51 protein-coding genes and 2 tRNA genes (1 of these 53 only partly in view) are annotated in these 57671 nt (G+C 61.4%); 38 read left to right on the forward strand and 15 right to left on the reverse strand.

The annotated features are described in order from the left end of the window. The first annotated feature begins 85 nt into the window (after positions 1 to 85). From QHC67_RS01425 to QHC67_RS01435, 3 genes are read left to right on the forward strand one after another with little or no spacing between them, the layout of a single operon-like run. Positions 86 to 1669 (forward strand): peptide MFS transporter, encoded by a 1584-nt coding sequence (locus QHC67_RS01425; protein ID WP_319290175.1) that lies wholly within the window; start codon positions 86 to 88, stop codon positions 1667 to 1669. A gap of 26 nt (positions 1670 to 1695) precedes the next feature. Then, positions 1696 to 3060: an amidohydrolase gene (locus tag QHC67_RS01430; RefSeq protein WP_413818470.1), complete on the forward strand. Its 1365-nt coding sequence runs from the start codon at positions 1696 to 1698 to the stop codon at positions 3058 to 3060. After that, positions 3060 to 4373 (forward strand): amidohydrolase family protein, encoded by a 1314-nt coding sequence (locus tag QHC67_RS01435; protein WP_319290421.1) that lies wholly within the window; start codon positions 3060 to 3062, stop codon positions 4371 to 4373. The genes QHC67_RS01430 and QHC67_RS01435 overlap by 1 nt, the downstream gene beginning before the upstream one ends. A 3-nt stretch (positions 4374 to 4376) precedes the next feature. Here the strand turns inward: QHC67_RS01435 and QHC67_RS01440 are convergent, their stop codons facing one another. Further along, positions 4377 to 5759, reverse strand: coding sequence for an amino acid carrier protein (locus QHC67_RS01440; RefSeq protein ID WP_319290179.1), 1383 nt, complete (start codon positions 5757 to 5759; stop codon positions 4377 to 4379). A gap of 105 nt (positions 5760 to 5864) precedes the next feature. Here QHC67_RS01440 and glmM point away from each other — a divergent pair, with 105 nt between their 5' ends. From glmM to QHC67_RS01465, 5 genes are all read left to right on the forward strand, one after another. Next, entirely contained in the window at positions 5865 to 7205 is a 1341-nt protein-coding gene (gene glmM / locus QHC67_RS01445; RefSeq protein ID WP_319290181.1) for a phosphoglucosamine mutase, read from the forward strand. A 1-nt stretch (position 7206) separates the two neighbouring features. Next, positions 7207 to 7431, forward strand: coding sequence for a DUF1272 domain-containing protein (locus tag QHC67_RS01450; RefSeq protein ID WP_319290183.1), 225 nt, complete (start codon positions 7207 to 7209; stop codon positions 7429 to 7431). Continuing rightward, entirely contained in the window at positions 7428 to 8315 is an 888-nt protein-coding gene (gene thiD, locus QHC67_RS01455; RefSeq protein ID WP_319290186.1) for a bifunctional hydroxymethylpyrimidine kinase/phosphomethylpyrimidine kinase, read from the forward strand. Before QHC67_RS01450 ends, thiD begins: the two co-directional genes overlap by 4 nt. Continuing rightward, positions 8308 to 8904: a ribonuclease HII gene (locus tag QHC67_RS01460; RefSeq protein WP_319290187.1), complete on the forward strand. Its 597-nt coding sequence runs from the start codon at positions 8308 to 8310 to the stop codon at positions 8902 to 8904. Before thiD ends, QHC67_RS01460 begins: the two co-directional genes overlap by 8 nt. A gap of 211 nt (positions 8905 to 9115) precedes the next feature. Further along, complete coding sequence (locus QHC67_RS01465) at positions 9116 to 10255, forward strand: site-specific DNA-methyltransferase (RefSeq protein WP_319290189.1); 1140 nt, start codon at positions 9116 to 9118, stop codon at positions 10253 to 10255. Positions 10256 to 10587: 332 nt separating this feature from the next. On the opposite strand, the gene QHC67_RS01470 is transcribed toward QHC67_RS01465, so the two are convergent. Beyond that, positions 10588 to 10812 carry a circumsporozoite protein gene (locus QHC67_RS01470; protein ID WP_319290191.1) on the reverse strand — a complete coding sequence of 75 codons (225 nt, stop codon included), beginning with the start codon at positions 10810 to 10812 and terminating at the stop codon, positions 10588 to 10590. 199 nt (positions 10813 to 11011) lie between these two features. Here QHC67_RS01470 and QHC67_RS01475 point away from each other — a divergent pair, with 199 nt between their 5' ends. The 5 genes from QHC67_RS01475 (at position 11012) to QHC67_RS01495 (ending at position 17639) form a co-directional block, all read left to right on the forward strand. Next, positions 11012 to 12007, forward strand: a complete 996-nt coding sequence (locus QHC67_RS01475; RefSeq protein ID WP_319290193.1) for a metalloregulator ArsR/SmtB family transcription factor — start codon at positions 11012 to 11014, stop codon at positions 12005 to 12007. After that, entirely contained in the window at positions 12004 to 12951 is a 948-nt protein-coding gene (metF, locus tag QHC67_RS01480) for a methylenetetrahydrofolate reductase (protein WP_319290194.1), read from the forward strand. The genes QHC67_RS01475 and metF overlap by 4 nt, the downstream gene beginning before the upstream one ends. Next, positions 12948 to 13994: a homocysteine S-methyltransferase family protein gene (locus QHC67_RS01485; RefSeq protein ID WP_319290195.1), complete on the forward strand. Its 1047-nt coding sequence runs from the start codon at positions 12948 to 12950 to the stop codon at positions 13992 to 13994. Before metF ends, QHC67_RS01485 begins: the two co-directional genes overlap by 4 nt. Positions 13995 to 14028: 34 nt before the next feature. Continuing rightward, complete coding sequence (gene metH / locus QHC67_RS01490) at positions 14029 to 16632, forward strand: methionine synthase (RefSeq protein WP_319290196.1); 2604 nt, start codon at positions 14029 to 14031, stop codon at positions 16630 to 16632. Between the two features lie 68 nt (positions 16633 to 16700). Then, complete coding sequence (locus QHC67_RS01495) at positions 16701 to 17639, forward strand: right-handed parallel beta-helix repeat-containing protein (RefSeq protein ID WP_319290197.1); 939 nt, start codon at positions 16701 to 16703, stop codon at positions 17637 to 17639. A gap of 2 nt (positions 17640 to 17641) precedes the next feature. Here the strand turns inward: QHC67_RS01495 and QHC67_RS01500 are convergent, their stop codons facing one another. Next, entirely contained in the window at positions 17642 to 19231 is a 1590-nt protein-coding gene (locus tag QHC67_RS01500) for an alkaline phosphatase family protein (RefSeq protein WP_319290423.1), read from the reverse strand. 189 nt (positions 19232 to 19420) lie between these two features. On the opposite strand from QHC67_RS01500, the gene QHC67_RS01505 reads away from it, so the two are divergent. From QHC67_RS01505 to proC, 8 genes are all read left to right on the forward strand, one after another. Further along, on the forward strand, positions 19421 to 21460 hold the full coding sequence (locus tag QHC67_RS01505) for a protein-disulfide reductase DsbD family protein (protein ID WP_319290198.1): 2040 nt from the start codon (positions 19421 to 19423) through the stop codon (positions 21458 to 21460). Beyond that, on the forward strand, positions 21460 to 22215 hold the full coding sequence (locus QHC67_RS01510; RefSeq protein ID WP_319290199.1) for a TlyA family RNA methyltransferase: 756 nt from the start codon (positions 21460 to 21462) through the stop codon (positions 22213 to 22215). The genes QHC67_RS01505 and QHC67_RS01510 overlap by 1 nt, the downstream gene beginning before the upstream one ends. Positions 22216 to 22270: 55 nt before the next feature. Then, positions 22271 to 23356: an efflux RND transporter periplasmic adaptor subunit gene (locus tag QHC67_RS01515; protein WP_413818469.1), complete on the forward strand. Its 1086-nt coding sequence runs from the start codon at positions 22271 to 22273 to the stop codon at positions 23354 to 23356. Between the two features lie 15 nt (positions 23357 to 23371). After that, entirely contained in the window at positions 23372 to 26491 is a 3120-nt protein-coding gene (locus QHC67_RS01520; protein ID WP_319290201.1) for an efflux RND transporter permease subunit, read from the forward strand. Between the two features lie 47 nt (positions 26492 to 26538). Continuing rightward, the gene (locus QHC67_RS01525; RefSeq protein ID WP_319290204.1) at positions 26539 to 27087 is read left to right on the forward strand and encodes a TspO/MBR family protein; all 549 of its coding nucleotides are present in this window, start codon (positions 26539 to 26541) and stop codon (positions 27085 to 27087) included. A gap of 49 nt (positions 27088 to 27136) precedes the next feature. Beyond that, on the forward strand, positions 27137 to 27445 hold the full coding sequence (locus QHC67_RS01530) for an accessory factor UbiK family protein (RefSeq protein WP_319290206.1): 309 nt from the start codon (positions 27137 to 27139) through the stop codon (positions 27443 to 27445). Positions 27446 to 27569: 124 nt separating this feature from the next. Continuing rightward, positions 27570 to 28076, forward strand: coding sequence for a YbjN domain-containing protein (locus QHC67_RS01535; RefSeq protein ID WP_319290208.1), 507 nt, complete (start codon positions 27570 to 27572; stop codon positions 28074 to 28076). 75 nt (positions 28077 to 28151) lie between these two features. After that, entirely contained in the window at positions 28152 to 28961 is an 810-nt protein-coding gene (proC, locus tag QHC67_RS01540; RefSeq protein ID WP_319290210.1) for a pyrroline-5-carboxylate reductase, read from the forward strand. Here the strand turns inward: proC and QHC67_RS01545 are convergent. The 3 genes from QHC67_RS01545 to QHC67_RS01555 form a co-directional block, all read right to left on the reverse strand. After that, positions 28958 to 29836: a DMT family transporter gene (locus QHC67_RS01545; protein ID WP_319290427.1), complete on the reverse strand. Its 879-nt coding sequence runs from the start codon at positions 29834 to 29836 to the stop codon at positions 28958 to 28960. The genes proC and QHC67_RS01545 overlap by 4 nt on opposite strands. Positions 29837 to 29942: 106 nt before the next feature. After that, positions 29943 to 30254 carry a hypothetical protein gene (locus tag QHC67_RS01550; RefSeq protein WP_319290212.1) on the reverse strand — a complete coding sequence of 104 codons (312 nt, stop codon included), beginning with the start codon at positions 30252 to 30254 and terminating at the stop codon, positions 29943 to 29945. Positions 30255 to 30288: 34 nt separating this feature from the next. Then, positions 30289 to 30825 carry a MarR family winged helix-turn-helix transcriptional regulator gene (locus QHC67_RS01555; protein ID WP_319290213.1) on the reverse strand — a complete coding sequence of 179 codons (537 nt, stop codon included), beginning with the start codon at positions 30823 to 30825 and terminating at the stop codon, positions 30289 to 30291. 98 nt (positions 30826 to 30923) lie between these two features. On the opposite strand from QHC67_RS01555, the gene QHC67_RS01560 reads away from it, so the two are divergent. Continuing rightward, positions 30924 to 32018, forward strand: coding sequence for a branched-chain amino acid aminotransferase (locus QHC67_RS01560; protein ID WP_319290214.1), 1095 nt, complete (start codon positions 30924 to 30926; stop codon positions 32016 to 32018). A gap of 61 nt (positions 32019 to 32079) precedes the next feature. Beyond that, positions 32080 to 32154 (forward strand) — tRNA-Gln (locus tag QHC67_RS01565). 169 nt (positions 32155 to 32323) lie between these two features. Here QHC67_RS01565 and QHC67_RS01570 read toward each other — a convergent pair. Beyond that, positions 32324 to 32399, reverse strand: a tRNA-Lys gene (locus tag QHC67_RS01570). 41 nt (positions 32400 to 32440) lie between these two features. After that, positions 32441 to 32965, reverse strand: coding sequence for a 2-amino-4-hydroxy-6-hydroxymethyldihydropteridine diphosphokinase (folK, locus tag QHC67_RS01575; protein ID WP_319290215.1), 525 nt, complete (start codon positions 32963 to 32965; stop codon positions 32441 to 32443). 195 nt (positions 32966 to 33160) lie between these two features. Here folK and secA point away from each other — a divergent pair, with 195 nt between their 5' ends. After that, entirely contained in the window at positions 33161 to 35896 is a 2736-nt protein-coding gene (secA, locus tag QHC67_RS01580; protein WP_319290216.1) for a preprotein translocase subunit SecA, read from the forward strand. A gap of 6 nt (positions 35897 to 35902) precedes the next feature. Then, positions 35903 to 36655 (forward strand): sulfite exporter TauE/SafE family protein, encoded by a 753-nt coding sequence (locus QHC67_RS01585; RefSeq protein ID WP_319290217.1) that lies wholly within the window; start codon positions 35903 to 35905, stop codon positions 36653 to 36655. A 15-nt stretch (positions 36656 to 36670) separates the two neighbouring features. Here QHC67_RS01585 and moaB read toward each other — a convergent pair whose 3' ends face one another. From moaB to QHC67_RS01600, 3 genes are read right to left on the reverse strand one after another with little or no spacing between them, the layout of a single operon-like run. Further along, entirely contained in the window at positions 36671 to 37198 is a 528-nt protein-coding gene (gene moaB, locus QHC67_RS01590) for a molybdenum cofactor biosynthesis protein B (protein WP_319290219.1), read from the reverse strand. Further along, positions 37188 to 38954: a lytic transglycosylase domain-containing protein gene (locus QHC67_RS01595; protein ID WP_319290221.1), complete on the reverse strand. Its 1767-nt coding sequence runs from the start codon at positions 38952 to 38954 to the stop codon at positions 37188 to 37190. Before QHC67_RS01595 ends, moaB begins: the two co-directional genes overlap by 11 nt. Next, positions 38951 to 39706, reverse strand: a complete 756-nt coding sequence (locus tag QHC67_RS01600; RefSeq protein ID WP_319290223.1) for a uracil-DNA glycosylase family protein — start codon at positions 39704 to 39706, stop codon at positions 38951 to 38953. Before QHC67_RS01600 ends, QHC67_RS01595 begins: the two co-directional genes overlap by 4 nt. A gap of 169 nt (positions 39707 to 39875) precedes the next feature. Between QHC67_RS01600 and QHC67_RS01605 the strand changes: the two genes are divergently transcribed. From QHC67_RS01605 to QHC67_RS01645, 9 genes are all read left to right on the forward strand, one after another. Next, complete coding sequence (locus QHC67_RS01605; protein ID WP_319290225.1) at positions 39876 to 41528, forward strand: electron transfer flavoprotein-ubiquinone oxidoreductase; 1653 nt, start codon at positions 39876 to 39878, stop codon at positions 41526 to 41528. A 13-nt stretch (positions 41529 to 41541) separates the two neighbouring features. Then, positions 41542 to 43167: a hypothetical protein gene (locus QHC67_RS01610; protein ID WP_319290227.1), complete on the forward strand. Its 1626-nt coding sequence runs from the start codon at positions 41542 to 41544 to the stop codon at positions 43165 to 43167. Then, entirely contained in the window at positions 43164 to 44009 is an 846-nt protein-coding gene (locus QHC67_RS01615) for a 4-(cytidine 5'-diphospho)-2-C-methyl-D-erythritol kinase (protein ID WP_319290229.1), read from the forward strand. The genes QHC67_RS01610 and QHC67_RS01615 overlap by 4 nt, the downstream gene beginning before the upstream one ends. Beyond that, positions 44006 to 44719, forward strand: coding sequence for an N-formylglutamate amidohydrolase (locus QHC67_RS01620; RefSeq protein ID WP_319290231.1), 714 nt, complete (start codon positions 44006 to 44008; stop codon positions 44717 to 44719). The genes QHC67_RS01615 and QHC67_RS01620 overlap by 4 nt, the downstream gene beginning before the upstream one ends. A gap of 44 nt (positions 44720 to 44763) precedes the next feature. Further along, positions 44764 to 46485 carry a dihydroxy-acid dehydratase gene (gene ilvD, locus QHC67_RS01625; protein WP_319290233.1) on the forward strand — a complete coding sequence of 574 codons (1722 nt, stop codon included), beginning with the start codon at positions 44764 to 44766 and terminating at the stop codon, positions 46483 to 46485. Then, positions 46466 to 46825 (forward strand): hypothetical protein, encoded by a 360-nt coding sequence (locus QHC67_RS01630; RefSeq protein WP_319290235.1) that lies wholly within the window; start codon positions 46466 to 46468, stop codon positions 46823 to 46825. Before ilvD ends, QHC67_RS01630 begins: the two co-directional genes overlap by 20 nt. Continuing rightward, on the forward strand, positions 46822 to 48204 hold the full coding sequence (locus QHC67_RS01635; RefSeq protein ID WP_319290237.1) for an NAD(P)H-hydrate dehydratase: 1383 nt from the start codon (positions 46822 to 46824) through the stop codon (positions 48202 to 48204). The genes QHC67_RS01630 and QHC67_RS01635 overlap by 4 nt, the downstream gene beginning before the upstream one ends. A 90-nt stretch (positions 48205 to 48294) precedes the next feature. Then, positions 48295 to 49425: a class I SAM-dependent RNA methyltransferase gene (locus QHC67_RS01640; protein WP_319290239.1), complete on the forward strand. Its 1131-nt coding sequence runs from the start codon at positions 48295 to 48297 to the stop codon at positions 49423 to 49425. A 556-nt stretch (positions 49426 to 49981) separates the two neighbouring features. Next, the gene (locus QHC67_RS01645) at positions 49982 to 50272 is read left to right on the forward strand and encodes a GIY-YIG nuclease family protein (RefSeq protein ID WP_319290242.1); all 291 of its coding nucleotides are present in this window, start codon (positions 49982 to 49984) and stop codon (positions 50270 to 50272) included. A gap of 256 nt (positions 50273 to 50528) precedes the next feature. Here the strand turns inward: QHC67_RS01645 and QHC67_RS01650 are convergent, their stop codons facing one another. The 3 genes from QHC67_RS01650 to QHC67_RS01660 all read right to left on the reverse strand — a co-directional run bounded on the left by QHC67_RS01650 (position 50529) and on the right by QHC67_RS01660 (position 54266). Beyond that, a complete protein-coding gene (locus QHC67_RS01650; RefSeq protein WP_319290244.1) occupies positions 50529 to 51722 on the reverse strand; it encodes a type III PLP-dependent enzyme in 1194 nt (397 codons plus the stop codon). A 137-nt stretch (positions 51723 to 51859) separates the two neighbouring features. Beyond that, a complete protein-coding gene (locus QHC67_RS01655) occupies positions 51860 to 53032 on the reverse strand; it encodes a carboxynorspermidine decarboxylase (protein WP_319290246.1) in 1173 nt (390 codons plus the stop codon). 28 nt (positions 53033 to 53060) lie between these two features. Next, positions 53061 to 54266 (reverse strand): saccharopine dehydrogenase family protein, encoded by a 1206-nt coding sequence (locus QHC67_RS01660; protein ID WP_319290248.1) that lies wholly within the window; start codon positions 54264 to 54266, stop codon positions 53061 to 53063. 61 nt (positions 54267 to 54327) lie between these two features. Here QHC67_RS01660 and QHC67_RS01665 point away from each other — a divergent pair, with 61 nt between their 5' ends. The 4 genes from QHC67_RS01665 (at position 54328) to QHC67_RS01680 (ending at position 57331) form a co-directional block, all read left to right on the forward strand. Then, a complete protein-coding gene (locus tag QHC67_RS01665; protein WP_319290250.1) occupies positions 54328 to 55314 on the forward strand; it encodes a threonine/serine dehydratase in 987 nt (328 codons plus the stop codon). A 31-nt stretch (positions 55315 to 55345) separates the two neighbouring features. Then, entirely contained in the window at positions 55346 to 55924 is a 579-nt protein-coding gene (locus QHC67_RS01670) for a sigma-70 family RNA polymerase sigma factor (protein WP_319290252.1), read from the forward strand. Beyond that, the gene (locus tag QHC67_RS01675) at positions 55917 to 56648 is read left to right on the forward strand and encodes an anti-sigma factor domain-containing protein (RefSeq protein WP_319290254.1); all 732 of its coding nucleotides are present in this window, start codon (positions 55917 to 55919) and stop codon (positions 56646 to 56648) included. The genes QHC67_RS01670 and QHC67_RS01675 overlap by 8 nt, the downstream gene beginning before the upstream one ends. Positions 56649 to 56773: 125 nt before the next feature. Beyond that, positions 56774 to 57331, forward strand: a complete 558-nt coding sequence (locus QHC67_RS01680) for a fasciclin domain-containing protein (RefSeq protein WP_319290255.1) — start codon at positions 56774 to 56776, stop codon at positions 57329 to 57331. Positions 57332 to 57409: 78 nt separating this feature from the next. Here QHC67_RS01680 and QHC67_RS01685 read toward each other — a convergent pair whose 3' ends face one another. Then, positions 57410 to 57671, reverse strand: partial view of a cisplatin damage response ATP-dependent DNA ligase gene (locus QHC67_RS01685; RefSeq protein ID WP_319290257.1) — the final stretch only. It continues 1343 nt past the right edge of the window; 262 of the gene's 1605 nt are visible here — the last part of the coding sequence; its start codon lies beyond the right edge, outside the window; the stop codon is at positions 57410 to 57412.

Consider the following 57671-nt stretch of genomic DNA (forward strand, 5'->3'; position numbering starts at 1 on the left):
TTGACAGGCTGGGATTGATTGCGTTAGGCTGTCACTCAATCGCCTCCGTTGAGCAGGTGAAAGTCAAGCGCAAGGGTTCAGCCGGATGGCGACGCAATATGATCTGACCGATAAGTCGCAAGGAACGTTTCTGGGGCATCCGACAGGGCTCTTCGTCCTCTTCTTTGCCGAGATGTGGGAGCGTTTCTCCTATTATGGCATGCGCGCCCTGCTGATCTTCTATTTGACCAAGCATTTCCTGTTTGGCGACGACAAGGCCTATCTGATCTACGGTGCCTATACGTCGCTGGTGTATATCACACCCGTTATCGGCGGCTATCTGGCCGATCGTTATCTCGGCGCGCGCAAGGCAGTGCTTTGCGGCGGCATCTTCATAGCCATCGGTCATTTTCTAATTGCCATCACCGAGGGACCGACGGGCCAGAATACTTTCCACCTCAACGGCTTTTATCTGGCTCTGTCCTTCATCATCATCGGCACCGGCTTTCTGAAGGCCAATATTTCCGTAATGGTGGGCCAGCTTTATCCGCGCGACGATGTGCGCCGCGATCCCGCCTATTCGATCTTCTACATGGGCATCAACATCGGCGGCATGCTCGGGCCGATCGTATGTGGCATATTGGGGGAAACCATGGGCTGGGCCTGGGGCTTTGGGGCCGCTGGCGTCGGCATGTTGCTGGGCCTGGTCGTTTTCGTCCTCTGCCGCCCTACGCTACGCGGTGCAGGCGAACCTAGCGAGCCAATGATCCTGACGGAACGGTCGTCCCTGGGTATCAGCCGTGAATGGACCATCTACGCGGCTGCTGCCCTTTCCGTTATCGGGATTTGGGGCCTGATCCGTTATCAGGAAGTAGTGGGATATGCACTGCTGGCGTTTGCCTTGGCGACGGTGTTCTACATCCTCTACCGGATATTCACGACCATGACGAAGGTCGATCGTGACCGCATCCTGGCGGCGCTCTTCCTGATTGCGCTTAATCCGCTGTTCTGGGGGCTGTTCGAACAAGCGGGATCTTCGCTAAACATCTTCACGGACAGGCAGGTCGACCGCAATATCCTCGGTTGGGAAGTACCTGCCTCGGTTTTCCAGTCGGTCAACTCGCTTTTCATCATCCTGCTCGCGCCCTTGTTTGCGGTTCTGTGGACCGTGCTTGGGCGACGGAAAAAAGAACCCAACACTGCTGCCAAATTCGGCATCGGCCTGATCCTTATCGGCGTCGGCTTCCTGGTTCTGGTCGGCGGCGCGGCGGCCGCCGGGGCCGACTTGACGCCGGTCATCTTCATTTTTGGCATCTATCTGTTCCATACCATGGGCGAACTCTGCTTCTCGCCCGTAGGTCTCTCCGCGATGACGCGCCTCAGCGTCGGCAGCATCGCCGGGCTGATGATGGGAACTTGGTTCCTGGCCACCGCCGCCGGGAATTTCGTGGCAGGCTTGATCGCGCGGGCGACTGGCGGCGAAGGCGCGGGACCGGAGAAGGTGCTGGAAGTATATAGCCGATTGGGCTGGTCAGTCATGGTGGTGGGTATCCTCGTCGTGCTCGTTTCGCCCTTGATAAAGAGGATGATGCATCTCGACTTGTTGACCGATGCTGGTCCCGGACCGGGCGTTAGGGGAGCCGATGAAGCGGTCGTCGACGGCTACTCGATCAAGGAAGAACCCCGCTGATGCGTTTGAAGGCTATTTCACTGTGCATGCCGCTCTTGCTCGCGGCCTGCGCATCATCTTCCGAAGAGCCCAAGACTGCCAGCGCCAAGCCCTCTGGTTCGTCCACCGAACCCGAAAACCCGTACCCTTCGACCTATGCCCCTTATCCCGGAGTCCCGACCGCTATCCGAGGCGCGACCATTCTCGATGGCGAGGGTGGTCGGATCGAACGCGGCGTGGTCTTCCTTTCCGGGGGAAAGATCACCGCAGTCGGCGGGCCGGATACGCCGATCCCTGCCGATGTCGCAGTGTTCGACGGCACCGGCAAATATGTTACGCCCGGCATCATCGACATCCACAGCCATCTCGGCGACTACCCTTCGCCGTCAGTGGACGCGCTGAGCGACGGCAATGAAGCGACATCTCCCGTCACCGCCGACGTATGGGCAGAGCACAGCATCTGGCCGCAGGATCCGGGCTTCTCACGCGCGCTGGTAAATGGCGGTGTGACGTCGCTGCAGATACTTCCTGGTTCCGCGAACCTGTTCGGCGGGCGGGGCGTCACTCTCAAGAATGTGCCTGCCCGCACGCAGCAGGGCATGAAGTTCCCCGGCGCGCCTTACAGCCTGAAGATGGCGTGCGGCGAAAACCCAAAGCGCGTCTATGGCGCTAAGGGGCGTCAACCGAGCACGCGCATGGGCAACATCGCCGTCGATCGCCAGACCTGGATCAAAGCGCGTGCCTATCAGATCAAGCGCGCCGCGAACAAGGAACAGATGCGCGACTTGGCCATGGAGACGCTGGCCGACGTGTTGGAGGGCAAGATCCTTGTCCACAACCACTGCTATAGAGCGGACGAGATGGCCAACGTCATCGATATGAGCAAGGAGTTCGGCTACAAGGTGACTGCGTTCCACCACGCCGTCGAAAGCTATAAGATCGCCGATCTTCTGAAGCAGAACGGCATCTGCTCGGCGATGTGGGCGGACTGGTATGGCTTCAAGATGGAAAGCTATGACGGCATCCGCGAGAATATCCCGCTCGTTCAGAATGCTGGGGCCTGCGCCATCGTCCACAGCGACGATGAGAATGGAATTCAGCGCCTCAACCAGGAGGCATCGAAGGCGCGGGCCGCGGGCAAGCGCATGGGCATCGACATCCCCGAAGAGGTCGCTTGGGAGTGGCTGAGCTATAACCCGGCGAAAGCGATGGGCATCGCGGATCAAACCGGCAGCCTCAAGGTTGGCAAGATGGCTGATGTCGTGCTTTGGAACGGCAATCCATTCAGCATCTACACGCGTCCGGAACGCGTCTGGATCGATGGCGCGCTGATGTACGATGCCAATGATCCGAAGCGACGCCCCGTCAGTGATTTCGAACTGGGTCAGATCGGCGCAGGAGATACGAAATGATGCGCCGACCCCTCGCCCTGTTCGCCAGCGTAGTTGCGCTGTCCTTTGTCACCGCACCTGTCTCGGCGCAGACGATTGCTATCACCGGGGGAAAGCTTGCCATAGGCGACGGCTCGGAGCCTATCGACAATGGCACCGTCGTGATCGTCAATGGCAAGGTGGTCGCTGCTGGCGCCGGGGTGGCAGTCCCGGCGGGGGCGCAACGGATCGATGCAACCGGCCAATGGGTCACGCCGGGCATAATGTCCGGTTTCTCACGCGTGGGTCTGGTGGAAGTGGAAGCTGTCGGCGAAACGGAAGACAGCGAGGCTCCTAAATCGCCCTTTTCCGCCGCGATCGATGTCGCGCCCGCCGTCAATCCTTTGGTCAATCCCGTTGCCATCAATCGGACCAGCGGCGTCACTCGCGCTGTGGTCGTTCCCTCCGCGGGTGCCAGCATATTCGCAGGGCAGGGTGCGATCATCGACCTCGGCGCAGATATGAACGCGATTACGCAGGCGCGTGCGTTTCAATATGTAGAGTTGGGCGAGGCCGGCGCGGACAAAGCCGGTGGCAGCCGCGCCGCTGCGCAGTTGATGTTCCGGACGTTGCTTGGCGAGGCTCAGGACTATGCCCGCAACCCGGCGGCGTACGACGGCCGATCAAAGGACAATCTGCTTCTTCGCGCGGATGCAAAGGCGCTCGTGCCCGTCGTGCAGGGGAAGGTGCCGTTGCTCGTCCATGTCGAGCGAAGTGCGGACATCCTCAGCGTCATTGCCCTGCGCGAGGAATTTGCCGCGCTGAAGATCGTGCTCGTCGGCGCATCGGAGGGCTGGCGGGTGGCGCCGCAGATTGCTGCTGCCCGGATACCTGTCATCGCCGCCGGTCTTACCGATCTGCCCTCCAGCTTCGAAAAGCTGGCCGCGACGCAATCGAACGTCGGCCGGATGATGGAGGCGGGAGTGCTGGTGGCGCTGGGTCTCACCGAAGGCAACGACGCCGTGCAGCTTCGATGGGCCATGCAGCAGGCCGGGAACATGGTCGCGCTCCAGAAGATCCCCGGCGCGACCGGGCTAAGCTGGGGTCAGGCGTTCCGCACGATCACCTCTGCTCCCGCCGAAGCTTTGGGCGTTGGGGACCGTCTGGGTTCCTTGCGCGCGGGGCGGGTTGGCGATGTCGTGATATGGGACGGCGATCCGCTGGAACTCAGCTCGGCAGCGACCGCTGTGTTCATAGACGGCAAACAGCAGCCACTTGAAAACCGGCAGACGAAGTTGCGCGATCGCTATGCGATACCCGCCCCCGGAACACTGCCGAAAGCCTATGATCATTGATCTTCATGCCGTGGCTGTTCCCCGCTTGCGGCTCCAGTAATCTCTGATGTCGCGCCGCAACTCTCCTGCACAGAGATAGAGGGCGATGACGTTCGGAACAGCCATCAGGAAAAAGCTGCAATCCACTATGCTGATGACGCGGCCTAGATCGATGACTGCGGCGGGTGGCAGCGCAACGATATAGAGGATTTTGTAGGTCAATTGGGCACGCGGTTTGTGCCCGAAGAGATAGCCCCACGCCTGCAGCCCGTAGAAGCCCCATGCCACCAGCGTCGAATATGCGAACAGCACCACTGCGATTGCAAGCACATAAGGGAACCAAGTCGCGACCCCGGCAAATGCGGCGGTGGTGATGTCTATACCCTCTAGCCCATCATTCCATGTCCCGGCAACGACGAGCGCCAGTCCTCCCAAGGCGCAGACGATCATCGTGCCGAGCAGAGGTTCCAGCAGCGCCACCATCCCCTCCGAAACAGGCTCGTCGGTCCGGGCGAGGCTATGCGCCATGACCGCCGATCCCACGCCTGCTTCGCTGGCAAATACCGCGCGGCGCATACCCGCGACGAACGCCCCGACCGCTCCGCCTGTCGCGGCGGTGCCGGACCATGCTCCATTCCAGATCTGCGCCAGCGCTGCCGGGATGGCGTCTGCGTTGATAATCAGGACCGCGAACACGCCGATCAGGTACACGGCCACCTTCAGCGGCGTCAGGCGACTGGCCACGCGGCCGAGCCAGGCCGCGCCGCCCAGCGTCACTAGCGACACCGCAAGCGCGAGCCCAATTCCGTAGACCCAACCATTGGTGAAGCCCGTCACGGCCGAGACTGCGGCGTAGCTCTGATTGACCTGCACCATCGGAATGGCGCCGAATAGCGCGAAGAAAGCATATACCGCTCCGACAGCGAAACCGACGCGAGGCCATCCTTGCCGTGCGAGCACCGCTTTCAGGACATACATCGGGCCGCCATGGACATGGCCTTGCGCGTCCAGAACCCGATACTTCAGGCCGAGAGTCACTTCCGCCATCTTCACCGTCATCGCGAACCAGCCGATCACGAACATCCACAGGATGGCGCCGGGTCCGCCCATGGTGAGCGCCACCGCCACGCCGGCGATGTTGCCCAGGCCGATAGTCCCTGCCAGCGCAGTCGTCAGCGCGGCGAACTGGCTGACGTCGCCCTTTGCCTCGCCTTCGCGCGGCTGGGTGCGCAGCACGTGAAGGGCATGTCCGACTGCCCGCAAATTGGGAAAGCCGAGCCATATGGTGAAGAATAGCATCGGCAGGGCCAGATAGAGCACGATCAGTTCGATCTGCGCTCCAAACATCGGAACCTTGAAAAACACGGCGGCGGAAAGTGCATCGACGGCACGATTGAACGATTCCATCTGTTCTGAATGGCCCTACCATGGTGGAATGTCGATGTAATTTGGGTATAGGCTGAAGCAGAGGGCGGCTTCCGTCCGTCAGGCTACACAAAGTGCGGAGCGGGCATGAGCAGGCAATATTTCGGTACTGATGGCATAAGGGGGCGAACCAACGCCTGGCCCATGACGCCGGACCTCGCGATGAAGGTTGGCATGGCCGCCGGCACGCATTTCCTGCGGGGCAAGCATCGCCATAGGGTCGTGATCGGCAAGGATACGCGGCTGTCGGGCTATATGGTCGAGAACGCTCTGGTCGCGGGCTTTACCGCGGTAGGCATGGATGTCGTGCAATTCGGGCCCATCCCGACGCCAGCCGTGGCCATGCTGGCCCATTCTATGCGCGCCGATCTGGGCGTGATGATCTCCGCCAGTCACAATCCCTTTTATGACAATGGCATCAAGCTGTTCGGACCTGATGGCTACAAGCTGTCCGACGCAGACGAGTTGAAGATCGAATCATTGCTGCAGGGCGAAATTGCGCTGGCCGCGTCTTCCGATATCGGACGTGCGCGCCGCGTGGAGGATGCTCGTGGGCGTTATATTCACGCAGTGAAATCCAGCTTTCCTGCCGAGCTGCGTCTCGATGGCCTGCGGATCGTCATCGACTGCGCCAATGGCGCCGCCTATCAGGTCGCTCCATCTGCCCTGTGGGAGCTTGGCGCGGAGGTCATTGCGGTAGGCGTGACGCCCAACGGCACGAACATCAACGACGGCTGTGGCTCCACTTCACCATTGCTGCTGCAGGAAACGGTGCTCTCGTCCGGCGCCGACATCGGCATTGCGCTGGATGGCGATGCGGATCGCCTCATCATAGTCGACGAAAAGGGCAAGATCGTGGACGGCGACCAGATCATGGCGCTGATCGCGGCAAACTGGGCGCGCGACGGTGCATTGCGGGGTGGTGGGCTGGTCGCGACCGTGATGTCCAACCTCGGTCTTGAGCGATTTTTGAGCGGGCAGGGGATTGCCTTGGAACGCACTCAGGTCGGCGACCGATATGTGCTGGAACGAATGCGGGAGGGCGGCTTCAACGTGGGCGGCGAACAGTCGGGCCACATGATCCTGTCCGATTATGCGACGACTGGAGACGGCACTATTGCGGCCTTGCAGGTGCTCGCCGCGCTGGTGCGCAGCGGCAAGCCTGCCAGCGAGCTACTCGATCAGTTCGATCCTGTCCCCCAGCTTCTGAAGAACGTGCGCTTCTCTGGCGGCAAGCCACTGGACCATCACGATGTCCAGCGGACCATCGCACAGGCCGAGTTGGAGCTGAACGGCACAGGCCGCCTTGTGATCCGGCCATCCGGCACCGAGCCGGTGATCCGTGTCATGGCGGAGGGCGACAGCGCCGCGCAGGTACAGGATGTGGTCGACCGGATCTGCGCCGCGGTGGAAAAGGCTGCCGCCTGACATGCTGGAAATGCGTCCCGACTGCGAACGCTGCGGCACGGATCTGCCTGCCGATGCTCCAGGTGCTTTCATCTGCTCGTTCGAGTGTACCTTCTGCGCCCCCTGTGCGGAGGTGCTGGATGATCGTTGCCCGAATTGTGGCGGGGAGTTGATGGACCGCCCGACGCGCGTAGGGAAATCCTTGAACGCCAATCCTGCATCGGCGGAACGGAAGTTCAAGGGATGACCATTCCTCGCATCTTGATCATCGCCGGGTCCGACAGCGGCGGCGGTGCGGGCATTCAGGCTGACATCAAGACAGTGACGATGCTCGGCGGCCATGCGACGACGGCCATCACTTCCGTCACAGCGCAGAACACGAGAGGCGTGCAGGCCGTTCACGTCATTCCGTCGCCTATGGTCATCGAGCAAATCGACAGCGTAGCTGGGGACCTGGGCGTCGATGCAATCAAGATCGGCATGATAGGATCTCCGCAGACCGCGCATGCAGTCGCGGATCGCCTGGCTGCTCTTGATGGCGTCCCCATCATCTTCGATCCTGTGATGGTTGCCACCAGTGGCGCGACGCTCGCCGATGCCGCTACGGTCGCCGCGTTCGAAAGGCTGATGGGCATGGCGCTGATCATCACGCCGAATGTGCCCGAGTTGTGCGTTCTTACTGGCTTGGCGATTGACAATGCCGATGATCTTGAAGCTGCTGGGCAAGTGCTCGCACGCCGGTTTGGCTGTGCAGTGCTGGCAAAGGGGGGCCATTTGCCCCATCAGCCTCAAGACGATGCCCCGAGCGTCCACGACTTGCTGATCCGCGCTTCGGGGGTAAGCGAATATCGGATGCCTCGCATCGAAACGCGGCACAGCCACGGCACAGGCTGTACCTTGGCAAGTGCGGTGGCAGTAGGGCTGGGCCGCGGACTCTCCGTCGAAGACGCAGTGGACCGCGCCGAGGCATTTGTTGCAGGCGCGCTGTTTCATGCGCCCGGTATCGGCGAAGGTCATGGCCCACTCGGTCATGCGATGGGCACGACACCCTTTTATCATACGCTCGCCGCTGCCGATGCGAACGGATTGGATGCGTCTGCTCTTGCTGCGCAATGGGGGGACCGTGCCTGATTTTAGTTATGAGCTGCGTCACAGCGGTTATGTTGCAGCCGTGGACGAAGCGGGCCGCGGACCGCTCGCCGGACCTGTGGTTGCCGCAGCAGTCATACTCGACCCCGCGAACTGTCCGGAAGGGATCGACGACAGCAAGGCGCTTTCGCCCGCACGCCGTGCGGCAGCGGAGAAGGAGATACGAGCTAAAGCGCTGTGCTTCGCAATCGGCATAGCCAGTGTCGAGGAGATCGACAGCCTCAACATCCTGTGGGCGAGCATGCTGGCGATGACGCGGGCGGTGGAAGCGCTTTCCCACAATTGTGCCCATGTGCTTGTCGACGGCAATCGGTGCCCGAAATGGCATTATCCCTCCACGCCGGTCATTGGCGGAGATGCGCTGTGCCTGTCCATTGCAGCGGCTTCCATCCTGGCCAAGGAAGAACGCGACCGGATGATGGTCGAGGCGGCGCGCACGCATCCCCATTATGGATGGGAGAGCAACAAGGGCTACGGCAGCCCGGCGCATCTCGAAGCCCTCCGGCAGCATGGTCCCACGCCTATCCACAGGCGCAGCTTCGCTCCGGTAGCTCAGATGCTTCTTCTCTGAGCCAGAAAAATCAAAAAGCGGATTGTGAGTCCTGAGAGTCACACCACGACATATTGAGTCCTTGTGGGCCGAGTGGACTCAAGATGTCGTGGCTACTCCATTCGTTCTCTTCTCCTGCTCCTTTCCAGACCGACTGCCCATAAGCTTTTGAACTTGACGGCGGAGTCGCAAGGACTCATCCCGTGGGTCAGACGATTTGGGGGCAGATGATATGGGCGTCATGGAACGCGTTGGTACGCGTCGGAAGAAAAGTGCTGCTGTCACGCCGCAGGTAGATGCCCCGCTGGACGCGGATCGCCTGATCCGGGGCGATTGCATCGCGGAGATGGCAAAGCTGCCGGACGCATGCGTCGACATGATCTTCGCAGACCCCCCCTATAATCTCCAGCTTGGCGGCGACCTGTTTCGGCCCGAGGGCGGGCGCGTGGATGCCGTCGATAATGATTGGGACAAGTTCGACACCCTGGCCGCGTACGATCGCTTTACCGCGCTCTGGCTCAAGGAAGCGCGCCGTATTCTGAAGCCGAACGGCACCATATGGGTCATCGGCAGCTATCATAATATTTTTCGCGTGGGCGCTACTTTGCAGGATCAGGGCTTCTGGATCCTGAACGACATCATCTGGCGCAAGGCGAACCCGATGCCCAATTTCAAGGGCACGCGCTTCACCAACGCACATGAAACGCTGATCTGGGCGAGCCAGGGCGAGGACGCACGCTACACCTTTAACTACAAGGCGATGAAGACGCTCAACGACGAGTTGCAGATGCGCTCGGACTGGGTCTTGCCGATCTGCGGTGGGCAAGAGCGGTTGAAGCGTAACGGCACCAAGGCGCACCCGACGCAAAAGCCCGAGGCGCTGCTGTATCGGGTGCTGCTGGCCTGTACGAAGCCGGGGGATGTGGTGCTTGATCCGTTCTTCGGGACTGGGACCACTGGGGCGGTGGCCAAGCGGCTCGGTCGTAAATGGATCGGCATCGAGCGGGAAGACAGCTATATCGAAGTTGCTCTTGAGCGCATCGCCGAAGCGCTCCCGCTCGATGAATCCGCGCTTTCGATCATGCAATCCGCGCGTCAAGCGCCGAAGGTCGCGTTTGGCACTCTCGTGGAGACGGGCTATCTGGCGCCGGGCACTATGCTGACGGACTCCCGGCGTCGCTGGCAGGCCACCGTTCGTGCGGATGGCTCGTTGTCAGTGGGCGGCGATACGGGATCGATCCACAAGATCGGCGCAACGCTTCAAAATGCGCCTTCCTGTAACGGCTGGACCTTCTGGCATTGCGAGACGAACGAAGGGCTCAAGCCCATCGATATGCTTCGGCAGACGTATCTGCTCGCCACTCAGCCCTGATTAGTAATGGCCGTTAGCCCGCCGTTCCTCATTTAGGCGTATCATCGGCGCTGACAGCCGCTGGCGAGGCGGGGCGCTTGTCCAGCATTTCGGCTGCCTCGTTCAATGCCCGCGCTTCACTCGCCGAAACGCCACCCACGCTTTCGCTTGAACTGTCAATGTCACACGCGGAAACAGGTAGGGCGAGGCTAAGGGCGAGTATTACGTGCCAGCGCATATTCAGCTTTCCGCATCATGGCAGTCGATCTGCCGGGTCGCCTTTATGAAAAAGGAGCCGCTCTTCGTCTGAAGAACGACTCCCTTTCAATCATCCGTAATCGGATGATCGCGAATTACATTGCGTTAGCAGCGTTCGTCGCGTTCGCTGCAGCATTGGTGGCATTGCCAGCCGCATTGGTCGCGTTCTCAGCCGCATTCATTGCGTTCTCAGCTGCATTGGTCGCGTTTTCCACGGCAACGTTCTCAGTGACGTTGGTGGTGTTTTCCGCGCCACCCGAGCAAGCGGCGAGGCCAAGCGAAGCGGCAAGAACGAGCGACAGAGAAATAGACTTGGACATGGGCAAACCCCTCTTAAAGATAAAACCGTGCAGGTCCGCTAAATGGTTAGCTCACCCCCGAGCCTGCAACCGCGGTATCTACTGCCTTGCTGCAACGATGGCAATCCCTATCCTGCACCGCACAATTTCTTGGTTTTTGGCGCGATCCCGGCTCATCATTGCCAATTGACGTATATAAAGAAATCTTTATATAGATGCCATGCCTTTGATCGACCTCTTCCATGCCCTGGGCGACACTACGCGGCTGCGCATCATGCACTTGCTGCGGGCGATGGAACTTGCCGTTGGTGAGATCGCGCAAGTCGTCGGGCAAAGCCAGCCGCGGGTATCCCGGCACATCAGGATATTGGTGGAAGCTGGCCTCGTCGAAAAGCGCAAGGAAGGCAACTGGGTCTTTCTGGCGCTTAGCCGGGACGCGAGCCTGTCGCCGCTGTTCGCGCTGTTCGACAGCGTCGAGACTTCAGACAGCGAGGCGCTTTGGCAGGCAGCGGACCTGGCGCGTCTTGCTGCCGTGCGCAACGATCGCGCTCGCGCTGCTGACGAGTACTTCGCCGAACATGCCGAAGAGTGGGATGCGATCAGATCGCTCCATGTATCGGAGCGTGAAGTCGAAGCGGCCATGTATTCGGCTCTAGGGGAAGCGCCGGTCGGTCATTTGCTCGACATCGGTACTGGAACAGGCCGGATGATCGAGCTATTCGGCCCCGATGCCCAGCTTGTCACGGCCATAGATCGCAGCCCCGAGATGCTTCGGCTCGCCCGCGCAAAACTGCCCGGGGATGCCGCCGACAAATACCGCCTGCTGATCGGCGATTTCAATGCGCTGCCGGTTGGAGATGCCGCTGCTGACACCGTGATCCTTCATCAAGTCCTGCATTATGCCCAGGCGCCCGAGACTGTTATTGCCGAAGCGGCTCGCGTCCTGACTCATGAAGGCCGCCTGCTGATCGCGGATTTCGCGCCCCATGAGCGGGAAGATCTGCGGATTCGCGATCAGCATGCGCGCCTTGGCTTTTCCAGCGCGCAGATGCAGGGGTGGTTCGCAGCAGCCGGGTTGGACCTGATATCCGAAGACACGCTTCCCGGTGGGGAACTCACGGTTAAAATATGGTTAGGGCGCAGGCATATGGCACAGGTGGTGCCGATCGAGTCCAGCGCCTTGAAAGCCAGCGCCTTGAAAGGACGTACAGCATGACATTTTCTCTGTCGCAGATGGAGGAGGCGCGCCGCGCGCTCGACGTGCCGCTCTTCGCAGACCTTTCAGGAGACGCGCAGGTCAGTTTCGAGTTTTTCCCGCCGAAGAGCGAGAAGATGGAGCAGCAACTGTGGAGCAGCATCGAAACGCTGGCACCCTTGGGGCCGCGTTTCGTATCCGTGACGTATGGCGCGGGCGGATCGACGCGCGAGCGCACGCATGCGACCGTTGCGCGGATCGCGAAGGAAACCAGCCTGTCCGCGGCTGCGCATTTGACATGTGTCGGCGCAAGCAAGGACGAGATTGCGGAGGTCGCCGACGCCTACTGGCAGTCGGGCGTTCGTCATATCGTCGCCCTGCGCGGCGACCCGCCGGTGGAGGGGCAGGCCTTCCTTCCCCATCCGCAGGGCTATGCCAGCGCGGCGGAATTGGTGATGGGCCTGAAGGCGCTGCATCCCTTCGACATTTCCGTGGCCGCCTATCCCGAAACCCATCCGGAAGCAGTCGATGCGAGGAGCGATCTCGACAATTTGAAGCGCAAGATCGATGCCGGGGCGAACCGAGCGATCAGCCAGTTCTTCTTCTCGGCGGATGCCTATTTTCGTTTCCGTGATGCTGCCGCTGCGGCGGGCATAAGTGCGGAAATCGTGCCCGGCATATTGCCCGTCTCGAACGTTGGGCAAACGCGCAAATTTGCGGCGATGTGCGGCGCAGAGATCCCGTCCTGGATGGTTCGCCTGTTCGAAGGGCTGGACGAACATCCCGCAACGCGCCAGCTTGTGGCGGCGACGATAGCCGCCGAGCTTTGCCGGAAGCTCTATGCAGGCGGGGAGCGGCATTTCCACTTCTATACGCTAAACCGGGCTGAGCTGAGCTATGCCATCTGCCATCTGCTCGGCTTGCGTCCCGCGGTCACGGCAACTCCGAAGGAACTGGTCGCATGAGCATTCGCGAAACCTTCCTCGCCGCCGCGCGCGAGCGGATTTTGATGACGGATGGCGCGTTCGGGACGGAAATCCAGAACTGGAAGCTGTCCGAGGCCGATTACGCCGGAACGCTCGGGCTTTCGAAGGACCAGAAGGGCAATAATGACATTCTGGCGCTGACGAAGCCGGAGGTGCCGGAGAAGATCACTCAGGATTATCTGGATGCCGGGTCGGACATGGTATCGACCAACACGTTCAGTGCAAACCGGATCAGTCAGGCCGATTATGCCGCCGAACATCTGGTCGCGGAGATCAACATCGCCTCGGCGCAGATTGCGCGTCGATTGGCCGATGCAGCCGCGGCCAAGGATGGGAAGCCCCGCTTCGTGGCGGGCGCGATCGGGCCCACGAACAAGACTTTGTCGCTCTCGCCGGACGTCAATGATCCGGGGTTCCGGGAGATCGACTTCGATGAACTGACTGCTGTGTATCGCGAGCAGTGCGATGCGCTAATCGTCGGCGGGGTAGATTTCATCCTGATCGAAACGGTCTTTGATACTTTGAACGCCAAGGCCGGGATCATGGCCGCGCGCCAGGCTGCCGAAGCGGCGGGCAAGGACGTGCCGATCATGATGTCGATGACATTGACCGACTTGTCGGGCCGCAATCTGTCCGGCCACACTGTCGAAGCGTTCTGGTATGCGGTGCGCCATGCGAAGCCGATCACCATCGGCCTTAACTGCTCCTTCGGCGCGGAGCAGCTTCGTCCGCATGTGAAGACCCTGTCCGGCATCTGCGATACGCTGATCATGGTTTATCCCAATGCAGGCTTGCCCAACGAACTTGGTGCCTATGACGAGTTGCCGGAGGAAACTTCGGCGCTGGTTCGGCAATGGGCCGTCGAAGGGCAGGTCAATGTCCTTGGCGGCTGCTGTGGATCGACGCCCGCGCATATCGCCGCTATCGCCAACGCGGTTTCCGATCTTCCGCCCCGCGCCATCCCGGTGCCGCCGGTCTTTACACGGCTCGCCGGGCTGGAACCGATGAACATTGCCGCATAAGAATGCCTCGCAGCTTTTTGAAAAGATTGCCCCAATGAATCAGCCGTCTACCGCCCAGTTCGTCAACATCGGCGAGCGCACCAACGTCACCGGATCGGCGAAGTTCAAGAAGCTCGTCATGGCGGGCGACTATGCCGCGGCCGTGGAAATTGCGCGGCAGCAGGTCGAGAGCGGCGCTCAGATCGTCGATGTCAACATGGACGAAGGGCTGCTCGACGCAGAGTTCGCCATGACGACCTTCCTCAAGCTGATCGCTGCGGAGCCGGACATCGCCCGGGTGCCGCTGATGGTCGACAGCTCGAAATGGAGCGTCATCGAGGCGGGGCTGAAATGCGTGTCCGGCAAGCCCATCGTCAACTCGATCAGCATGAAGGAAGGCGAAGAGGCGTTTCTGCATCATGCGCGGCTGTGCATGGCCTATGGCGCGGCCGTGGTCGTGATGGCCTTCGATGAAGTAGGGCAGGCGGATACGAAGGAGCGGAAGGTCGAGATTTGCGGCCGCGCCTATGACCTGCTGACGGGCATCGGCTTTCCGCCCGAAGATATCATCTTCGACCCCAACATCTTCGCCGTCGCCACGGGCATAGACGAACATCGCCGCTACGCCATCGACTTCATCGAGGCATGCCGCGAGATCAAGGTGCGCTGCCCGCATTGCCATATCTCGGGCGGCGTATCGAACCTCTCGTTCAGCTTTCGCGGCAATGAGCCTGTCCGCCGCGCCATGCACAGCGTGTTCCTGTATCACGCGATTCAGGCGGGCATGGATATGGGCATCGTCAATGCCGGGCAGCTGGATGTTTATGATGCCATCGATCCCGAACTGCGCGAGGCGTGCGAAGACGTTATCTGGGACAAAAGGGAAGATGCGACCGATCGCCTGATCGCGCTGGCCGAGAAATATCGCGGCACCGATGCGGTTGCTGAAAAGGCCGCCGAGGAATGGCGCGGCTGGGCTGTCGAACGGCGCCTGGAACATGCGCTGGTCAAGGGCATCGACATGTATGTTGTCGATGATACCGAGGAAGCCCGCCAGCGTTTCGCCAAGCCCATTGAAGTCATCGAAGGCCCTTTGATGGACGGCATGAATGTGGTCGGCGACCTGTTCGGATCGGGCAAGATGTTCCTGCCGCAGGTGGTGAAATCGGCCCGCGTCATGAAAAAGGCGGTGGCGCATCTGCTCCCCTATATCGAGGCGGCCAAGGAGCCGGGCGCAAAGGGCAAGGGCAAGATCATCATGGCGACCGTCAAGGGCGACGTCCATGACATCGGCAAGAACATCGTCGGCGTTGTTCTCCAGTGCAATGGCTTCGATGTTGTCGATCTTGGCGTGATGGTGCCGTGGACGACGATCCTCCAGGCCGCGAACGAGAACAACGCGGACATGATAGGCTTGTCCGGCCTCATCACGCCTTCGCTTGACGAGATGGTGACGGTCGCCGAGGAAATGCAGCGGTCCGGCATGACCATGCCGTTGCTGATCGGAGGCGCAACCACGTCCAAGGTTCATACCGCCTTGCGTATCGCGCCTGCCTTTGAAGGGCCGGTTGTGCATGTTCTGGACGCCAGCCGTGCTGTCGGCGTGGCCACCGCCCTTGTCAGCGAAACGCAGCGCAATGATTTCGTCGCCAAGGTTGCGGACGAATATGAGCATGTCCGCCTCGCTCGAGCAGGCAAGGGGCAGAGCGCACTCATCAGTATAGAGGACGCCCGCGCCAACGCGTTCGAAATAGACGAAGCACTGAAACCGCCGCCGCCCGTAAAGCCTGGTGTCCACGCTTTCCCTGATTGGGACCTGGCGGACCTGCGGGAGTATATCGACTGGACGCCGTTCTTCCGGGCGTGGGAACTGGCAGGCAATTATCCTGCGATCCTGACCGATCCAGTGGTAGGCGAAAGCGCCAGCAGCCTGTTCGCCGATGCCCAGAAGATGCTCGACCGGATCATCGATGAGAAGTGGCTTGTCGCCAAGGGCGTCGCGGCCCTCTGGCCCTGCCGCCGCGAAGGTGACGATGTCATCATTCATGTCGAAGACGAAAAGCACATCCGCATGCCGTTCCTTCGCCAGCAGATCGCCAAGCGGGAAGGGCGGGCGAACATGTGCCTTGCCGACTTCATCAGCCATGACGGAGACTGGATCGGCGGTTTCGCGGTGACGACCGGGCATGGCATCGAACCGCATCTTGCGAACTTCAAGGCGCATTATGACGACTATTCGGACATATTGCTGAAGGCGCTGGCGGATCGCTTGGCCGAAGCCTTCGCCGAGCGGCTGCACAAGCATGTGCGCACCGACCTTTGGGGCTATGCGGCTGGCGAGCAACTGGACAACGAAGCGCTGGTACGCGAGCAATATCGCGGTATCCGCCCGGCCCCCGGCTATCCCGCCTGCCCGGATCACAGCCAGAAGCCGATATTGTTCAAGATGCTGGACGCTGTTCACAATACCGGCATCACTCTGACGGACAGCTTCGCGATGTTGCCGACGGCGGCAGTGAGCGGCTTCTATTTCGGCCACCCGCAGTCGGAATATTTCGGAGTGGCGCGCGTGGGTCGTGATCAGCTGGAAGACTATGCCGCACGCAGGGAAGTCGATCTGGCTACGGCCGAACGCTGGTTGCGCCCAAATCTGGATTGACGACCCGTAGCAGGAAAGATGGTTAAGCCATTGGCTTGGCAGCAGCACCTTGCGCTACTGCTTGTCCCATGAAATTGCCAGCCATAGCTCTTGTGCTCGTCACCGCCCTCGCATCCACGGCTCTTGCGCAGCAGCGTAGCGGGCCATTCGTGGTCGCGGAAAGCGGTAGCGGGTTTGGCACTCTTGCCGATGCGGTCAACGCCATCGGCAGCGGAACGGGCACCATCCTGATAGCGTCCGGCACCTATCGCGACTGCGCCGTGCAGTCGGAAGGTTCCATCACCTACCGCGCTGCCGCGCCTGGCAAAGCGATCTTCGATGGCGGCATTTGCGAGGGAAAGGCTGCTCTCGTGTTGCGCGGACGGTCGGCTACTGTCGAAGGACTCATATTTCAGAACATGCGCGTACCGGACGGAAATGGGTCGGGCATCCGACTGGAGCAGGGCGATCTCAACGTTGACAACAGCCTCTTTCGGAACAGCGAAGAAGGCATATTGACGCATGACGATCCCGCCCACGCCATTCGCATCGACCGCTCCACCTTCTCCCGCCTTGGCCGGTGCGATCGCGATTTGTCCTGCGCGCACAGCATCTATATCGGTCAATATGGGAGCCTGACGGTCACGCGCTCCCGGTTCGAGGCAGGCAATGGCGGCCACTATGTGAAGAGCCGCGCCGCGCGCGTCACGATCCGCGACAACAGCTTCGATGACAGCCAGGGCCGCCTGACCAATTATTCGATCGATCTGTCTAACGGGTCCGCGGGCACGATCACCAATAACGAGATGGTGCAGGGCAAGGACAAGGAAAACTGGTCCGCCTTCATCACCGTGGCGCCGGAGGGCCGTACCAACGACTCGTCCGGGCTAGATATCAGCGGCAACAGCGCCTCGTTCGTGCCCGGCCTAGATCGGCAAAGCACGTTCGTCGCGAACTGGACCGACGACCGTGTAAAGATCGGTGCCAACAAGCTGGCGGCCGGGGTGAAAGTCACCGACCGCCGCTGACACTATCTAGCGGCGCAGCTATCTCCGGCACCTGCATCGATATCCAGACAGCGACCATCGATTTCGCCTGCGGGCACCGCCAACCCAATCTGCGCGGCCAGCGTCGGCAGAATATCTACCGTTTCCACGCCGAGGGGCTGCTCGAACGGCTGAATCCCCTTGCGCCAGAACAGGATCGGCACGCGCCGGTCGTAATCCCACGGGCTGCCATGAGTGGCGACATAGCCCTTGGTCGGATCGTAGATCGGCGTGACTCGCGGTTTCAACATCACCAGGAAATCCCCGGAACGCGGGGCGTAGAAACTCGCACGTGCCTCCTGAAGAAGCGACCAGCGCTCCGGCGGGCCAGAAGGCGCAGGCGTGGCGGCGATCTGCTCCGCCGTGAACACCGCCTCGACCTGCGGCTGCGCACGAATCATCGCCAGTGCTTCCGTCTTCACTCTGGCACGCTGGGAAGCCGTCAGCGCCTTCGAGATATACATGTCGCCAGCGGGGCCATCGCCATAGATCAACTGCCCTGTCAGTCCAAGCTTCAGTCCGATGGCGTCGCTCAAGGCCTTGGGGGCCAGAGCCTCGGTGACGCGCTGGGCATCGGGCGCTCCGTGCTGGCGGTTACGTTCGGGCAAGTCATGACCGCCATGGTCCGCCGTCAGCACGACTTCATAATCCAGGCCGCTCTTGTCCAGCCGGTCGAAGAATGCACCCAGTTCGCGATCTGCGGCCGCGAGCTGCAGGCACATTTCGGCGCCGCTGGTTCCGTAGGTATGTCCGACATAGTCAGTCGCCGACATGCCGATGGAGATGATATCGGTCTGTGCCTGCTTGCCCAGCGCCATATCTTCGATGAGCGCAGCCGCCAGCACCAGCGTCGCCGCATCCTGCTCCGGCGATGCGCGGAACGCTCTGGCGTCACCGGCAGCGCGGGCGAAGTGGCCGGTGCCCACAGTCTTTCCAGCGCCAATACTGATCGGCAGGTCTTTGCCGGTGCAAAAGTCGGGCAACTCCATCGGTGGCCGGTCCTGTCCTATCAATGTGGCGATGCTTGCATTGACCTTTGCGACCAGCGGCGTCTCCGGAACGCCCTTGTAGCTCACATAGCTCTTTCCCCCCCACCACCATGTCTGCTCGATGTTCGGGCCCCCCATCATGATAGCAGCGCGGTCCTTGCCCGCCACGGATACCACGCGGGTTGCCGGATTGGCTTTCTTCATACGCCCGCCAAGCGTCGGCACGCGCAGATGCAGCGGCGAGGCAACATAATCGCCACTGCTGCTGCCCGGCTGCGTCTCGTCTTCGGCGCAGTAGACTGCCTTGTCGCTCCGCCCGACCGAGAGATCGAACCATGTATTGGCGATGATGCCGGTGCGAGCAGGACGGCTCCCCGTCAGGATGGTGCTATGGCCGGGGCAGGTCTCGGTCGCGGCATGGCTTTGATAGCCGTGCGAAAAGACCACGCCATTGGAGAGGCGGGCAAGGCCGCCGGTGAAGTGCTGGCGATACTCCTCGAACAAATTGCCCGAGAACTGGTCCATCGATATGGCGATGATCAGCTTCGGCGGGGCGGAAGGTTGCGCGGGAGCGGCTGCCGGCATGACGGTCGCAAGCGCGGCAATTGCAGTTTTGGCGAGGATGAAGCGGCGCAAATCTGAACTCCTTGATCGGGCGACCGGAGGACTTTCTTCAAGTCTCTTCTTTCTTGCCCGGAATAAAAGTAAAGGCATCTCCAACGTCGGACGGACAGGAGTATCGGCACCTGCCGTCTCGCCGCATGCGAGATCCCAATGCGAACCATTTATGTCCTCCTGATGACGTTGGCGAGCCTGTTCGTCACTGCTCCGGCGATTGCGCAGATCGGCGCGTTCGGCGGCGCCGAGCCGAATATCGCCGCAAAGCTGCAGGCGGAAAGCAATGCTCCCGCGCCGGGAAGGCCATTGACGATAGCTTTCGTCATGACGCCCAAGCCCGGCTGGCATGGATATTGGGAGAATCCCGGCGACGCTGGCATTGGCATGACGGTGAAGTGGACGCTGCCGGAGGGCGTGACCGCCGGCCCGCTGCGCCATCCGGTGCCGGAGACGCTCATGATCTCGGGGCTGATGAACTATGTTTATGAGGGTCCCTATGCGATCCTTGTGACGCTGAACATTCCCGTGACAATGAAGACGGGCGACCGATTGCCGATCCGCGCGCGGGGAGAATGGCTCGCCTGTACGCGGGAAGTCTGCGTTCCGGGCGGAGGCGATCTCGCGCTCGATCTCACCGTCGGCAATGGGAGCGTCAGCGCGGGGAGCCGGGCTTCCTTCGATCAATACCGCGCCCGGCTGCCACGTCCGCTAGGAAGCCCCGCACGCTTCGAAGTAAAGGACGGGCAATTCCGGCTGGCCATTCCCTATCCAGCCACTGCCGCCATTTCCGACGCGTATTTCTTCCCGCTGAAAGAAGGTGCGCTGAACTTCGCCAGCCCGCAGAAAGTAACGCGTGTTGGCGATATGCTGATACTCGAAACAAAGGCGGCGGGTGCAGCCAAGGGGGCCATCGGCGGTGTCCTGCGTACAGCGGCGCATATGGGTCTTGCGATAGAAGCAAGCCCCGGCGCGGTTCCTTCGACTCCATCTGGCGCGGCTGGCAATGGCGCATCAGCCATCTTGCTAGCTTTGGGCGGCGCTTTGCTTGGTGGGATATTGCTCAATATCATGCCGTGCGTCTTCCCGATCCTCAGCCTCAAGGCGCTGAGCCTTGCCAAGGCGGGGGGCGATCCCGGCGCGGCGAGGAGGGAAGCCGTCGCCTATGCGGCAGGAGTCATCCTCGCTTGCCTCGTTCTGGGTGCGACATTGCTCGCGCTGCGGGCTAGTGGCGCAGTGGTAGGGTGGGCCTTCCAGCTACAAGACCCCCGCGTCATCCTGGTGTTGTTGCTGCTCGTGACCGGCATTGCTTTCAACTTGGGGGGGCTTTTCGAGTTGCGGGCTATCGATGCGGGGGGAGCATTGGCAGGCAAGGGCGGTCTGCAGGGCAGCTTCTGGACAGGCGCTCTCGTCGCGTTCGTCGCAACCCCTTGCACCGGGCCGTTCATGGGTGCGGCCTTGGGGGCTGCCCTTGTGCTGCCTACGGCGGTGGCGCTGGCGATCTTCGCTGGGTTGGGGCTCGGCCTTGCTCTGCCATTTCTCGCGATTGCTTTCATACCGGCAATCCGCGCGCGGATGCCAAGGCCCGGCCCCTGGATGAAACGGTTCCAGCGCATACTCTCGATCCCGATGTTTCTGACGGCCCTTGCGTTAGCGTGGCTGCTCGGCCAGCAACTGGGACCCGGCGGAATGACTATAGGCCTGGCCGCAGCGATGGCTTTCGCCTTGCTGCTATGGTGGCTTGGAGCCCGGCAGGGGGTGGGACGGAGCGGTCTATGGCCTGTAGCGCTCGCTACTGTCTTGATCCTGGCGGGTGGCATTGCGTCGCTTCCTCACGCAGAAGAAGCACGTGCGGCCAAGGCTGAAGGGAGCGCAATCCCCTTCGATGAAGTGCGCCTCGCCCAGCTCCGGGGGCAGGGGAAACCTGTCTTCCTGTACTTCACCGCCGACTGGTGTCTCACTTGCAAGGTGAACGAGGCAGGAGCCATAGATCGCGTCGAAGTCGCGGACGCTTTCACCAAAGCGGGCGTGGTCACGATGGAGGGCGACTGGACCAACAGCGATCCTGCGATCGGGCGGTTCCTCGAAGCGCAAGGGCGTTCGGGCGTTCCGCTCTACCTGTTCTACCCTGCGGGCAAACCGGCCCAGACGCTCCCGCAAGTGCTGACCCCTGCGACCCTGACGGCGCTGGTAAGCTGATGGCCAAGCAGCGCGCAGACCAACTGCTCGTCGACCGTGGCCTAGTGGAAAGCCGCACTCGCGCACAGGCGCTTATCCTCGCGGGAATCGTGTTTACGGGCGAACGAAAGGTCGAGAAGGCCGGGCAGCAGATCCCCGAAGACGCGCCTTTGGACGTGCGCGGCAGGGATCATCCCTGGGTGTCTCGCGGTGGCATCAAGCTCGCCCATGCACTGACCCACTTCCAATGGGACGTGACGGGCGCCGTCGCGATGGATGTAGGAAGCTCGACGGGGGGCTTTACCGACGTACTGCTCACGAATGGCGCGGCGCGAGTCTATGCCGTTGACAGCGGCACCAACCAACTGGCCTGGAAGCTGCGAAACGATCCGCGTGTCATCGTCCATGAGCAGACGAGCGCCCGCATCCTCACTCCGGGGCATATTCCAGAGCCGATCGACCTCTTCGTATGCGATGCCAGCTTCATCTCTCTTTCGAAAGTTCTGGAACGGCCGCTGACCTTTGCAGCACCACGGTCTCGCCTGATCGCTCTTATAAAGCCGCAGTTCGAAGCTGGCCGCGAAGAGGTAGGAAAAGGCGGTGTCGTGCGTGATCCTGCAATCCACCAACGCGTATGCGATGAAGCGGCATCATGGACAACCGCTGCCGGGTGGGATGTGGCCGGCATAGTCCCAAGCCCTATCACCGGCCCAGAAGGCAATATCGAATTTCTGATGGCGGCTTACCGCAACTCGCACGTTCATATGGGCACGTGAAGCAGTGGCGGTCTGCTGCAGTTCCGATACCGTCAGAGGACATAAGCGCCACCCGATGCTGAGATCTATGGTATTCTGCGCGGCCATGCTGCTGGTCGCGGCGTGCAGTGGCGAGGTTGAGAAGCCCAAGCGTCCGCCCGCTCTTGTCGAGGTGGAAGCGGTCTCCAGCCAGACCTTCGCGGAAGTCATCGAGGCGGTGGGATCTGCGATCGCGAACGAACAGGTCGTTCTTTCGTCCCCAGTGACCGAACGCATCGTATCGTTGAACTACAGCGACGGCGGCTTGGTCCGGCGCGGCGAAGTCATTGCGCGGCTCGCCCAATCCCAGGAAGTTGCGGAGCTGGCCGGCGCCCAGGCGCGGGCTCAGGAGGCGACGCAGCAGCTCGAACGGATCAAGCAATTGCGTCAGCGCGGCTTTGCGACCGGAGCCAGTCTCGATACGCAGATTGCCGCCGCAAATGCTGCGAAAGCTTCGGCCGAGCAAGTAAAGGCGGCAATCAGCGATCGTGTCATCCGCGCGCCATTCTCGGGCTATCTCGGCCTTCGCACCGTGTCTCCGGGCGCGATCGTGGCGGCCGGTACGCCGATTGCGACGGTCAGTGACATTTCGCGCATAAAGCTCGACTTCAACGTTCCCGAAACGCAACTCGCCGCACTGTCGAAAGGGCAGGCGCTGCTGATTACTGCCGCCGCATATCCGGGGCGCGTGTTCAATGGCACGGTAGCCACGATCGATCCCGTGGTCGATCCGACGACCCGTGCTGTCGCCGTGCGGGCACTTCTGCCCAATACTGATCACGCTCTGAAGCCCGGTATGCTGCTGACCGTCAAAGTGCTTGCCCGCCAGCATCAGGGCCTGTCTGTCCCCGAGCTGGCCGTAGTGGGCGAAGCCTCTGAGCAATATGTCTTCGTGGCAGAGGGCGGAAAAGTGAAACGAGTGCTGGTCGACACGGGCGCGCGTCAGGATGGCCGCGTGGAAATCCTCAAGGGCCTGAACGCCGGGCAGAAAATCGTGACGGAAGGCGTCGTGAAACTTGCCGATGGAGCGCCCATCCGTATGGCGAACGAAAAAGGGAATGGAGCGGCGGCCGGTTCTGCGCCGCAACCCACCGCGGCTTCGCTGGCGGCAAATGTCCGATGACGCGCGGAGGTTGAAATGCAACTGTCCGACCTTTCCGTCCGCCGTCCCGTCTTTGCGGCAGTCATCGCAATCCTGCTCTGCATCGTTGGCCTGGTAGGCTATTTCAGTCTCTCGATCCGGGAGTATCCCGATACCGATCCGCCCGTCGTTTCAGTGCAGACGTCCTATACCGGCGCCGCCGCCTCGGTCATCGAAACGCGCATCACACAGGTTCTTGAAGACGCCATCGCAGGGGTGCAGGGCATCCAGACCATCACGTCGGACTCGCGCGACGGGCAGTCCAACATAAACATCGAATTCGATCCCACGCGAGACATCGATTCTGCCGCCAATGACGTGCGCGATCGCGTCGGTTCGGTTACGGAGGACCTTCCCGAAGATGTGATCGCGCCGGAAATCCGTAAGGTCGATGCGGATGCGCGCCCGATCCTGGTTTTCCTTTTCCGCAGACCTGGCTGGAGCCAGATCCAGCTTAGCGATTATGTGGATCGGAACCTCGCCGACCGTTTCTCAGCCATCAACGGGGTGGCGCGTGTCGCCATTTTTGGGGAAGCTCGCCCATCGACTCGTATATGGCTCGATCCTGAGCGGCTGACTGCCTTTGGGCTTACACCTGCGGACGTCGAAAATGCACTGCGTAACCAGAACGTGGAACTTCCAGCGGGACGCCTCGAATCGACGGCCCAGAACGTCACGTTACGAGTCGAGCGCCCCTTTGGCACTCCTGAACAATTTGCCGCGTTGACGGTGGGTCGTGGGACCAACGGATATCAGGTCAAGCTCGGGGACGTGGCGCGGATCGAGATGGGGGCGGAAGTCCCCTACAGCGCGTTCCGGGCCAATGGAGGCACAGGTGTTGGCGTTGCTCTGATCCGCCAATCTGGCGCCAACACTCTCGAAGTTGCCGAGCGGGCCAAGGCCCTGGCTGAGGAAATGCGCGTCAAGCTTCCAGCAGGCATGTCGTTCACCGTCGGCCTGGATGAGTCGCTCTTCATCAGCCGGGCAATCGAAAATGTGTATCACACTCTTGCTGAAGCGGCGGTCCTCGTCATCCTGGTGATCTTCCTGTTCCTGGGTTCGATACGGGCGACGATCATCCCGGCTGTCACCGTGCCCATCTGCCTGCTCGCGACCTGCGCGACGATGTGGTTGTTGGGGTTGTCAATCAACCTATTGACACTGCTTGCCTTTGTTCTTGCTATTGGGCTGGTGGTGGATGACGCCATCGTAGTGCTCGAAAACGTCTATCATCGGATCGAGCAGGGCGAAGACCCGCTGGTTGCTGCATTCGTTGGTACGCGGCAGGTCGGCTTCGCGATCATCTCGACGACGCTGGTGGTGTGCGCGGTCTTCGTGCCGATCATGTTTCTGGCGGGGCAGACCGGCCTGCTCTTTCGGGAGCTTGCCATTACGATGATCGCGGCAATCGCTTTTTCAGGGTTCATCTCCCTGAGCCTTGCCCCGATGATGTGTTCCAAGTTGCTCAGGAACAGTGAGCGGGGACGGCTCGCCAAGTGGGTCGACGGCAAATTCCAGCGCATCGAATCCGGCTATGGTCGTCTGCTGGACCGGGCGGTGCGTCGCCCTGCGATAACCCTCCTGATCGTCCTAGCTTTCCTCGGCGCGGCTGCGGGCCTCTTTTTCACGTTGAGTTCGGAACTCGCGCCAGCGGAAGATACCGGCGTTGTCGAAACCTCCGTCCTGGCGGCGGAGGGGACGGGCTTCGACAAGATGGTCGGCTACATGGGACAGCTCGAAAAGCAGCTGCTTCCCCTGCGAGACGAAGGAACCGTGGCCACGATACTGGTCCGGGTTCCAGGCAGCTTCGGCCAGAGCGACGACTTCAACAGCGGCATTGCGAACATCTTTCTGCGGCCATGGGAAGAACGGACGGAAACTACTGCCGAACTTGCGGCGCGCGTGACGAAGATACTTGCCGAACAGCCGGGCGTTCGCGGCAACGCGCAGCCAAGATCGGGCCTCAGCAGGGGCAGGGGGCAGCCCGTCAATCTCGTGCTTGCGGGCTCGACCTATGAAGGTTTGGTGGCGGCTCGGGACCGGATCATGGCGGCGGCCGCGACCTACCCTGGGATCGTCAATCTCGATAGCGACTACAAGGAAACCAAGCCGCAGATGCGCGTGGTTGTCGACATGCGGCGCGCCGGTGATCTGGGCGTTTCGGTCAACGACGTCAGCCAAGCTCTACAGAGCATGTTGGGATCGCGGCGCGTTTCGACCTATGTCGATCGAGGCGAAGAGTACCGGGTAATCGTGCAGGCGGATCGCGAGGGACGCTCGACGGTAACGGACTTGTCGCGCGTCAATGTCCGCTCCCGCAATGGCGGACTGGTGCCGCTCTCTGCGGTCGTTACGACGAATGAGGTAGCCGGAGCCCGGCAGCTGAACCGATACAACAAGCTCCGCGCCATCACGCTTACGGCAGGTGTGGCGCCCGGCTCTTCACTAGGCGAGGCTCTGGGCTTTCTGGAGGATCAGGCTAGGCAATCGCCAGAAGTCGTCGCGATAGGATATCGCGGGGAAAGCCAGTCTCTTCGTGAGACCGGAAGCGCAATCTGGCTCGTGTTCGGGCTGACGATCTTCGTGGTGTTCCTGCTGCTCGCGGCGCAGTTCGAGAGTTTCATCCATCCGGCCGTCATCATCGTGACGGTCCCCCTCGCCGTGGCCGGGGGCGTGATCGGCCTGGCGTTGACCGGCGGTTCGATCAATCTTTACAGCCAGATTGGCATCGTCATGCTGGTAGGACTGGCGGCAAAGAACGGCATCCTGATCGTCGAGTTCGCCAACCAGCTCCGGGATGAGGGGCTGGCTGTCGGGGAGGCGATACGGCAGGCTGCAAGTCGCAGACTTCGTCCGATTCTGATGACCTCGATCGCGACAGTGATGGGCGCTGTTCCGCTGGTGATCGCGCGCGGCGCGGGTGCGGGCGCGCGCAGCAGCATCGGTGTGGTCATCGTCTTCGGGGTCGCCTTTGCGACGGCGATAACCCTCTTTCTGATCCCTTTGCTCTATTCGCGGGTTGCGGGACGAACCGTTTCACCGCAAACCGTCTCCAAGCGGCTGGATTCGGCGCTCCGGGATTCGCCTGCAGCGGATGCTCCACATCCGGCCGAGTGATGTTATGGGCGCCGTCGCGTCGTGCAGGGTGGGGGGAATAGCCGCGGATGAATGAAATCGCGTCAAAGGGCCAGCTACGGCTCTCCTACTTGCGATGGGCGCTTTTCATAGTTCCGACAATCGTATTTTTGGGTTTTCTATCGGGCCGGATCTCCAACAGCGGCTATGGTAATCCGTGGTTCGATGAGCTGACCAAGCCATCCGCCATGCCGCCCGGCTGGGCGTTCCCCGTGGCCTGGACCACCCTCTACATATTGATGGCACTGGCGCTGGCGATGGTGATCGATGCGCGCCGCGCGAAGGGAAGGGGTCTCGCAATCCTCCTCTTCATCATTCAGTTTGCCGGAAATCTGGCTTGGTCGCCCTTATTTTTTGCGGCCCATAAAGTGACCTCCGCCCTTTATCTGATCTTGTTGATCCTCGTAGTCGCGACAGTAACGACGCTTATGTTCGGCCGGATCAGGAGCATGGCGGCCTGGCTTATGGTGCCATATCTTTGCTGGCTGGGGTTTGCCGCTGCCCTGAACTATGACATCGGCCGCCTGAATCCAGATGCGGAAACACTTGTTGTCCCATCCTTGCGTACCCAGATATAGCGGACTGGTGGCGTAAGCCACGCGCGCTTTCAACTGCCACAGGTGACTTATGCAAAGTGAAAACCGGCTGTTCGACGATCTGGCCAAGCTCATCAACGGTGCGGCTGGCACGATCGCTGGCGTAGGTCGCGAGTTTGAAGCCAACGCGCGAGAGAAAGCCAAGGAGTGGGTAGGCGGCATCGACGTCGTTTCCCGCGAGGAGTTCGACGCCGTGAAAGCGCTTGCCGCTGCCGCGCGCGAGGAAGTGGAACTGCTGAAGGCGCGTCTTGATGCCCTGGAAGGCAGCGCTCCAACCAACCTGAAAGCCAAGGTTGCGACCAAGCGTCCCTCCGCCGCAGAAGGCATTCAGGACGTCTGAGTTATCCACAGTTCGTCCACAGCATCCTTCCTGGCTTCTTTCTCGCGCGTCGCGGCACCTGTCCTTTCCACTTTTGCGATGCTAGGGCGGGTTTAGCCGCGTGCAGCCAGTTGATATAAGCGAAATGATGGGTAGCGACGAATTCGAACAAAATGGGCAGGAAGCTGCACCGATCGACATGCTGGCGGCGTATTTCGAAGCGCACGGCTGGTCGTTCGAATATGCCGGGGACGACGAGATTGCGGCCACGACGCAGGGGAGTTGGGCTCAGTATGAATTGCGGGCGATCTGGCGCGAAGAAGATCAGGTGCTTCAGCTTCTCGCATTGCCCGACATCAAGGTAGCTGACGACAAAAGATCCGCGATCTATGAGACGATCGGCCTGATTAACGAGCAATTATGGCTTGGTCACTTCGAGCTTTGGTCATCCAGCGGAATCGTCTTGTTCCGCCACGGTGCGCTGTTGGGGCAGGGCGACGGCATGACTCTCGATCAGGCGCAGATTCTCGTGGAGACGGCGCTCGATGAATGTGAACGCTTCTATCCTGTCTTCCAGTTCGTGCTTTGGGGCGGCAAGAGCCCGAGCGAAGCGATCAGCGCGAGTCTTATCGAAACGCGTGGCGAAGCCTGACGCCTTGGCCGCTTCGTATATGCCGGGGGGTAGGGAGCTTTAGGTGATCGGCCTTCACGCGACAGTAAATTTCCTATGACTCAGCAATGGCCCAAGCACCTCTTCATGATCGGGTGCGGGAATATGGGTGGCGCTATGCTGTCCCGCTGGATCGCGTGCGGTTTGGATCCGGCGAACGTAACGGTGTTTCGCCCAAGCGGCAAACCGGCCGCGCCCGGTGTTCAGGTGGTGAGCACGCCGCCCTTGAAGCTGCCGGCCGGTACTGTGGTCATGCTCGCCATGAAACCGCAGCAGATTGGCCAAGTAGCCGCAACCTTTGGCAGCCATGTAACGCCGGAAGTCGCTCTCATTTCGATCCTCGCTGGCATCAAGGTCGATGGCCTGCGACATCATTTCCCCTCCGTCTCCGACGTGGTCAGGATCATGCCGAACACACCCGTGGCGGTGGGAGAGGGGGTGTGTGCTCTTTACGCCGATGAAAGTACCTCTCCTGAATGTCGCGCCGCCTGCACGGATCTCATGCGGCCACTGGGGCTAGTCGAATGGATCGCGGATGAGGATGCCTTCAACCTGGTCACGGCATTGTCAGGATGCGGTCCCGCTTATCTCTTCCGCTTTATCGACGCATTAGCTGGCGCAGCGGAGGAACTCGGCCTGGAGCGTTCTCAGGCCGAACGTCTTGCGCTAGCTACTGTTGGCGGTGCAGCGACCTTGGCGGGCCAGTCCGAGAATAGCCCAGGCGTCCTCGCCGAACAGGTAGCGAGCCCGGGGGGAATGACCCGTAAAGGCATGGATGTGCTGGACGACGGTGACGCCCTTAAAAGCCTGCTCAGAGAGACGCTTAGGGCCGCACGGAATCGTGGCATCGAACTGGCAGGTGATTAGCGGTTGCTGTCGCCCGAGCCTCTGGTACGAAATCGAATTTCGCTGACGATAACGCCCGCCACAATCAGCGCGGCGCCTGCAAAGGCGGATCCAGGCAGTCTTTCCCCCGCCCAACGTCCCACTATTCCCGCCCACAGGGGCTCGCCTGCATAAATAAGTGTTGCACGCGTAGCTGAGACCGTCCGCTGCGCCCAGTTCATCACCAACTGGATCACGGCGCTCATCAACCCAAGCCCACAGGCGCACAGGACCAGCAGCCACGAGATCTGAGGAACGCTCTCGCCCGCCGGTACCATGGCAGCGCAGGCGAAAAGCGAAGTCGCACCGACTTGCACGACGGTAACCCGAATGGCATCCACGCTCCCGGCCCATCGGCTGATGAGCACTATTTCTACGGCTATTGCGATGGTGCTGATCAAGGTCAGCAACTCGCCGCGTCCCATCGTCACGCCGGGCTGAGGACCTGCGAGCAGAAGCAGGCCACTGAACGCACAGGCTACGCCGATCCAACTCATCAGGTGCGGTCGCCTCCCCAGCATGAGCCACTGCAGCACAGGGACCAACGGCACATATGCCGCCGTGATGAAGGCAGAAGTGCTGCTCGGTATGTACTGGAGGCCCCAGGTTTGCAGCCCGTATCCGACGAAGATGCCCAGCCCTATCGCCGTACCCGCCCAGCATTCCTTGACGGTAAGCCCTTGTAGAGTTCGGCCAGCGAAGAGAGCGGAAACGAGGAAGGCAGTGCCAAATCGCAGGCCCACGAAGAATAACGGACCCGTCGCAGTCAGGGCAGTCTGAACGATGAGGAATGTTGCGCCCCAAAGGACGGTTATACCAAGCAGCGCCAGTTCTGCTTTGCCGAATAGCCAACCGATTTGTTAGGTATGCCTAGAGGCTCAGGAGAAAGCTGCATCGCTGCAGCATTCAGACCAGTCGAGGCAGCGGGTCAAGCGATCATCAAGGCGGCAGAGATACTTTCGCTCAGTCCCTGATATCTCGGCCCGCCTTTTCAAGTGTTTTGGAAGCATCGTCCGTTGCGGCTGCCGCTTCGTTCTTTGCGCTTGACCCAAGGTCACTCGCGGCCGCGCCTACGTCATGTCCTATGTTCTCGATAGCGCGACCAGTCTTTTCCGCACCTGCCGCAATCTTGTCATCCGCGTTATTGATGCCGCGCTCTATGTCGTTCCCGATCGCTTCGCTGGCTTGGCCAACCTGATCCTGAGTCTTTTCGGAACATGCGGACATGCCGAGGGCAAAGATAAGGCTCAAGGAAGCGATAATGCCTGTTCTCACGTCAGTCTCCTGCCAAAACGATCTTCAACGGAAATCATCGAGAGCCATGTTGGGCTCCTCGAAGATGCACTGGTTGCTCTGGAGCGGAGCGCAGACCAGCGACCATCGAGAGGTCCTCAGCGGGTATCAGCCCCTCCAGAACGCGCCAGAATCCGGTAACCGACCCCTGACCCGCCTGTCCATAAGCGGTGGCCATCTTCTCCCGCAAAGCACGGAACAAATCCGCCTCTAACGCTGTCCCTGCAGTAGTCAGCCGAAGCAGCTTCTGACGCCGGTCCCGCTGGCCGGGTCGCGTTTCGATATACTCGCGCTCGATCAATTCGGTCAGTACTCGTCCCAGCGATTGCTTCGTTATCGCCAGTAGCTTCAACAAGTCGCTGACGGTCAAATCGGGCTGGCGGGAGATAAAATAAAGGGCACGATGGTGGGCTCTACCCAGGCCAAGCACAGCCAGCCCCGCGTCGATCGATTGAGTGAGGTTGCTGTAGCCGAAGTATAGCAGTTCGACCCCTCTGCGGATCTCATCTTCACGTAGAAAAAGCGGCGAGGCAGGTGGGGATGGGACAGCCATATTGACGTATATAGACGAGGCGACTAGGTTCGCGCAACTCCGAAGCCAAAGCACTATCGTACGGCGGCTCAAGAAGCTTATCGAAGGCTGCTAAACTGATGATAGATTCCAGGCTGGAATTCAATGTTATTCCCAACGCGACCCCGGCTACGGCCGATGTGCGCGAAGCCATGCTCGTTGACCCGGGCTTTGGACGTGTTTTCACTGACCATATGGTGACGATACGATATGCGATCGACAAAGGATGGCATGACGCGACCGTTGGTGCCCGTGCGCCCATTCCGATGGACCCGGCCACCTCCGTTTTGCATTATGCCCAGGAAATCTTCGAGGGTATGAAGGCATACCGCCTGAACGACGGCACTACGGCGTTGTTCAGGCCCGATGCCAATGCCCGGAGATTTCGTGAGTCGGCGAAACGCATGGCGATGCCGGAATTGCCGGAAGATGTTTTCCTGGAATCCGTCCGCCAGTTGGTCAGCATCGATCAGGCGTGGATTCCAGGCGGCGACTTGGGCTCGCTTTACCTGCGTCCTTTCATGTTCGCCAGCGAGGTGTTCCTTGGCGTGCGTCCTGCACATGAATATCTATATGTCGTGATCGCATCGTCGGTCGGTGCATATTTCAAGGGTGGAAGCAAAGCAGTTTCCATATGGGTTTCTCAGGATTACAGCCGTGCTGCCTCCGGTGGGACAGGTGCGGCCAAATGCGGCGGCAATTATGCGGCCAGCCTGGTCGCGCAGGCGCAGGCGAATGAGCAGGGGTGCGATCAGGTCGCCTTTCTCGACGCTGCTGAGAGACGGTGGATCGAGGAACTCGGCGGCATGAACCTGTTCTTCGTTTTCAGCGATGGTACGATGGCTACGCCTCCGCTGACTGGCACTATCCTGCCAGGCATAACCCGCGATTCTGTATTAACTATGGCGCATGATCTGGGGCTTTCGGTTCGTGAAGAGCCTTATAGTTTTGCCGATTGGCGCGCAGATGCCGCGAGTGGGCGTCTGACCGAAACATTCGCGTGTGGCACGGCAGCTGTAGTCACTGCCGTCGGCACGGTGAAATCAGTGGAAGGCGATTTTGTCATCGGCGATGGCAAGCCTGGACCGACGACGGAGCGCATACTGCAAGCGCTGACATCTATTCAGAGGGGGACTGCTCCCGATCCTCACGGGTGGGTGAACCGTCTGATCTGATGATCGGGAGGGACTTGCTTTCGGCGGTTCGCGGCCTATAGGTCCGCCAAGGCCAACGCACTGGGGCGTCGCCAAGCGGTAAGGCAGCGGCTTTTGATGCCGCCATGCGCAGGTTCGAATCCTGCCGCCCCAGCCAGTCTGATGTTATTTGCGTAGTATGCGAGCATCATACGGCCTCAATGGGCGAAGGGTCGCGGTGGAGCATTCCGCAGAGCCTGTCTGCTCAAATTGATCCATTTGTTGGAATGGCTGTCGGAGCACATAGGTCCGCCTTGCTTCGAAGCGTTGTACTTCAATGGTGAAAATGGTGAGCCCTGCTGGGTTCGAACCAGCGACCTACTGATTAAAAGTCAGTTGCTCTACCGACTGAGCTAAGGGCCCACGGGCGCGGCGTTAATGCCGGGCCGTGCGGTAGCGGTGCCCTAGAGGGGGTTCGCCCCATGGTCAACCGGCTTCCTGCGTCGAAGGCGGATGGCGAGGTGTTTGATCGTCAGCCTCTGCACCGGATCCCGCCAGTCCGGTGCGATGGCAGACAGCGGAGCGAGGACGAAGTTACGCTGGCGGAAAGCTATGTGAGGGATGGAGAGACCTGCATTCGACCATATACCTCCGGACCACAAGATGATGTCGAGATCCAATGTACGTGCGCTCCATCGGCGGTAGCGGCGGCGGCCAAAGCGGTTTTCGATCTCCTGCAAATGCGCCAGCAGGCAAGGGGGCGACATTGCTGTCTCTATTAACGCGGCAGCATTGGCATAACGACGGCGAGAAGGGCCCAGCGGCGCTGTCTGCATTATTCCGGATCGTGCCAGCAGGGACAGCGGCGGGTTGTCCAGTGCCTCAATAGCGGCGTCCACCAGAGCCGAAGGCCCAAGCCCTCGTGCGAGAGGCTGGTTTGAACCGATGCCTATTGCGTAAATGGATAGGCCGGGGATCGCATCTGTCATTCTGGTGCGCTACTGCACTGTCACAGCTTTGCAAGTGCCACACGCGCGGATGGAATATTTCGCTTCGGGCTCCGACGTTGTTCAGTTCGTCGTTCGCACCACTCCAATTGACTAACATCGGGCCGCACCCTACATCGCGGCGCATATAGGCTAAGGTCCGACGGGCCCTGTCCGCCCCGGAATATAGGAAATTGCATGTTCGGCGCACTCGCCAAAACGATCTTCGGATCATCAAACGAACGCTATGTTAAGTCGATGCAAAAGACGGTCGACCAGATCGCGGCGTTCGAACCACAGATTTCCGCACTTTCCGATGAAGACCTTGCCGCACAGACTGTCCGCTTTCGCGAGCGGCTGGCGGCTGGCGAGACTCTGGACGATCTGCTGCCCGAAGCGTTTGCCACGGTACGCGAAGCATCTCAGCGGACGCTGGGCCAACGTCATTATGACGTCCAGATGGTCGGCGGTATCGTTCTGCATCGCGGCGAGATCGCGGAAATGCGGACGGGCGAGGGCAAGACGCTGGTGGCGACGACCGCCACCTATCTGAACGCTCTTGAAGGCAAGGGCGTGCATGTCGTCACCGTCAACGACTATCTGGTGCGGCGCGATTGCGACTGGATGGGGCAGGTCTATCGCTTCCTGGGACTGACGACTGGCGTTATCGTGCCCAATATGCGCGAGGATGAGCGGCGCGATGCTTATGCTGCCGATATCACCTATGCGACGAACAACGAACTCGGCTTCGATTACCTGCGTGATAACATGAAGTACGATCGTGCGTCGATGGTGCAGCGACCCTTCAACTACGCGATCATCGATGAAGTGGATTCGATCCTGATCGACGAGGCGCGGACGCCGCTTATCATCTCCGGGCCGACCGACGACAAGTCCGACCTATATCGTTCCGTCGATCTTATCGTGAAGCAGCTATCCGACGTGGATTACGAGAAGGACGAGAAGCAGCGCAATATCACGCTGACCGAGGACGGCACCGAGAAGATCGAGCGCCTGCTTGAGCAAGCGGGGCTGATTGAAGGCACGAACCTCTATGATTTCGAGAATACGCAGGTTGTTCATCATGTGAACCAGGCCCTGCGCGCTGTTATGATGTTCCGCCGCGACATCGACTATATCGTGAAGGACGGGAAGGTCATCATCATCGATGAGTTCACCGGCCGCATGATGGACGGGCGCCGCTGGTCCGATGGTCTGCACCAGGCCGTCGAAGCCAAGGAAGGCGTTGAAATCGAGCCGGAAAACCAGACGCTCGCATCGATCACCTTCCAGAACTATTTCCGCATGTATCCGAAGCTTTCCGGCATGACGGGCACAGCCGCGACCGAAGCGACCGAGTTCTTCGAAATTTACAAGATGAACGTCGTCACGATCCCGACCAATGTGCCGGTGCAACGGATCGACGAGGAAGACGAATTCTACAAGAACACGCAGGACAAGTTCCGCGCCATTGCAAAGGCGATCGGCGAGAAGGCCAAGATCGGCCAGCCGGTTCTCGTTGGCACCGTATCCATTGAAAAGTCCGAAATGCTGTCCGACTTCCTGAAGGAAGAAGGCGTCGCACACGCGGTGTTGAATGCGCGCTTCCATGAACAGGAAGCCTATATCGTGGCACAGGCAGGCCGGAAGGGCGCTGTGACGATCGCGACGAACATGGCCGGGCGCGGCACCGACATCAAGCTGGGCGGCAATGCCGAGTTCCGCATCGAGCAGGAACTGGCCGAGACGCCGGAAGGACCCGAGCGCGACGCAGCCATTGCCAAGATCGAAGCTGAAATTGAGGCTGAGAAAGCCGAAGTGCTGGCTGCTGGCGGACTGTTCGTCCTCGGCACGGAGCGGCATGAGAGCCGTCGCATCGACAACCAGCTTCGTGGCCGTTCGGGGCGTCAGGGCGATCCGGGCCTGTCGCGCTTTTACCTCAGCCTTGAGGATGATCTGCTGCGCATCTTCGGTCCGGACACGTTGTTCGCGCGCATGATGAATAACAATATGGCGGATGGCGAGGCCATCGGCTCGAAATGGCTGAGCAAGGCCATCGAGACTGCGCAGAAAAAGGTCGAGGCGCGCAACTACGATATCCGCAAGCAGGTCGTAGAATATGATGACGTGATGAACGACCAGCGCAAGGTCATCTATGAACAGCGCTCCGACATCATGGATGCCGACACGGTGGACGACGTCGTGATCGATATGCGCCACGAAACCGTGAACGATATCATCGCGGATGCCTGCCCGCCGGGCGCCTATCCCGAGCAGTGGGATGTCGAGAGCCTGAAAACTCGCAGCGCTGAAATCCTGGGTATCGAGCCGGATATCGATAGCTGGCTGAACGAGGATGCCGTAGATCCCGAATTGATCGAGCAGCGTTTGACCGAACTTGCCGATGCGCAGGTCGCGGAGAAGACAGCCGAGTTGGATATCGAAAGCTGGCACGGCGTTGAGAAAAGCATCCTGCTGCAGAGCCTCGACCATCACTGGAAAGAGCATCTCTCGACGCTCGATGCGTTGCGGCAGGTGGTGCATTTGCGCGCCTATGCGCAGAAGACGCCGATCAATGAATATAAGCAGGAAGCTTTCGCGCTGTTCGAGCGGATGCTGTCGAACATCCGCGAAGATGTGACGCAGACGATCGCGCGCGTTCAGTTCCGCCTGGAAAGCGATCCGCTGCCGCAGTTCGATCTGCCGGTCCTGCCCGACTTCATCACCACGCACATCGATCCGTTCACGGGAGAAGATGACAGCGCGGATCGCGATGGTGGCCCTGCCGGATTTCTGACGACGACTTTGCCGCGCCCGTCCATCAGCGGGGCCATTGGCAATGATCCCTTCGAAGGTCAGAACATCAGCCGTAACGCGACTTGCCCTTGCGGATCGGGGTTGAAGTACAAGCATTGTCATGGCCAACTGGCCTGATATTCGTTGACGCCGCTCGCTTTACTGTTCGGCATTACCGCTGCGCTTTATGCGTCGGTGGGGTTCGGCGGAGGTTCGACGTATAATGCTCTATTGGCACTGTGGGGTGTGGATTACCGCATCCTCCCTGCCATAGCGCTGATTTGCAACATCATCGTCGTCACCGGTGGGTCGATCCGCTTTACGCGAGCGGCGCTGGTTCCATGGACCAGGCTTTGGCCGATCCTGCTGCTGTCTGCGCCGCTGGCCTGGGCGGGTGGGCGTATGCCGATATCCGAAATGTTGTTCACGGGTTTGCTGGGACTGTCGCTGCTGGCAGCGGGCATATTGCTGCTGTTCCAGCCGGAGCGGCAGGAGGATCTGCCAGATACACAAAGCCGTGTTCTGACGCCGCTGTTGGGGGCGGGCGTCGGTTTCTTGTCGGGATTGGTGGGAATCGGCGGCGGTATCTTCCTGGCGCCGATCATGCATCTGATCGGATGGGCACGGGCCAAGCGCATCGCCGCTTCCGCCAGCGTATTCATCCTCGTCAACTCCATCGCGGGACTTATCGGGCAGTTGATGAAAGTGGACGATCCAGTGCTGGAAGCGAAGTTTCTTTCCTACTGGCCGTTGGGGGTGGCGGTACTGATCGGTGGGCAACTGGGTAGCCATGTCGGCATTCGCCTGCTGCCTGCATCTCTGGTGCGGCGTACGACGGCTGTGCTCATCCTGTATGTGGCAATCCGGATGCTGGGCAAATGGGCAGGCTGGTTCTAGCTCGGCTTCGAAAGCTTACCGCTCCTTCAGCAGGGGCATCAATTCCACGAAATTACAGGGCCGGAATCGGTTGTCCAGTTGCGTGACCAATATGCCATCCCAAGCGTCCTTGACTGCGCCGGTAGAGCCGGGAAGCGCAAAGATATACGTGCCCCGCGCTACGCAGGCAGTTGCACGGGACTGGATCGTGGATGTGCCGATCTTCTGATAGCTCAGCCAGCGGAATAACTCCCCGAAACCGGGGATTTCTTTGTCCTGAACTTGTGCGAGCGCTTCGGGCGTGACGTCCCTCCCCGTGACGCCTGTGCCGCCCGTGGTGATGATGCAATCGATCTCCGGATCGCTAATCCACGCCTGGAGGCGGGCCACTATCGCATCCTTGTCATCGCGTTCGATGGTGCGGACAACTATAATATGGCCCGCGGCCTCTATGCGGCCCACCAAGGCGTCGCCGGACGCATCGTTTTCCCGTCCGCGTGTGTCGGAGACTGTCAGTACAGCGATCCTAACGGGCCGGAAACCAACGCTCTCGTCAATTGGCACTAGCGACCTTCCCGCCCGCACTTAGTCGCACAAGCGTAGTGCCCTTGGTGCCAGGAAAACGAGGCCAAAGGCCCTGAGCCATGCCCGTCAGGCAATCTGCAGTACCCTTCGCTTGCAGTTGATAGACCCAATAATTCCGCATCACGATGTTCACATAGGCACGCGTTTCATAATAAGGCAGCGACTCCATGAAGAGCAACGGATCGCCGCCGTCTTTCACCTGATAATTCCAGCGCTCGACCGGCGTCGGTCCCGCGTTGTACGCCGCCATCACCTTGGGCAGCAGACCGCCCGTGGCGGGCATATCCCGCAGCCGCTCCAGATATCGCTGGCCATATTCCATGTTGATCGACGGCGTGTGCAACTGTGCTGTGCTGACAATTGCACCGGCGACATCGCCTGCGGTGCCGGCGCGTACCTGCATCAAGCCGTAGGCGCCCGCGCTGCTCACGGCATCAGCCCGAAAACCTGATTCCTGGAGAGTGTGCGCAAAGACAAGCGATGGATCTACGCGCCAGCCGCCATCGGGTTTCCAGTCTGGAGCGGGGAAGCGTGCGAATGTCGCCGGCTGATATCCCGCGGGACCATTATGTGCGAGCCAGAGTTGAGTCGCAGGCAAGCTCAGTGTCCCGGCCACTTTCAGAAGATCATCATACTGGGCACTTCCACCAAGCCGTGCCTGATAACGCAGAGCCTCGTCGGCCTTGCCGGGGCGGCCAATGGCAGAAAAAAGCATGGCTGCCTTTACATTGGGAACGTCCTTGAGGATGGAAGGAACGTCACCGGGCACCCGCGCCGTCATGGCCACCGGAATCGTTGCGTTCAGGCCCAGGGATTCGCGCGCGAGCATCCCGTAGAATGTCTCTTGCGCCTTTGCTGCGACTTTCAGCAGTCCGGCGACCTTCGCTGGTTCGCCGCAATTCATGTAAGATCGGGCAGCCCAGTAAGCTCCGGCAGCGCGCATATCGACATTGCGTGCCAAACCAGCGACGTTGGAAAATGCCTGAGCAGCGGCGCGGCAGTCGGACTGCCGCCATGCAGCCAATCCGATCGTCCAGTGCGCCTGCACAGCCCAATCACCCCCGACATTATCGGTGAGCGCGACAGCCGCGAGGCGGCGTGCGTTAGTGTCGTCATTGCCGATATAGTAGGACCAGGCGATCCGTTGCCGCCATTCCGTGCGTCCCTCGGGCGTAAGCGTTGCCTCGACCGCAGTCATCTCGAATTCGGCACCAGTGGGATTGTCCGCCTTGATGAGCGGGATGACCTTGGTCCCCAAAGCCTGTGCCGCGAGGTCGGTCTTGACCGTCGCGACATATTCCCGGCGGGGTGACGCACCCAGCCACACGAGCTTTTGCACCTGGGGCAAAGCAGGCAAAATCTGCGCACCGCGGCGCTCTGCCAATCGGCTCAGCTGGTCGGCCTGTGGTAGCCATGGGGCTTTATTGATCAAGTCCAGCAGTTCGAACAGTTCGACCCTGGGAGAGTTTTTGGCGAGGTAGAGTTCGGCCAGCGCAAAGGGGCGCAGTGCGTCCCCCTCTTCCAAAGTCGCGATCTGCGCCTTGGCGTCGGCCCACCGCTGTTCATCGAGCGCTGCAAATATATATTGGTAACGAGCATTACCCGTGGGGGTCGGCGCCATTGCAAGCGCCGCAAGAGGGTCAACCGGCAGTGTGACATCAGGTGCCGCGTAGGCTGGCATCGATGCAGCGACAGCACCAGCCAGAAACAAGGAAGCAAAAGATGCGCGGATCATGCAGGCTGGGCCTCAATCAAAAGTTGCAATTGACGCCAGCACGCCATCTTCGCCGCCGGCTGCTTCAACAGCACCCGAGGATGCATCGTAGCTATGGTTTCCAAAGTGCCCCCCTCATGGTTAACAAGCCGTAAACCACTGACATTCTTCGCGTCAACTGTCGGGATCAAGGCACGGCTGACCTTGTCGCCCAGCAGCAGCAGCTTTCTGGGCCCTACCAGCGAAATATGGTGCCGCATTCTCTTCGCCAGCTGTGCAAGGTCGGCATCATTGACGATCCCGCCGGCCGGGCGGGTCAAGGCCAGGGAAGACATATAAACCTCGGCACGCGCAAGCCCGATGGCGTTCAACATGGCATCGAATAGTCGGCCCGCTGATTCGCCAAGCAATGAACCGGTTCCGACGTCTTCCAGATCGGGCATGTCGCATACGACCATCAAGAAAGGAGCGGTCGGTCCCGTAGGCAGCACGCGCTTGGATTGACCCGATAGTTGGGGCCAGGCAAGTTCAGGAAGGCTATCGTCTTGGGCGAGCCAATCCTGGAACGCCTCCAAAGATTCGGGCCAAACATGTTCGGCCGCAGCAGGGGAAGGCAGCGCGGTTGCGTCCACAGGAGGTGATGAAGGCGCCGAGCGAGGCTGGAGCCAATTTACAGGCTCCTCCGACACGGCACCGACGACCCCTGCCGTTTCCCACCAGTCGATCAGAGAATCGACTGACGATGTTGCGTTAAATTCCCCCACGAAATCCATGATGTCATGTAGGCACAGAGGTTGACGAGCGGGTCAAGAATAGTCATCGCCCAATCTGTCAAAACGTTTTCGAAAAGCGGCGGCCGGATGGTCCGTTGAGGCTGACTGATGCCGCTCTATTCGGACTACGGCCGTAAAGGTTAACGTGGTCATCAGCAGGAGTTGAAGGATGAGTGACCGGGAATCGATGCCTTACGACATCGTCATCGTGGGGGGAGGCCCCGCAGGGCTAAGCGCAGCCATTCGGCTGAAGCAGTTGGCGAACGATGCGGGCAATGAGCTGGCAGTTTGCGTACTGGAGAAGGGTTCCGAGATCGGGGCTCATATTCTCTCGGGCGCGGTCATCGATCCCAAGGCGTTGGACGAGTTGCTGCCTGACTGGCGCACGTCCGGCTGCTCCCTCGCGGATGTGCCGGTGACGGACAACCGTCATTGGGTGCTGACCGAAAAGGGCCAGTATGCGATGCCGCATCTGGCGCTGCCGCCCTTCATGAGCAATGAAGGCACCTATACCGGATCGTTGGGCAATTTGTGCCGCTGGCTTGCGGAACAGGCCGAAGGTTTGGGCGTGGAAATCTTCCCCGGCTTTGCCGCAGCAGAAATCCTCTACAATGATGACGGCTCGGTTAAGGGCGTCGCTACGGGTGACATGGGCATATCGCGCGAAGGCGAGCGCAAGGGGGACTGGCAGCCTGGCTTGGAGTTGCACGCGAAGTACACGTTCTTTGCAGAAGGCGCGCGTGGACATCTCACGAAGATCCTGAAGCGGCAGTTTGCTCTGGATGCCGACTGCAGCCCGCAGACTTATGGTCTCGGCATGAAGGAATTGTGGGATATCGACCCGGCCAAGCATCAGCCGGGGCTGGTCATTCACACGCAAGGTTGGCCCCTGTCAGACGCCTACGGCGGCGGTTTTCTCTATCATCAGGCCAATGGTCAGGTGGCATTGGGCTTCGTGGTCGGTCTTGGATACCGCAACCCGCACCTGTACCCGTTCGAGGAGTTCCAGCGCTGGAAGCAGCATCCTTCGATACGTGAGTATCTGGAGGGCGGCCGCCGCGTTTCCTACGGCGCGCGTGTCATCAACGAGGGCGGCTGGCAGTCGGTGCCGAAGCTGGAGTTTCCGGGCGGCGCATTGATCGGCTGCTCTGCCGGGTTCGTGAACGTCCCCAGGATCAAGGGCACGCACACTGCCATGAAGTCCGGCATGCTGGCAGCCGAAGCGGCGTTTGCGGCTATTCAGGCGGATCGTTCGGGCGATGAATTGACGAGCTATGGAGAGACCCTCCGTTCGAGCTGGATCGCGACGGAACTGAAGACGGTTCGCAACGCGGAGCCTCTTTTGGCAAAGTACGGCAACAGCATCGGAACCGTACTCGCAGGGATCGACATGTGGATGCGTCAGCTCAAGATCGGGCTGCCGTTCACGATGAAGCACAAGCAGGACAACGAAAAGCTGTGGCGCAAGGAGCATTGCCCCCCGATCTCCTATCCCAAGCCCGATGGCGTGATCAGTTTCGACCGTCTCTCTTCCGTGTTTCTATCGAACACGAATCATGAGGAAGATCAGCCTGTTCACCTGCAGTTGAAGGACCCCTCGATCCCGATCAGCTACAATCTGCCGCTATATGACGAACCGGCGCAACGCTATTGTCCGGCGGGAGTTTACGAGATCGTCGGGGAAGAAGAGGGCAATCCTCGCTTCCAGATCAACGCGCAGAATTGCGTTCATTGCAAGACGTGCGACATCAAGGACCCGACCCAGAACATCAACTGGGTAGTGCCCGAAGGTGGCGGAGGACCGAACTATCCGAACATGTAGGCGCCTGATATTTTTGGCTGCTACTGCGGCTGCAGTGCTGCCGACGGGGGCTGCTGCGGTCGTTGATGCTCCGGCGCTCGACGCTTATGTGCGTGCACGATTGGCAGACGGCGACAGGTCGCTTCCGGTGGCGGTCAGTGGTTATGCTCAGGCTCTGTCGGCGGACCCGGACAATGCCGTTCTGGCGCTACGATCCTATCGGCAGGCAATTGCTGCCGGAGATATGCCGCTGGCCTTGAAGGCTGCGCGCGTGATGGATCAGGCGGGGGTTTTGCCACGTGACGGCGCACTGCTGTTTGCGGTGGATGCGCTCGACCGGAAAGACTGGGCAGAAGCGCGGCGTATGGCAGACCGAATGAAAGCGGAGGAGAGCTTCGCCTTCCTTGCCCCTTTGCTTTCAAGCTGGGTATCACTTGCCGAGGGGCCGTATCTGGCACCCGCTGCCGACGTCAAAAGCCAGTTCGGCCTGCTTACCGGCCGCTATATAGATGAGCACGTGGCGTTGCAGGCACTGGCGCGTGAGGATCTGGCCGGAGCGAAGCCTGCCATCATGCGCGCGCTCTCCGTCCGGACGTCTACGCTTGCGGGATTGCGGATCGCTATAGCTGGTAGGCTTGCCGCGCTGGGCGAACGCGATGATGCGCTCGCCTTGCTGAATCTCGATGACCCCGTGCTAAACTCAGCAAAAGCGGAGCTCTTACGTAAACGCCGCATCAAGAGTCCCGCTCTCACGCCAAAACAGGGCTTCGGACGCGTGCTCGCGCAGCTGGCCATCGATGTCGGCGATGGCGACAGTCGTCCGCTGGCATTGACGCTGGCCCGATTTGCGAGCTTCGCCGACCCCGCCAGTTCCGAAATGCGTGTTGCCATTGCCAGGCAACTCGCACTGGCCGGCTACTCCAAGGCTGCGGTGATCGAAGCCGCTAAAGTCGATCGTACTTCCCCGTGGGCATCGTCGGCTGATGATGTCCAGATCGTGGCACTGGCGCAATCCGGGCAGAGCGATGCGGCATTGGCGATGGCGCGTGAAGCGGTGGAACAGCCTGATGCGTCGGCTGCCCAACATCTGCGATTTGCGAACCTCCTTTCGGAGGCCAAGCAGTTTGGGCCTGCGGTAGAGAGCTACAGGGCGGCACAGACCAGGTTGCCGCAAGGCTCTGTGCCCTGGTCACTCTATCTGTTGGAAGGCAGCGCGCTGGAGCGGAGCGGCCGCTGGGGCGAAGCCGAAGTTGCCTTGAATAAGGCCGCTGCCCTCGCTCCAGAAGAACCGGTTGTTCTCAACTATCTTGGATATGCTCAGATCGAACGGCGGCAGAACGTCGCCGATGCTCTTGCGCTGCTTCGAAAGGCGCAGGCGTTGCGGCCCGAAGATGCTTCGATAGCTGATTCGCTTGGATGGGCGCACTTCGTGGCTGGTGACCCGCGCAATGCGGTGCCCATGCTGGAGAAGGCTGCCGCTGGCGCCCCAGCGGACGTCACCATCAACGAACATCTCGGCGACGCCTTGTGGGCCGTTGGTCGACGGTACGAAGCGCGCTATGCTTGGACGGCGGCGCGGGCTTTTGCGGAAGGCGATGCAGCGATACGCATCGGCAGCAAGGTAAGCGGCGGCTTCAGACCGGAGTTTGCAGCGCCTTGACCGAAGAGATTACCGACGCCGAAATCGCCCATGCCAAGATCAATCTCGCGCTGCATGTTCGGTTGCGACGGCGCGATGGCTATCACGATATCGAAAGCCTGTTTGCGTTCGCGGAGGATGGCGATCGGCTTGTCGCTACTTCGCGGGCTGATGGAGCGGTGAATCTGACGATCGACGGACCGTTCGGCGACGGATTGGACACTGGCCCGCATAATCTCGTTCTCCGGGCAGCGATGGCGCTGAAGGAGCAGAGTGAAAGCCGAGCGGGAGCGGATATCCGTCTCACGAAGAACTTGCCGGTAGCCTCCGGGATCGGGGGTGGATCTGCCGATGCCGCCGCGACTTTGCGGCTGTTGGGCCGTCTATGGCATAGCGAGGCTGACCTTGTGAGCATCGCCGCGAGACTTGGATCGGATGTACCCGCCTGCCTGATGAGCAGGACGCTTGTGGGAACGGGTCGGGGGGAAGCCTTGGACCTGCGGGACATACCTCAGCTGCCAGGCGCTCCCTTGCTTCTTGTGAACCCCGGCGTTGGTCTTTCCACCGCAGCCGTGTTCGGCGGATGGGATGGGGTGGATCGAGGCGCGCTGGATGCCAGCGATCTTTCGACAATTTCGCGACTTGGCCGCAACGATCTTTATCCCTCTGCCGCTGAGTTTGTTCCTGTGATCAAAGAGGTGTTGAAACGCCTTTCGGAGCAGCCGGGAGTTCAGCTGGCGCGCATGTCGGGGTCGGGAGCGACCTGCTTCGCCCTCTTCGACAGCATTTCGACGCGGGATTGCGCGGCAGCCGCGATGTCAGCAGATTGGTGGGTGCTACCTACCCGGATCAGGACTTCATGAGCGAGGCTTTTATTTTCATTCCTCCACGGGGCAGCGATGTCCTGATCATCGCTGATCACGCCTCCGCCCATGTTCCCGCCGACATCGAACTGGGTATCGATCCGGCGCTTCTGCGCCAGCATATCGCCATCGACATCGGCGTTGCGGAAGTTGCGCAGCTGCTCTGCGAACGCACGGACTGCGGAGCAATGTTGGCAGGTGTTTCGCGGCTGGTGATCGATCTGAACCGGGAAGAGGACGCGGCGGGGCTGATCCCTGTGATAAGTGATGGCCACGACATCCACGGCAATGTCGATGTGGACCGTCAACGCCGCCTGAGCCGCTTCTATTATCCCTATCATGCAGCCGTTCAGGCTGCACTTGATGTGCTATCGACGCCCTTCATCCTCTCTCTGCACAGCTTTACGCCATCGCTCTCGTCTCGTGACGAGGGGCGGCCGTGGCACGTCGGCGTCCTTTACAACCAGGACGATCGCGCCGCTCGCATTGCCATTCCGATGCTGGAAGCAGCAGGATTGAACGTTGGGGATCAACTTCCCTATTCGGGCGCCATTCTGAACGCTACCATGAACCGTCATGCCGAAGCGCGAGGCATCCCGTACCTTGGCGTGGAGATGCGGCAGGATCTGGTGAGCAGCTCGGAAGGCCAGTCCCGTTTTGCCGCTGTTCTCGAGCCTGTAATAGAGGCATGCCGCAACGCCCTTGCGTGAGCGCCTGCTTTTTGGAAAGAGACATGCGCACAGAAGGGCCGATCATGACACATACGTTCGACAAGTCGAAGCTACCCAGCCGTCACGTTTCGGTGGGACCGGAGCGCGCGCCGCATCGCAGCTACTACTACGCGATGGGGCTGACCGAAGAAGAGATTGGCCGCCCCTTCGTGGGCATCGCGTCGGCTGGTAACGACAGCGCGCCCTGCAACACGACCCTGAACGCACAGGCAGATATCTGCCGGGACGGCGTGAACCGTGGCGGGGGGATGCCGCGCCGCTTCAATACCATCACCGTCACCGATGGCATTGCCATGGGGCATCAGGGCATGAAAAGCTCGCTGGTGAGCCGCGAAGTGATCGCCGATTCCGTCGAGCTTTCCGTGCGCGGCCATTGCTACGATGCGCTTGTGACTTTCGCCGGGTGCGACAAGTCGCTGCCGGGCATGATGATGGCGATGTTGCGCCTCAACGTGCCTTCGATCTTCGTTTATGGCGGATCGATCCTGCCGGGTCGCTTCCATGACAAGGACGTCACCGTCGTCGACGTGTTCGAGGCGGTGGGTCAGCATGCCGCGGGCAATTGTCCGCTGAAGGAACTGACGGCGCTGGAAAAGGTGGCGTGCCCCGGTCATGGCGCCTGCGGTGGCCAGTTTACGGCCAACACCATGGCGTGCGTCGGCGAAGCCATCGGGCTCTCCCTGCCGAACAGCAACATGGCCCCGGCACCTTACAAGAGCCGCGAAGAGATTGCGCTGGCGGCGGGCGAACAAGTGATGGAATTGCTCGCGCGCAACATCCGCCCGCGCGATATCTGCACGCGTGATGCGTTCGAGAATGCGGCACGTGTGGTCGCTGCTACTGGCGGGTCTACGAACGCCGGTCTGCACCTTCCGGCGATGGCCCATGAGGCGGGGATAGACTTCGACCTGTTCGACGTGGCCGAGATTTTCAAGACGACGCCTTATATCGCCGACCTGAAGCCAGGCGGACGCTACGTTGCGAAGGACATGCACGATGCGGGCGGCGTCTACATGCTGATGAAGACGATGCTGGACAACGGATTGCTGCATGGCAATTGCCTGACGGTTACAGGCAAAACGCTGGGAGAGAACATCGATCAGGTGATCTGGAACCCCGATCAGAAAGTCATCTACGACGTGAAGACTCCCCTCAGCCCCACGGGCGGCGTCGTGGGCCTGCGCGGAACGCTCGCCCCGGATGGCGCAATCGTGAAGGTCGCGGGCATGCACCGGCTGCAATTCACAGGTCCCGCACAAGTGTTCGATTGCGAGGAGGATTGCTTCGTGGCTGTCGAGGATCGCAAGATTGCCGAAGGTTCGGTCATCGTCATCCGGTACGAAGGGCCCAAGGGCGGTCCCGGCATGCGCGAAATGCTCTCGACCACTGCGGCGCTCTATGGACAGGGCTTGGGCGAGAGTGTGGCGCTGATCACGGATGGGCGTTTTTCCGGCGCGACGCGTGGCTTCTGCATCGGCCACGTCGGTCCGGAAGCGGCGGAAGGCGGCCCGATCGCGCTCGTGCAGGATGGCGATATCATCGCGATTGACGCCGAAGCTGGCACCATCGACCTGATGGTGGACGATGCCGTGCTGGCCGAACGCCGCGCCGCCTGGAAGCCGCGTTCGCATGATTATCAGTCGGGCACGCTTTGGCGCTTTGCTCAGAATGTCGGTCCGGCCTATCAGGGTGCGGTGACGCATCCCGGAGGCAAAGCCGAAACCCATGTCTACGCGGACATCTGAAAGCCTGCTCGCCGCAGCCGTGCTCGTCCTGAGCGGCTGCGGCCAGAGTGAACCTCTTGCCAAGGTCGATCCCAAAGCGCCCGACACCGTTGCATGCCAATTGGCGGGGGCAGCCGAGCCACAGCCAGTCTGCCGGAGCGAAATAGCGGGAGACCTGTTGACGATCAGGCATCCGGATGGCGGATTTCGGCGCTTCCGGATCATGACGGATGGGCATGGCCTGGTTGCCGCAGATGGCGCGGAGCCCGCGCGTGTGACGATTACGGACCGCAACCGCATCGCCGTAGAGGTTGGTGGCGATCGATACGATTTGCCCGCGACGGTCGCCGCCAAGCGATGACCGGCACGGCCATATTGACGGCCGAACAGATGCGGGCGGCGGAGCAGACGTTCTTTGCGACCGGCATTCCCGAATATGACGTGATGGAGCGGGCTGGTGCTGCCGCGGCCGATATTATCTGGCGGGCGGGCGGCATGCGTGGCGTGCTGGTGCTGTGCGGGCCGGGCAATAACGGGGGCGACGGCTTCGTTATCGCGCGGCTGCTGCGGGATAGAGGCGTCGCGGTTCGCTTGGCTGCTTTGGGCGACAGCCGCACTGCTTCGTCGCAGCAGGCGCGGGCGCTGTGGGGCGGGCCGGTCGAGAACATCGCCGACGCGCTCCCTTCCAGTCAGGTCGTCGATGGGTTGTTCGGCACGGGTTTGTCGCGGGGGCTGGACGATGAGCTTGCCAGGCGGCTGGGGGAACTCGCAAGCGCGGCCAGCCGCACGTACGCCATCGATCTGCCGAGCGGAGTGGGGACCGACGATGGCGTGCTCCTGTCGGCTGTGCCGCGGTTCGATGTCTGCATCGCCCTTGGCGCGCTCAAGCCAGCGCATGTTCTTCACCCCGCTGCTTCGCGGTTTGGACGGCTCGTCTGCGCCGATATCGGTATAGCGGCTGAAGACGCGCCGGTCAGGCTGCTCGCGGCGCCGAAGCTGAATGCGCCAGCGCCGGACGCACATAAATATACGCGTGGTCTGGTGGCCGTTCTCGGCGGCGCCATGCCAGGGGCTGCGGCGCTCGCGGCATTGGCGGCGGCGCAGGGCGGCGCGGGTTATGTGCGGCTGATCACGCCGGAGCACGCCGCTGGCCTGCCGCACGCGATCGTTCAGCATCTCGGGGTCCTTGAGGCAGGTTTTGCCGATCCCCGGATTGCGGTTAGCCTGATGGGTCCGGGCCTTGGTCGGGATGATGCGGGGATCGCTCGAATGACGCCGGCGCTGGCGGCGGGGCATCCTGTGGTGCTTGACGCAGACGGACTGCTGGCTCTGAAGACGCTCGGCTTCGGGGCGCTTCCTGCACAGGCGATCCTTACGCCGCATCAGGGTGAATTCGATGCACTGTTCGGGCCTCTGCCCGGCAGTGCCATCGCGCAGGCGCAGGCTGCCGCCTCCCGGTCCGGTGCGGTTGTGATCCTGAAGGGCGCGCATAGCATCATCGCTGCGCCGGATGGCCGTATCGCCGTTTCGCCGCGTGCGTCGTCCTGGCTTTCCACGGCCGGGACGGGAGATGTGCTCGGCGGTCTGTGCGCGGCGCGGCTGGCCGTGACGGGTGATCCCTTCCGTGCGGCGTGCGAGGCAGTGTGGCTGCATGGCGATGCGGCGCGGCGGGCGGGGGCGGCATTTGTCGCGGATGAATTGATTGCGCACCTGCCAGCGGCTATCGCGGCCCGCCTGTAGCCCAAGGATAAGACGCTGACTGACTCCGATCTCATAATCCGCCTCGCTGCCAAAGGCGATGGCGTAACGGGCGATGGCCGCCATGTGCCGATGAGCGCGCCGGGCGACCGACTGGAGCCGGGCGGCGGCGCGGGGCTGATTCGAGGTGCGCATCATATCGACCCGCCGTGCCGCCATTACCCGATCTGCGGCGGATGCCAGTTGCAGCATGTCGATGACGAGAGCCTGTCCGATTTCGTCCGCGACCGCGTGGTCGGTGCGCTGATGGGGCAGGGCGTCACGCCGGGTCTCGTCCATGCGCCGCATATCTCTCCGCCCAACAGCCGCCGCCGGGCATCGCTGCGGGCGGCGCGGTTCGGCAAGAACCTGCACCTGGGCTTCGCCAGCGAGGGCAGCCACCGCATCGTCGACATGCAAATGTGCTTCGTCCTGCACCCGGCTTTGTTCGCGCTGGTCGCGCCGATCCGGACGCTGCTGCACCCGATGGTGAGCGACCGGCGGGCGGTGCATGTGCGCATGACGCTGACCGACCAGGGCGTCGACCTGCTGCTGGAGGGCATCGAGGTCGAGGGGCTGGCCGCCACCGAGGCACTGACGGACTTTGCCCAGGCGTACAGGCTGGCGCGGCTCACCATCGACGATGGCTACGGGCCGCAGACGCGCTGGGAGCCGGACCCCGTCACCGTCAGCTTTGGCGGCGTCGCGGTGCCGTTCCCGCCCTTCGCTTTCCTGCAGGCGACGGCCGATGGCGAGGCGGCTTTGGTGGAGGCGGTGCGGCCCGCCATCGGCCCTGCGGCGCGGTTTGCCGACCTGTTCAGCGGGCTCGGAACCTTCGCCTTGTCATTGCGCGCGGGCAAGGCCGTGTATACGGCGGAAGGCGCGCGCGATCTGGTGCTGGCGCTGAAAAGCGGCGCGAACCGGAGCGGGCGGCAGATGGCGGTCGATCATCGGGACCTGTTCCGCAGGCCGCTAATGCCCGCCGAACTGGAGCGCTTCGACGCGATCCTGCTCGATCCGCCGCGTGCCGGCGCGCGGGAGCAGGCGATGCAGCTGGCGCAGTCGCAGGTGCCGGTGATCGCCTATGTATCGTGCAATCCGGGCAGCTTCGCACGCGATGCCAAGCTGCTCGTAGAGGCAGGCTATGTGCTGGAGAGCGTGCAGCCGGTGGGGCAATTCCGCTGGTCGACGCATGTGGAGCTGGCGGGCGTGTTCCGGCGGTAGCGGGTCGCGCTGCAGGGGCTGTTGGGCCGGAAGGTGACAAAGGTGACACTACGTCACCCCCCGGTTGGGCTCTTTTCGGGGTTGCCGGGCGTGCTGTTGACCAGCTTCGACAGCGGCTGAAGAACGGTTGCGTCGGCGCTATAGTTGATCGCGTGGTGCATCATTTTTTCTCCTCCACCACAAAGTTCAGGCAGCCTAAGATCCGCGCTTGAGGATCGTGTGCAGCCCTCCGGCTGCGTTCGGGGCAGCGTGGTGGCGTTGCCAGCCGTTGTGCCCACGGATTAGATTGCCGCTGCTCGTTTGCAGTCGATCTGCCACTCGCCACCGGCCATAAATTGCTGGAAGGGGATGCGGCATGGACTGCGTGCAGCGCGTCAGGCTAGTGGCACGGGAGACGGAGTAGCGGATGGGGTGCGCTGTAGGACAGGGGAATATCGGGGAGGGGTGGGAAGCGGACTGGCGGTTTTCCAGCGCAAACGCCACGACAGCGGACATAAACCCCTCCGTCATGCCAGCGAAGGCTGGCATCTCAGGCGGCGGCGCGCAACAGTAGGGCATGGCGCGAGGCGGCTACACCTACATTATGACCAACAAGGCGAGAGGCGTGCTTTATATCGGCGTCACCGCCAGCCTGGTGGCACGCATCGAGCAACACCGGACCGGCACCGGTTCGGCCTTCTGCAAGAAATATGGGCTGACGCGCCTCGTTCTGGCGGAGGCACATGACAACATCACACGCGCCATTGCCCGCGAAAAGGCGCTCAAGGCATGGAAGCGCGAATGGAAAATCCGGCTCGTGGAGGAGAGCAATCCTGATTGGCGCGATATTTCAGACCTCATTCTCTGACCGCCTGAGACCCCAGCCTTCGCTGGGGTGACGAATAAGGGTGAGGGTCTGCTTTGGTGAACGCGAAGCTACGGCGTAAATGACGAGCTTTGGTCGTTTTCCGTCCCCCTGCGACAGCAGGAATCCCGCTCCAGCTTTTCGCGTAAAGTAAAGCGGGACCCCTGCCTTTGCGGGGGTGACGGTGGAGAGGCGCTCACAAAAAATCCCCCGCCGGTTAGGGCGGGGGACTATGCGGTTGTCTTGGAATGCCTGAGCCTTACTGCCCCAGCTTCACCACATTCGAGCGGCGGGGTGCCTCCACTTCTTCGCGGTACAGGCTGGCCATGGGTTCGTCGTCGACCGCGACGATGGTTTCCGAGGAGAAGCCGTTGAACACCGTCCGCATCGCGCAGCCATAGGCGCCGAGCATGCCGATCTCGATGTAATCGCCGACCTTCACGTCCGCGGGCAGCATGAACGGGCCGACCATGTGATCCATGTCGTCGCAGGTCGGGCCGTAGAAGCTGAAGCCCTTGGTCTCCGCGGCGCTTTCTTCCTCGCGCAGCAGAGTGACCGGGAAGCGCCAGCCGACATGTGCGGCGTCGAACAGCGCGCCGTAAGCGCCATCGTTGATATAGAGTTCGTCGCCGCGACGACGCTCTACCCGCACGATCAGCGAGCTGTATTCCGCCGACAGGGCACGGCCCGGCTCGCACCAGAGTTCCGACGAGTAGGACACCGGCAGGCTCTCGAAGCCGCGGTGGATCGCGTCGAAATAGAGTTCCAGCGCGGGCGGTTCCATGCCGGGATAGATCGAGGGGAAGCCGCCGCCGACATCGATGATGTCCACCGTGACGGCTGCCTCGACGATCGCGGCGCGGACGCGCTCGATGGCCTGAGTGTAGGCGTGCGGGCTCATCGCCTGGCTGCCGACGTGGAAGCAGATGCCAAGCGCATCGGCTGCCTGACGGGTGGCCATCAGCAGTTCCCTGGTCTCGCCGACTTCCGCGCCGAATTTCGACGCGAGGCTGAGTTCGGCGTAGTCCGACGACACGCGCAGGCGGACGCACAGTTCCAGATCGGTGGCGTCGCCGGTGGCGCGCATGATCTTTTCCAGCTCGTCGATGGTGTCGAGCGAGAAGGTGCGGACGCCATGCGTATGGTATGCTTCGGCGATCGCTTCCTCGGCTTTCACCGGGTGCATGAAGCACAGCTTCGCTTCCGGCAGAGTGTGCGCGACGAGGCGGACCTCGACGATCGAGGCAACGTCGTAATGCGTGATTCCGCTGTCCCACAAGGTCCGGAGCAGGTCCGGCGAGGGATTGGCCTTTACGGCGAACAGCGAGCGCCCCGGAAACTTCTCAGCGAAGAACCGGGCGGCGCGGGCGGCTGCCTGCGGGCGAATAAGCGTTACCGGGGCTGCCGGTTTGAGGGCAATTGCTACCCCCAGCGCGCTGGGATGCTCGTACAATTCAAGGGACCTCCAGTGTAGTTCAAGGGCATTAAAGCTGCCTTGCGGTGGAAGTCCCATGGGGCAGCGGACGGCCGATATATGGCCAGCGCCCCCCCCTGTAAAGCGCTGTTATGAAAAAACTTGTAACCAGCCTGTCATGAAAGCCGGGACTTGAAATCCTGATAGCCGAAGCTGCGGATTTCCCTGAGTTCTCCAGTGTCGCTGTTCCACAAATAGATGCTCGGCAGGGGGACGCCGTTGAAGGTGTTGGTCTTCACCATGGAGTAATGCGCCTGATCGAGGAAAGCGATCCGCGCGCCGGGTTCGACCGTGGCGGGAACGCGGTAGTCGCCGATGATGTCGCCTGCGAGGCAGGATGGCCCGCCGAGGCGCGTGGCGGTCCCCTCGGTCAGTTCGCCCAGCATGGCGGGGCGATACGGGGCCTCGATGACGTCGGGCATGTGGCAGGTCGCGGAGATGTCGGTGATGGCGACGGGCATGCCGTTGTCGATGACGTCCAGTACTTCGCCGACGAGGATGCCAGCGTCGAGCGCCATCGCTTCGCCGGGTTCGAGGTAGAGCGTGAGCCCGCTTTCCTGTTTGATCTGCTGGAGGAATTCGACCAGCGAATCGCGTTGGTAATCGGCGCGGGTGATATGGTGGCCGCCGCCGAAGTTGAGCCATGTGAGCTGGCCGAAATATTGCGCGATGAAGGGTTCCACGACGCGCCACGTCCGCTCCAGCGGCAGGAAGTCCTGCTCGCAGAGGGTGTGGAAGTGGAGGCCGGAGACGCCTTCCAGATGCTCCGGTTTCAGCTGGTCGAGCGGGAAGCCAAGGCGGCTATGCGGCTGACAGGGATCATATTTCGCGACTTCGCCCTCGGCATGGAGGGGGTTGATGCGCAGGCCGATGTCGAACGTCTCGCCCGCGCGGCGGGCGGCGTCGATCTGCGGCTTGAAGCGGGCGATCTGATAGGGGCTGTTGAAGACGACGTGATCGGAGATGCGCAGGATTTCGGGCAGGTCCTGCGCCTTGTAGCCTGCGCAATAGGTCGCGACTTCGCCCCTATATTCCTCGCGGCCGAGGCGCGCTTCGTAGATGCCGGACGCGCAGACGCCGTCCAGATATTCGCCGACGACGCCGCCCAATGACCACATCGAGAACGCCTTCAACGCGCCGAGCATACGGATGCCCGCGCGGTCGCGCACGTCTTTCAATATGGCGAGGTTCCGGCGCACCGCGGCCTCGTCCACCACGAAGCTGGGCGAGGGGACGCGGTTCAAGTCGAAATGCGCGAAGGCTCCGGGATCGCCGGCGCGGGTTTCCATGTGCTTTATCCTTTGGGCGGAAAGGCGCTTAAAATTGTAGCGGGCCGTCCAGTTCCTTCACCTGCCAGGGCAGGCCGTGATCGTTCAGCATATCCATGAAGGGATCGGGATCGAACTGCTCCATGTTGAAGACGCCGGCGCCATTCCACGCGCCGGTCAGGATCATCGCCGCGCCGATCATCGCGGGGACGCCGGTGGTGTAGCTGACCGCCTGATTGCCGGTCTCGGCATAGGCGTCCTCATGGTCGCAGACGTTCCAGATGTAGAAGGTCTTCGCTTCGCCATCCTTGGTGCCGGTCGCGATGTCGCCGATGTTGGTCTTGCCCTTGGTCGTTTCGCCGAGCGAGGAGGGTTCGGGCAGCACGGCTTTCAGGAACTGTAGCGGGATGATTTCCTTGCCCTCGTACAGTACCGGATCGATGCGGGTCATGCCGACATTCTGCAACACTTCCAGATGCTTGAGATAGGCATCTCCGAAGGTCATCCAGAAGCGGATGCGCTTTATCTCGGGGAGGTGCGTCTTCAGCGACTCCAGTTCCTCATGGTACATCAGGTACATGTTCTTGGGGCCGACCTGCTCGAAGTCGAAGCTCTGCTTGTGGCTCAAGGGCGGGGTTTCGACCCACTGGCCATTCTCCCAGTGGCGCGCGACGGCCGTCACTTCGCGGATGTTGATTTCCGGGTTGAAGTTGGTGGCGAAGTGCTGGCCATGGTCGCCGCCATTGCAGTCCAGGATGTCGAGCGTCTCGATCGTGTCGAGATGATGCTTCTTGAGGTAGGTCGCGAACACGCTGGTGACGCCGGGATCGAAGCCCGATCCCAGCAGCGCCATCAAACCGGCTTCCCTGAAGCGGTCCTGATAGGCCCATTGCCAGTGATATTCGAACTTGGCTTCGTCGCGCGGTTCGTAGTTCGCGGTGTCCATGTAATGCACGCCGGTCTTCAGGCACGCGTCCATGATCGACAGGTCCTGATAGGGCAGCGCGAGGTTCACGACGAGTTTCGGCTGGACCTGCGCGATCAGGGCGGCGGTCGCGTCGACATCGTCGGCGTCCACTTGCGCGGTCTTGATGGTGACGCCGGTGCGCGCCTTCACTGATTCGGCGATGGCGTCGCACTTCGCGACCCGGCGGCTGGCCAGCGTGATATCGCTGAAGATGTCAGGGTTCATCGCCATCTTGTGAACGGCTACCGATCCGACGCCGCCTGCGCCGATGACAAGGACCTTGCTCAATCTATTGCTCCATGCTGGAAACGCGGAACCCCGCGCGAATGCGCCCATATAGGGATGAACGATGACAGCGCAAAGACTAGGGCAAAGTCAGGCCCGCAGAACGCCGACGCTGGAGGGGGTGAAGCGCGCGGCGAAGAAGATCGCCGCCATCCTGCCGCCGACGCCGCTGCTCCCGCTGGAGGTCGAGGGGCGGACGATCTGGTGCAAGGCGGAGTCGCTCCAGCCCATCGGTGCGTTCAAGATCCGGGGTGCTTGGCACCGGCTGTCGGATCTGTCGGACGAGGAGCGGGCGGCGGGCGTGGTCGCCTTCTCGTCCGGAAATCACGCGCAGGGCATCGCCTGGAGTGCGCGCCGACTGAGGATAAGCGCGACTATCGTAATGCCTGCGGATGCGCCTGTAGCGAAGATGGAGGCGACGCGCGCCATGGGTGCGCAGATCGTCACCTACGACCGCATGACGGAAAACCGTGAGGCCATTGCGGCGCGGCTGGCCGGGGAGCGCGGCGCGGTGCTGGTGCCAAGCTTCGACGATCCCTGGGTGGTCGAAGGGCAGGGGAGTGCCGCTCTGGAAGCGGCTGCGCAATTGCGGGCGATGACCGGGAAAAGTCCGACGCAGCTTGTGGTGTGTTGCGGTGGCGGGGGCCTTGCCAGCGGATGCGCGCTGGCGCTGCCGGACGCGAAGATCGTGATCGTGGAGCCGGAGGGCTGGGACGACTTCGGCGAGTCCCTGCGGCGCGGGGAGATCGTGCCGGTCGGTCCCAATCCCCCGCCCACTCGCTGCGACGCGCTGCAGACATTGCGGACGTCTCCGCTCACCTTCGACATTCTCCATGATCGCGGTGCGACCGGCGTGAGCGTGAGCGAAGCCGAGACCGCTGCGGCTATGCGCGTCGCCATGACGTCACTGGGCCTGGTGCTGGAGCCGGGCGGCGCGGTTGCGTTGGCGGCAGTGCTTTCCGGGAAAGTTGGCGCGGACGATGCCACCGTGGTCACGCTTTCGGGGCGCAACGTCGATCCTCACATCTTCGCCAGCATGATCGCTGCTTGAAAAGCTGGGCGCGGGCCGTAGTGTCGCGCCCGTGAGCGATGCCGATCCCATATCCGCAGCCGATGCGGCCCGAATCCGGCTGGTCGCCGCTCTATCGGGAGTCGCGCGGCAGGATCGCGCGGCGCTGCGGCAGGTCTATGAAATGACCTCCGCGAAACTTTTTGGAATATGTCTCCGTATATCCAGTGACCGAGGGGCGGCGGAGGACATCTTGCAGGACGTGTACATCAAGGTTTGGAACCGGGCGGGGCGGTTCGATGCTGACCGGGCCAGTCCGATAACCTGGCTGTGCGCGATCGCCCGGAACACGGCCATCGATTGGCAGCGCGCCTCGGGCCGCGTAGCCGTCGCGCCGGAGGAAGCCGCCTATGCCGTGGCGGACGACCGCATCCGTGCCGATCAGGGCATCGAGCAGGATCAGCAGACCGCGCGCATCCATCATTGTCTGGGTGAACTTGAAGAACGGCAGGGTGCGGCGATCCGTGCCGCGTTCTTCGACGGGCTGACCTATGCGGATATCGCCGCGCGGATGGATGTGCCGCTGGGGACGATGAAAAGCTGGGTCCGGCGCGGGCTGCAACGCCTGAAGGGATGCCTCGGCGATGACTGAGACGCCCCAGCTCCCGCCCGAAGATATGCCTGAAGACCGGAGTTCCCTCGCGGCCGAGTTGGCTCTGGGGGTTTTGACGGGTGCCGAGAAGGCGGCGGCATTGCGTCTCCAGCTTGCCGATCCTGCTTTTGCAGAGGAAGTTACGGCATGGGACAAGCGTCTGGCGCCGCTATATTTGGATTTTGCCGAGCAGGCGCCTCCGCCTGAGACGTGGCGCGGGATATCGGCGCGGCTTGATGGCCCCGCTGTGGATACATCCGGGTTGATCCGGCGACTGCAGGCATGGCGCACGGGTGCATTGCTGTCCGGCGCCTTGGCGGCTTCGCTGGCGGCGATGCTGCTGGTTCGTCCATCCGTCGCACCGCCAGCCCCGGCTCCGCAAGTCGCACCGCAGATGGCAGTGGCGCAGATGGTCAGTCCCAAGGCGGACATGATGGTGGTCGCCCGCTACGATGCCGCCACGGCGCAGTTGAAGCTGCGCGCCGACAATATGCCGCAGGGGGAATTGTCGCCGGAACTCTGGGTGATACCGGCAGATGGCAAGCCCCGTTCGCTGGGCTTTATCTCCCCGACGGGCACGACGCGCATGGCAGTGTCTCCGAAGATGCGAATCATGCTGGAGGACGGCGTGACGCTCGCGATCACCATGGAGCCGCCCGCAGATACTCCGCATGATTCGCCGAGCAGCGCGCCCGTGGCCGCGGGCAAGATCACCGTCATCTGATTTCTCGGGCCTCGATTGCCCCCGGCGCGATTTATCTCCGCCCCTCTGCATCCTTCTCGCAAATGCCCGCGTAGCTGAACGGCACCCGGCGCACCGGCGTGCCTAACAGGAAGGATGCCCTCCCAATGAATTCTCATTTCTCAAAGCTTTCGCTGTCGCTCGCCGGAGCCATGTTGCTCGCCGGCGGCAGCGTCGCTTCCGCCAAGAACCCGATGGTCGGCGGCGCTGCCATGTATCCCACCAAGGATATCGTGGACAACGCAGTCAACTCCAAGGATCACACGACGCTGGTTGCAGCCGTCGAGGCGGCAGGACTGGTCGATACGCTGAAGGGCGCGGGGCCGTTCACGGTATTCGCCCCGACCAACGCTGCCTTTGCAAAGCTGCCCGCCGGAACGGTGGATACGCTGGTGAAGCCGGAGAACAAGGCGGCGCTGACCAACATCCTGACCTATCATGTCGTGCCGGGCCGCTTGACCGCCGCCGAGATCGAGAAGCAGGCGAAGGCCGGCAAGGGCATGGCGCACCTCACCACCGTCCAGGGCGAGATGCTGATGGTATCGAAGGAAAATGGCGGCTGGTATCTGACCGATGCGAAGGGCGGCAAGTCGAAGATCACCATCCCCAACGTGATGCAGTCCAATGGCGTCATCCATGTCATCGATACGGTTCTGATGCCCTGAACCCGACGACGACTTGACGCCTTGGAATGCTGCGAGCCCGCCGACTATCCCCTTGTCGGCGGGCTTTATGCGTGTGGTTCAGCCGATCATCTTGCGCAGGGTCGCGATCATGTCGGCTTCGGCCGCGGGCTTGTCGCGGCGGATGCGGGAGATGCGGGGGAAGCGCATCGCGAGGCCGGATTTGTGCCGCTTGCTTTCGTGGATGGAGTCGAAGGCGACTTCGAGCACCAGAGTCTTTTCGACTTCCCGGACAGGGCCGAAGCGATGGACGGTGTTGCTGCGGACGAAGCGGTCGAGGCCCTTCAACTCCTCATCCGTGAAGCCGGAATAGGCCTTGCCC

Origin of the sequence: Sphingobium sp. (assembly GCF_033795625.1) — a bacterium.
Lineage (GTDB): Bacteria > Pseudomonadota > Alphaproteobacteria > Sphingomonadales > Sphingomonadaceae > Sphingobium.

Bases quoted from the DNA above. Each gene is read 5' to 3' on its own strand.
- QHC67_RS01605 (WP_319290225.1), top strand. From the start codon at position 39,876: ATGAGTGACCGGGAATCGATGCCTTACGACATCGTCATCGTGGGGGGA.
- QHC67_RS01475 (WP_319290193.1), top strand. From the start codon at position 11,012: ATGCCTTTGATCGACCTCTTCCATGCCCTGGGCGACACTACGCGGCTG.
- QHC67_RS01505 (WP_319290198.1), top strand. From the start codon at position 19,421: ATGCGAACCATTTATGTCCTCCTGATGACGTTGGCGAGCCTGTTCGTC.
- QHC67_RS01440 (WP_319290179.1), bottom strand. From the start codon at position 5,759: ATGGAATCGTTCAATCGTGCCGTCGATGCACTTTCCGCCGCCGTGTTT.
- QHC67_RS01635 (WP_319290237.1), top strand. From the start codon at position 46,822: ATGACCGGCACGGCCATATTGACGGCCGAACAGATGCGGGCGGCGGAG.
- QHC67_RS01500 (WP_319290423.1), bottom strand. From the start codon at position 19,231: ATGCCGGCAGCCGCTCCCGCGCAACCTTCCGCCCCGCCGAAGCTGATC.
- QHC67_RS01430 (WP_413818470.1), top strand. From the start codon at position 1,696: ATGCCGCTCTTGCTCGCGGCCTGCGCATCATCTTCCGAAGAGCCCAAG.
- QHC67_RS01520 (WP_319290201.1), top strand. From the start codon at position 23,372: ATGCAACTGTCCGACCTTTCCGTCCGCCGTCCCGTCTTTGCGGCAGTC.
- QHC67_RS01645 (WP_319290242.1), top strand. From the start codon at position 49,982: ATGGCGCGAGGCGGCTACACCTACATTATGACCAACAAGGCGAGAGGC.
- QHC67_RS01425 (WP_319290175.1), top strand. From the start codon at position 86: ATGGCGACGCAATATGATCTGACCGATAAGTCGCAAGGAACGTTTCTG.
- glmM (WP_319290181.1), top strand. From the start codon at position 5,865: ATGAGCAGGCAATATTTCGGTACTGATGGCATAAGGGGGCGAACCAAC.
- QHC67_RS01470 (WP_319290191.1), bottom strand. From the start codon at position 10,812: ATGTCCAAGTCTATTTCTCTGTCGCTCGTTCTTGCCGCTTCGCTTGGC.
- QHC67_RS01510 (WP_319290199.1), top strand. From the start codon at position 21,460: ATGGCCAAGCAGCGCGCAGACCAACTGCTCGTCGACCGTGGCCTAGTG.
- QHC67_RS01630 (WP_319290235.1), top strand. From the start codon at position 46,466: ATGTCTACGCGGACATCTGAAAGCCTGCTCGCCGCAGCCGTGCTCGTC.
- secA (WP_319290216.1), top strand. From the start codon at position 33,161: ATGTTCGGCGCACTCGCCAAAACGATCTTCGGATCATCAAACGAACGC.
- QHC67_RS01620 (WP_319290231.1), top strand. From the start codon at position 44,006: ATGAGCGAGGCTTTTATTTTCATTCCTCCACGGGGCAGCGATGTCCTG.
- QHC67_RS01525 (WP_319290204.1), top strand. From the start codon at position 26,539: ATGAATGAAATCGCGTCAAAGGGCCAGCTACGGCTCTCCTACTTGCGA.
- QHC67_RS01485 (WP_319290195.1), top strand. From the start codon at position 12,948: ATGAGCATTCGCGAAACCTTCCTCGCCGCCGCGCGCGAGCGGATTTTG.
- QHC67_RS01450 (WP_319290183.1), top strand. From the start codon at position 7,207: ATGCTGGAAATGCGTCCCGACTGCGAACGCTGCGGCACGGATCTGCCT.
- QHC67_RS01600 (WP_319290223.1), bottom strand. From the start codon at position 39,706: ATGGATTTCGTGGGGGAATTTAACGCAACATCGTCAGTCGATTCTCTG.
- proC (WP_319290210.1), top strand. From the start codon at position 28,152: ATGACTCAGCAATGGCCCAAGCACCTCTTCATGATCGGGTGCGGGAAT.
- QHC67_RS01515 (WP_413818469.1), top strand. From the start codon at position 22,271: ATGCTGAGATCTATGGTATTCTGCGCGGCCATGCTGCTGGTCGCGGCG.
- ilvD (WP_319290233.1), top strand. From the start codon at position 44,764: ATGACACATACGTTCGACAAGTCGAAGCTACCCAGCCGTCACGTTTCG.
- thiD (WP_319290186.1), top strand. From the start codon at position 7,428: ATGACCATTCCTCGCATCTTGATCATCGCCGGGTCCGACAGCGGCGGC.
- QHC67_RS01640 (WP_319290239.1), top strand. From the start codon at position 48,295: ATGAGCGCGCCGGGCGACCGACTGGAGCCGGGCGGCGGCGCGGGGCTG.
- QHC67_RS01595 (WP_319290221.1), bottom strand. From the start codon at position 38,954: ATGATCCGCGCATCTTTTGCTTCCTTGTTTCTGGCTGGTGCTGTCGCT.
- QHC67_RS01675 (WP_319290254.1), top strand. From the start codon at position 55,917: ATGACTGAGACGCCCCAGCTCCCGCCCGAAGATATGCCTGAAGACCGG.
- QHC67_RS01555 (WP_319290213.1), bottom strand. From the start codon at position 30,825: ATGGCTGTCCCATCCCCACCTGCCTCGCCGCTTTTTCTACGTGAAGAT.
- QHC67_RS01530 (WP_319290206.1), top strand. From the start codon at position 27,137: ATGCAAAGTGAAAACCGGCTGTTCGACGATCTGGCCAAGCTCATCAAC.
- metF (WP_319290194.1), top strand. From the start codon at position 12,004: ATGACATTTTCTCTGTCGCAGATGGAGGAGGCGCGCCGCGCGCTCGAC.
- QHC67_RS01535 (WP_319290208.1), top strand. From the start codon at position 27,570: ATGATGGGTAGCGACGAATTCGAACAAAATGGGCAGGAAGCTGCACCG.
- folK (WP_319290215.1), bottom strand. From the start codon at position 32,965: ATGACAGATGCGATCCCCGGCCTATCCATTTACGCAATAGGCATCGGT.
- QHC67_RS01655 (WP_319290246.1), bottom strand. From the start codon at position 53,032: ATGGAAACCCGCGCCGGCGATCCCGGAGCCTTCGCGCATTTCGACTTG.
- QHC67_RS01465 (WP_319290189.1), top strand. From the start codon at position 9,116: ATGGGCGTCATGGAACGCGTTGGTACGCGTCGGAAGAAAAGTGCTGCT.
- QHC67_RS01435 (WP_319290421.1), top strand. From the start codon at position 3,060: ATGCGCCGACCCCTCGCCCTGTTCGCCAGCGTAGTTGCGCTGTCCTTT.
- QHC67_RS01495 (WP_319290197.1), top strand. From the start codon at position 16,701: ATGAAATTGCCAGCCATAGCTCTTGTGCTCGTCACCGCCCTCGCATCC.
- metH (WP_319290196.1), top strand. From the start codon at position 14,029: ATGAATCAGCCGTCTACCGCCCAGTTCGTCAACATCGGCGAGCGCACC.
- QHC67_RS01665 (WP_319290250.1), top strand. From the start codon at position 54,328: ATGACAGCGCAAAGACTAGGGCAAAGTCAGGCCCGCAGAACGCCGACG.
- QHC67_RS01560 (WP_319290214.1), top strand. From the start codon at position 30,924: ATGATAGATTCCAGGCTGGAATTCAATGTTATTCCCAACGCGACCCCG.
- QHC67_RS01680 (WP_319290255.1), top strand. From the start codon at position 56,774: ATGAATTCTCATTTCTCAAAGCTTTCGCTGTCGCTCGCCGGAGCCATG.